Here is a 52,214-nt window from a genome sequence, read left to right as displayed (position 1 = left end):
TGGGGTTGTATGGGCGGGTGTTTGCGGTGGTGCGGGGGTTGGTGTTTTTGGCTGCGGGTGGGACTTTTGAATAAGCCTCTATAGCTGGTTGGGCTTTACCCAAGATAAGCTTAACGATGTTGTTCTTACACCCTCCTATGTGGCAACTCTGCTTGCCAGGCTAGCTCGAGTAAATAAAGATTCCTATGTTTGGGATTTCGCTACTGGCTCAGCAGGTCTGCTTGTTGCGGCTATGAACGAGATGCTGGCTGATGCCCACGATTCTATTTCTTCACCGGATGAACTTCAGCAAAAGATTCTGGCCATCAAAGCTGAACAGCTTTTGGGGTTGGAGATTCTTCAGAACATCTATATGCTGGCTATCCTCAACATGATTATGATGGGTGATGGTAGCTCTCGTATTCTGAATGAAGACTCCCTTCATTTCTCTGGGGAACTAAAAATTGGCGAGCAAAATCAGAAATTCCCTGCTACTGCCTTTATCCTCAACCCTCCCTATTCTGCTGAGGGTAATGGTATGGTCTTTGTTCAGAAGGCTCTGTCTATGATGTCTACTGGTTATGCGGCCATTATTATTCAGAGTTCTGCCGGTTCTGGAAAGGCCTCAGTTTATAACCGACAGATTCTTACCAAGAATACCTTGCTAGCTAGTATTAAGATGCCTATCGACCTTTTCATCGGTAAGTCTAGCGTTCAGACTCATATTTATGTTTTTAAGGTGGGGGAAGCCCACCAGGCAGATGATACGGTCCGCTTTATCGACTTCTCTCATGATGGCTATACCAGAGCAAATCGAAAGAAGTCCAAGAGCAGCGTTAACCTGCGGGATACTGACCATGCTAAGGCCCGCTACCAAGAAGTGGTGGACCTAGTGCGCTACGGTGCACGGAAGCGCAGCTTGATTGCTGAGCAGGACTTCTACGAGGGAACCGTTGACCCTGCTGCTGGAGATGACTGGAACCAAAGTGCCCCGGTTGATATTAAACCCACTTTGGAAGACCTCAAGAAAACTGTGAGTGACTACCTGGCCTGGGAAGTCTCAAATATTTTGCAGGGCCGAAAACTGGAGGATGACCGCCTGGGAAAATAAATGCCTCACTCAGCAAGAAACTGGAAAACGTTGAGTGGGGAGAATTTGCTATTGGTGATTTATTTGATGTCCAAGCGTCAAAGAAGCGTTTTAACGCAAATAAAGTGAAATTGCTTAATAAATCTGGTTATCCATATGTTGTAAGAACTTCACAAAATAATGGGATAAAAGGATTATTGGATGCACCTGTTGAGTTTTTAAATTCTGGCAACACTCTATCTTTCGGTCAGGATACTGCGACAGTTTATTACCAGAAAAACCCATATTTTACTGGTGATAAAATAAAGATTCTTCAGCCCAAAATTGAACTTTTCTCAAAAAAGAATGCCCAATTTTTTGTAGCTGCAATAAATCAGTCGTTTAGCTCTTTTGAGTGGGGGGTTGGTAGTTATAGTATTAAGGTAATAGAATCTCAATCCATCAAATTGCCTGTTTCGGGTAGAGAGATTGACTTTGATTTCATTGAGTCTTTCCTAGCGGAGCTAGAAGCTGCGCATCTAGCGGAGCTAGAAGCTTACTTGGAGGCTTCAGGTCTTGACAACTATATCCTAACTTCTGAAGAGGAGGCTATAGTTTCAAACTTTGACTCGCTCAACTGGAAGGAATTCTCTGTAGAAGATATTTTTGAAAAAATTTCAGTTAAAAAATTTTCGAAGAGTGATGTTCAAAAAAATAGAAGTGAAATATTTGCAACACCTGTTGTTTACTGTAAATATGGTGATAATGGAATAATGTACTGGGCCAAGAACGGTGTTGCTGAGGTCAGGGATAATATTATTTCAGTCGTCTATAACGGGGCTATTGCTGCTGGGAAGGTCTATGCTCAGAAAGAGTCGACGGGAATCCTTGCTGAGAGTTACTTTATTTCGCATAAACAAAATCCAGGAAATCATGAAATTAATTTGTTCTTAAGCGCGGCTCTGGAAAAAGTTCTTTACCCTAAGTATTCGAGAGATTTTCTGGCGACATGGAGTGGGCGCGTCCAGAAAGACATATTGATTCTTCCTAGCGGATTGGATGATGTTATTGACTACGAATCAATACTAATATTGATTTCAGCTATCAAGAAGATCATCATCAAAGACTTGGTTGAATATGCTCAGAGTAAATCAGTAGTTACCCGTCAAGTTATTCAAAATCGGTAACGGATAAATTACTGATAATCTAGAAAATGGCCCCGCCTCTCGAACAGAGGTGGGGTCGATTTTGATATTGGGTGGGGCTGTGTTTGGCTGATGTGTGCGGGGGCGTCAGGGCGTAGACAAATCACCACAAAGGATTCCCCGGCCCACGAGGCACCTGCCCCTGCTGCTGCACATAGACCCTCACCTTCTCCAAAGGAGCCCCGCCCGTTGAAGCTACAAAATACGACGGTGACCAAAAATGTTCACCCCATAAAGCCCGCTGCACTTCCTCAAACCTAGCAGCTCGCACCCGCTTAGCAGTGTTGGTCTTAATAGCCCCAATCAGGGTAGATAGAGAAACCTTGGGTGGGTATGTAATCAGCAGATGGGCGTGGTCTTGATCTGTATAGAACTCATCTACCACAACATCGAAGCGGTGGCAGACTTCCTTGGTGGTCTCTTCAATCAGAGCATGGACACGCTCGGTCATCACTTTTTTGCGGTATTTGGGGGTTAGGACAATATGAGCATGCAAATCATAGACCACATGCCTGCCGCGCCTGTAATCATCTTTATTCACAGTGGTTTTCCTTATTGTAGAGTATATAATTCTAGGTAGTATTTTACGGTAGGTTGGAGGTGAACAATGAGTAAGCGAGGATATAAAACGAGGATTTACCCAACCAGCGGGCAAGAACAAGACTTGGCGCGTGTCTTCGGCTGCGTCCGGTTCATCTTCAACCAGTACACTGCCTACCGAGCCTACGAGTACGAGAACCAGGTGCTGCAGCGTAAGACCCACTCACAATTACGCTCTATCCTGACCGTCAGTAACAAAAAGACAGCTTTCCCCTGGCTTGCACAGGCCCCGGCAGCTGCCTTGCAAGAATCCTGTGCTCAGGCAAAAGATGCCTACGCTGCAATGGTGAAAAAACGTGCCGCAGGCAAGAAAGCAAGAACCCCCAGACGCACTCGTAAAGGGGTGCAGTCGTTTCGCCTACCTGGGGCCAACTCCTTCAAAGTCAAGGTTTATGACGCCAAGCATGGGAAGTTCAAGCTCTATATCCCCAAGGTTGGCTGGGTCAAAGGCAAAGCAGGGCGCAATGTAGAGAACGCCACCAGCCTTACCATCAGCAAAGATAGCACCGGCAAATACTGGGCCTCTTTTATCCTCGAAGCCCAGCACCACACTGCCACCCCCGCCCAGGCTGCCAGTATTGACCTGGGGCTTACCCACCTTGCCACTATCACCACTACTAGCGGGCAGCGATACAAGATTGACACCCCACAGTTTTACCAGAAAAACCAGCGCAAACTTACCCGTGCTCAACGCAAGTTTGCTCGCACCAAGAAAGGCTCAAACAACCGTACAAAAGCTGCCATTGCTATAGCTAAAATCCACCAAAAAATCCGCAACCAGCGCAATGACTACCTGCATCAACTCACCTCTACTATCACCCGTGAAAACCAAACAGTGGCAGTAGAAACACTGAACATTACAGGGCTGTCGCGCACCCGGTTAGGGAAATCAATCAATAACGCTGCCTGGGCAATGCTGGTAAGCATGTTGGAATACAAACTAGCTACCGCCGGTGGAAGGCTTATCAAGATTGATAGGTTCGCCCCTACCACCCAGACCTGCTCTGTTTGCGGGGCCCCAGGTGGGAAGAAAGCCCTGAACATCAGGGTCTGGCAATGTCAGGAATGTGAAACCTGGCTTGACCGTGATTACAATGCGGCGGTTAATATCATGCTCGCGGCAGGGCTTGCCGAGAGCCTAAACGCTTGTGGAGAGGATGTAAGACGTCAGCTTGCTGGCGCTGTCCTTGTGTGAAGCAAGAACCCATCGAGAACTAGCCTGTGGTGGTGATGGCCGGTGATGAACTCGCCTGGTCGGAATCGCGGGTTAGTTGGTAGGAAGCCCCTCCCGTGAGGGAGGGGAGGAAGTCACCCGCCGAAGTTGAACATCCAGGCGATGCCGTACTTGTCGGTGAGGGAGCCGAAGGTGGCGCCCCAGGGGGCAGCGGTGAGGGGCTGGATGTTGGTTGCGCCGTCGGAGAGCTTGTCGAACCAGGGGCGGGCGGTGTCGACGTCCTCGGTGGGACCGATGATGGAGGCTTCCATGTTGGTGGTGGCCTGCGCCGGGGCTTCTGAGAGGGCAGCGCCGTCGGAGACGCGCAGGTTGAAGCCGTGCTCGGTGATGAGTTCGGCGTGCATGACCAGGTTTTCGTGCTCGGGGGCGACGGGGGCCTGGAAGTCCTTGAAAGTTGCAAGCTGGATTTCGCCGCCGAAGACCTCAGCGTAGAATTCGATGGCTTCGCGGGCGTTACCTGCGAAGGTGAAGTAAGGGTTGAACTGGATAGCCATGGGTGGCCTTTCTCTAAAAGTGATTGAGGGGTTTTAGAGTACCACGCACCGGTTAACAGAAAAGACCATCTAAATCAGAAAAACCCACCTGGTTCGTGGGTTTTTCCGAATTAGATGGTACCTAGTGTTAGGCGGCGATACGGTATATTCGGGCCTCGTAGGGGCGCAGGGTCAGCTCAGCCCCAGCAGCCTGCTCGGCGGCGTCCGCGTAGTTGGACAGCACCACCTGAGCATCCGCACCCTCCAGCACCTGGTAGGAGCGGGTCAGGACGCCGTCAGTAAAGTTAGCGACGACCAGTAGCTTCTCGCTGTCCCCGTGTCGCTCGTAGGCGTACACCTCAGAGTCTTCAGGGTCCAGGGGCGCAAAGGAAGCGTAGACCAGCAGGTCTTTGAGCTCACCGCGGCGTAGGGCTACCAGCTGCTGGTAGTAGCGCCACAGCGAATCCTCGCGGTTGACCGCTTCAGCCGCGTTGATCTCGGTGTAGTTCTCGTTGAGCCCGATCCAGGGGGTGCCGGTGGTGAAGCCGGCGCCGGCGTCCGCGCTCCACTGCACCGGGGTGCGGGCGTTATCGCGGCCCTTGGCGTAGATCAGGGCCATAGCCTCATCCGAACTCATGCGGTCGTGCTCGGTGACCATATCGGTGTAGAAGTTAATCGAATCCAGGTCCTTGTAGTCCTCGATCGAGTCGAACTGCACGTTGGTCATGCCGAACTCTTCGCCCTGATAGATGTAGGGGGTGCCCTGCATACCGTGCAGCACGGTGGCCAGCATTTTGCCGGAGAGCTCGCGGTACTCAGCCGAGTCGTTGCCGAAGCGGGAGACCACGCGGGGCTGGTCGTGGTTGTTCCAGTAGAGGGAGCCCCAGGCCTTGCCGTCCAGCTCGGTCTGCCAGGTGTTAAGAATCTGCTTCATCTCGGTCAGCTCAACCGGCTTACGGGACCACTTGCCCATGCCGGCCTCAGGGTCAGAGTCCAGGCCCATGTGCTCAAAGTGGAAGATCATGTGCAGCTCGTCGGTGGTGAAACCGGAGAACTGGACAGCTTCATCGGGGCCGGTGGCGCTCATCTCGCCCACGGTCATGCAGTCGTACTTGTCGAAGGTTTCCATGTTGAGCTCGTGCATCCACTCGTGCACCTTGGTGCCGTTAGCGATTACGAACGGAATAGACGAGGAGTGCTTCTCGGGGTCGACGCTGGGGTCATCGGGCAGGCCCTCGGGCTTGGAGATGATGTTGATGGCGTCCAGACGGAAGCCGTCGACGCCCTTATCGAGCCAGAAGGTGACCAGGTCAAAAATTTCCTGGCGGACCTTGGGGTTCTCCCAGTTGAGGTCGGGCTGCTTGCGGGAGAACATGTGCAGGTACCACTGATCGGTGGTCTTATCGTATTCCCAGGCCGGGCCGCCGAATTCGCTGCCCCAGTTGTTGGGGGGGAGGGGCTTACCGTCCTCATCGACGCCCGAAGAATCCCGCCAGATGTAGTAGTCGCGGTAGTCGTTATCGCGGGAGGCCCGGGACTTTTCGAACCACTCGTGCTCATCGGAGGAGTGGTTGACCACCAGGTCCATCAGAATCTTGATACCGAGGGAGTGGGCGGTTTCGAGCATGGTATCGAAGTCGTCCATGGTGCCGAACTCGGGCATAATAGCCCGGTAGTCGGAGATGTCGTAGCCCATGTCGTCGTTGGGGGAGGCGAAGACGGGGGAAAGCCAGATGACGTTAATTCCCAGGTCTGCCAGGTAGGGCAGGCGGGCGGTGATGCCGGGGATATCGCCGATACCGTCGCCGTTGGAGTCGTTGAAGCTGCGCGGCCAAATCTGGTAGACGACCGCTTCCTTCCACCAGGTCTTTCCTGAATTATTTGCCATGGTCTAGTCCCTTTCGTAGAGGTAAATCTTTGCTTCGTAGGGGCGCAGGGTTGCGCCTGCATCGTCGGTGTAGTTGCTGCTGAGCAGGGTACGCGCACCGCCTGGTTCGGTGAAGGTGCGGGTGAGGACGCCGTCGGTAAAGTTGGCCACGACCAGCAGGGTTTGGTGCTCGGTGGGGCCGGTGCCGTGGCGCAGGTAGGCGTAGACCTGGCCGTCTTCGGTGGCGGGTACTTCTGCTGAATCAATCAGCTCATAGACACCGTTGACCATGATGGGGTGGGCATGACGCAGTTTGATGAGGTCGCGGTAGTGGTAGAAGACCGAGTTCTCATCGGCTAGGGCTGCCTCGGCGTTGATTTCAGTGTAGCGGGGGTTAAGCTTCAGCCAGGGGGTGCCGCTGGTGAAGCCAGCCTGCTCACCGGCCGTCCACTGCATGGGGGTTCGGGCGTTATCGCGGCCGGAGGCTGAGATAAAGCGCAGCATGGTGTCGTGGTCAACCACACCGGAGCCAACCAGCTTGGCGTAGTGGTCGTGGATTTCCAGGTCGTTGTAGTCAGCCAGGTCGGTGAAGAAGACGTTGGTCATGCCCAGCTCTTCGCCCTGGTAGATGTAGGGGGTACCTGCCATGCCGTGCAGCACGGTGGCCAGCATCTTGGCGGAGAGTTCCCGGTACTTGGGTGAATCGTTGCCGAAGCGGGAGACGGCGCGGGGCTGGTCGTGGTTGTTCCAGTAGTTGGCGTTCCAGCCCTTACCAGCTAGGTCGACCTGCCACTTGGTGAGAATCCGCTTGAGGTCGCGCAGGTCGAAACGCTCATCGTTCCACTTGCCCAGGGCCGGGTTGGGGTTGGCGTCCACGCCCATGTGCTCGAACTGGAAGAGGGTCTGGAGCTCGCCTCGATCAAAGCCGGTGTAGAGCAGACCGTCGGCGGTGGTGACGCCGGGAGCCTCGCCCACGGTAATGACGGGGTAGTGGGAGAGGACTTCCCTGTTCATTTCTGCGAGGTATTCGTGCACTCGGGGGCCGTTGGCTGCCATGGTGATGGAGTCGGTGCCGCCACCGGCTGCTACCTGGGGGTCATCGGGGTAGGCCGGGTCCTTGGAGATGAGGTTGATGACGTCCATGCGGAAGCCATCGACGCCCTTATCGAGCCAGAAGCGCATGAGGTCGTAGACTTCGTTGCGGACGACCGGGTTTTCCCAGTTGAGGTCGGGCTGCTTGGTGGAGAAGAGGTGCAGGTAGAACTGTTCGGTGGCCGGTTCCCATTCCCAGACGGAGGGGGAGAAGGCGGCGACCCAGTTGTTGGGCGGGATGGGGGTGCCGTCCTCGGAGTAGCCTGCAGGGTCCTTCCAGATGTAGTAGTCGCGGTAGGGGTTGTCCTTGCTGCTCTTGGCCTGCACAAACCAGTCGTGCTCGTCAGAGGTGTGGTTGACCACCAGATCCATCATGATCTTGATACCGGCACCGTGGGCGGTTTCAAGCAGCTCATCGAAGTCAGCCATGGTACCGAACTCGTCCATGATGTCGCGGTAGTCGCTGATGTCGTAGCCGTTATCGTCGTTGGGGGACTTGTAGATGGGCGAGAGCCAGATGACGTCCACCCCGAGCTTTGCCAGGTAGGGGATTTTCTCGGTGATACCGGGCAAATCTCCGATACCGTCACCGTTGGAGTCGTTAAAAGACCGGGGGTAAATCTGGTAGACAACGGGTTCTTGCCACCACTGGGTTTCGCGTGCCATCATGTGCTCCTTTGCGGCTTGGCTAGATATCGAGGGTTAGTAATAGACCGGAATGATCTGAGATTGCAGTTTCATCGGTGTCGGGGAAGACAACCTCGTGGGTGCGGACGCGCGTGGGCCGGTCGGTGAGTACTAGGTCGATACGCAGGGCCTGGGTCAGGTTATCCCAGCCATGAATAGATTTATGCACCGTAAATTCTCCGGTGACCTGTTCAGCAACCCGGTAGGTATCGATCCAGCCACGCTCTAGCATCAGGTCATAGCCTTCACCCTGCACCTGGGCAGCATTATTAAAGTCTCCTGCCAGGATGATGGGAGCGTCCCCTGCCAGCGTGCGCATCTGGGTCTCTAACTGGGTGAACTCATCCGAGAAGAGGGGTACTCCGGCCAGCTGCCACCAGCTCATATGGGTGCTAGCAACCCAGGCACCCCCGAACTCCTCGCCCAGGTGTACCGCCACGGCAACCCGCCGGGCCACGTCCTGATCTGTATAAGCAGGAGAAAGATCAACCAGCTTGCAGCCTTCAAAAGGTTGCCTGGTCAAAAGGGCTACACCCTCGTCGTAGCGGTCAAAGCCTAAGTGGGAAACTGACCAGGCCCAGTAGTAGGGGGACCCTAGCTGCTCCAAAAACTGGTTGAGCAGCAGAGCATAGTTATCCTGACGGACGGGGCGGTCAGCACCTCCGGCAAAGCCCAGCGGGGCATCTACCATGGGAGACTTCACAAACTGGTTGACCTCCTGCAGAGCAACCACATCAACCTGCTCCCGCACAATAAACTGAGCCAACTCAAAAATCTTGGGAATCTGGTGCACCTCAAGCCAGCTGTGGGTGTTCAGAGTTAATAGTTTCATCGAGGACAAGCGTCACTTTCGCGGGTGAAGAAGGGAAACCTACGGCTACCCATCCTAGGTGCGCCGAGCCTGTCTGCCCCCAACAAACCCGGCTCCCGAGCCCCGGCACTTTTACCCGCTCCCGAAAAACGTGCCAGTTCACGGCATTAATGCCAAAGTACCCCAAATCACTCTCGCGGGCCCCCAAAGAATGGTTAGATAGGCCTAGTAATCACACGGGTGGCGCTCCGCACACACCAACGCAGCAAGCAGACGGCGAGCCCCACCTATACACGAAAGGTTCTTATCCGATGATGGAGAAGATTCAGAGGTTCGGCTCGGCCATGCTGGCCCCCGTCCTCATCTTTGCATTCGCCGGTCTTGCAGTGGGTATCGCCATTATCTGCAAGAACGAGCAGCTTCTGGGCAGCATCGCCGCAGAAGGTACCGGCTGGTACAACTTCTGGTCCGTTTGGGAATCAGGCGCATGGACCGTCTTCAACCAGATGGAACTCCTCTTTGTTCTGGGTCTTCCCATCGCTCTGGCTAAGACCGCCCAGGCCCGTGCCGTGCTCGAAGCAGGCATGATCTACCTGACCTTCAACTACTTCGTTAACTCTATCCTCAGCATCTGGGGCGACAAGTTCGGCGTCGACTTCACTGTCGACCTCTCCGAAGGAGCAGCAGGTACCGGTCTGAAGATGATCGCGGGCATCAAGACCCTCGACACCGGCATCTTCGGCGCCATCATCATCTCCGCTATCGTTGTATGGCTGCACAACCGCTACTTCAACACCAAGCTGCCCGACTTCCTCGGTATCTTCCAGGGCACCCAGTTCGTCTACGGCCTGGGCTTCTTCCTGATGATGCCTATCGCGCTCGCCTTCGTCGCTATCTGGCCCACCATCCAGACCGGCATTGGCTCCCTGCAGGGCTTCTTCATCTCATCCGGCGTCTTCGGCGTATGGCTCTACACCTTCCTTGAGCGCATCCTGATCCCCACCGGCCTACACCACTTCATCTACACCCCCTTCGTCTTCGGCCCCGCCGTTGTTCCGGACGGCATCACCAAGTACTGGGTTGCTAACCTCGAAACCTTCGCAGCATCAACCACCCCCGTCAAGGAACTCTTCCCCGGTGGCGGCTTCGCCCTGCACGGTAACTCCAAGGTCTTCGGCCCCCTCGGTATCGCAGCAGCCTTCTACACCACTGCTCGCCCCGAAAAGCGCAAGGAAACCCTGGCTCTGCTGATCCCCGTCTGCCTCAGCGCAATCCTGATCGGTATCACCGAGCCCCTCGAATTCACTTTCCTCTTCCTGGCACCCCCGCTGTTCGCAGTACACGCAGTCCTGGCCGCAACCATGTCAGCTACCATGTACGCCTTCGGCGTTGTCGGTAACATGGGCGGCGGTCTGATTGACTTCCTCTTCCAGAACTGGATCCCCATGTGGCCCAACCACTCAGGTATGGTTCTCACCCAGATTGGTATCGGTCTGTGCTTCACCCTGATCTACTTCGTCGTCTTCCGCTTCCTGATCCTCAAGTTCGACTTCAATACCCCCGGTCGCGAAGTAGACGGTGGCGAAACCAAGCTCTACACCAAGGCTGACTACAAGGAAGCCAAGAAGAACGGCACCCTGGGCGCAGAAGGTGCAGCAGCAACCGCTGTAGCATCCGACCCCTACACCCAGCGCGCAACCGACTTCCTGGCCCTGCTCGGCGGCCCCGCCAACATCACCGATGTGAATAACTGCGCCACCCGCCTGCGCGTCTCAGTAGATGACCCCTCACTGGTCGCTACCGAAGCTGACTTCAAGTCATCTGGCGCACTCGGCCTGGTCAACAAGGGCAAGGCCCTGCAAGTTATCGTCGGTATGGACGTACCCCAGGTCCGCGACAAGTTCGAAGAAATGGTCAACGCTGGTAAGTAGACACCTACTACCAATGACCTAACACAGGGCTCCTGATGTTTTAGCGCCTATACTGTATAGAATTGCAGTGAACCGCAAAACTTCAGGAGCCCTTTGTGGACTTACAGGAACTCGTCAACGCGCACCAGAACCGCCTCAGCGACACCGAGCGCGAGATACTCGCCTTCATGCTCAACAACGAGCAGTTCGTTGCCGACTCAACCATTAGCGCTCTGGCCCACAAGACCTTTACCTCAACGTCCAGCATTATCCGCCTGACGAAGAAGCTAGGCTTCTCTGGTTTTGCCGAACTGAAGTTTTTCGTGAAAAATTCTCTCTCTGACGCTGCCGCCCCTAACAGGGATTTTCTAGAAAGCGGCCGTTCCGATATTCTCAAAACCTACGAGGGGCTGACGAACGTCGATTTCGAACCGATTCTGAAAAAAATTGAATCGGCTCGTACCATCTACTGCTACGGCACCGGCTTTGCCCAGCGCACCGCGATTCAAGAGTTCTCGAAGTCTATGCTGGCCTGCGGTAAATTCACCCACGTTATCCCGGCCTCCAGCGAATTCCGCGGGAGCATCGGGGTGATGAAGCCCGATGACCTCGTCATTATTGCCTCGCTTTCGGGCGAAACTGAAAGCGCCCTACCCACCGTACGTGCCCTGGCTGCCCGCAAGATTCCCATGATTGCCATTACAGCACTGGGCGTCAACACCATCTCTGCTGCCGCAGATTTTTCGCTGCATTACGAGTCCACCCCCACCGTTACCCTCAGCGCCAAGGAACCCTACCACTCCTTTGTCGCCCTGACCGTCCTGCTGGACTACACGGTGCGCCAATATATCCAGTACATCGATACCCAAGAAAAGAATTCATGAACGCCCTGCTCTACGCCCTGCGCGACACCCAGCGCCTCCGCACCTTCCTCTTCTGGTACTGGTTAATCAGCCCCTTTATTTTCTTTTTCTACCAGTTCGCGGTATCTCGTGGAGAAAACGTCGACTTTCGCGAAATGCTCAACGAACCGGCTATCGCCCTTGCCTTCATCGTAAGCTGTATGTCGCTGATTATGGTGGGCCTACTTCGGGCTGCAGAAACCGAAAACGAAAACACCGAGCGCACCTTTGGCATGTTTGCGGTAGCCCAGCAGCTTCTCACCGGCAATATTCCCGGGTTCCTGCTGAGCTACTTCTACACCCGATCCCTCTGGGATGCTCCTCGTGAGCCCTTCGCTCCCCGTCTGCGCTGGATCATTCTTGCGGGTATGGCTCTGCTCGGTCTGCTATCTCTGCTCACCCTGCTGGCCTACGTCAACCTGGCTACAGGCTAAAGAAACCTCACAGGCCCTGTTCTTAGGAACGGGGCCTTCCTATAGGACCCGCGAACCTGTGCTACGGGCCTGAAACCTCTATGATGGTAGGGAAGTTAACACGTGCAGAAAGCTAGAGTAGATTCAGTGAACGAGCAGGTAGACCCTGAAACCGCTAACGAGCGCACTACCGGCGCCGCCCCCTGGTCCCAGGGCCATGCGCAGACCCCGCAGGAAGCCCCCGACTCTGCTGCTGATGAACAGGTAACAGCTCAGGTGCAGGCTGGCCTTGAGGCCTGGGCCGAGCAGATGGAAACCTACACCGGCCCCGATGCCATGCTGGACTTCAACCAGGTCGACTACGTGCACATCGACCTCACCGACGCCAATTCCTCGGGTGTTGCCCAGATGTTTATGGGCAGAAAGACCCGCCTCTCTACCATCTTGCGCGACAAGGCCAAACTTGAAGCCGGTATGGTGGCTGCCCGTGCCCTGCGCACCAAAATCTTTGAGCTGGCGACCGGGCACGGGCTGGACGCGGGCTACTTCGTAGCGGGTACAGCTTCCTGGCTTTCACGCGATGTGCGCGAGGACGGAATGGTGGGGGAGAAGCGCTTTATCGCCCCTATCCTGATGGCTCCTCTTGCTATCACCCCCCACCCCACCAGCGATGACTTCGAGATTCAGCTGACCGGCCCTGCCCAGCTCAACCCCGCCATGGTGCGGCAGATCAAGAAAGAGTACGGCATCGACCTGGGTACCATGGACGTTGCCCAGCTGGCTAACTCCATGCGCAAGCTAGACCCCGAACCGGTCATTGAGCGCATGCGGGCTACGACCGGAGCCGTCCCCGGCATGACGATTCGCTCTACCTATTTCATCTCGACCTTCGCAGATCTCAAGGAAAGCACCGGGGAGCTACCGGCAACCGCCCACACCCCGCTCGTCCGCGATATTGCCCAGCTCAAGCTCAACCCGCTGGAGCAGCCCTTCGTTGCCCCCATCCACAACACCCGCGAACCCCTTGATAGCCGCGACCCTGACACCGACATGCTGGTGGTGGATGCGGACGCCAGCGGGCAGGATATCGTCGACCTGGCCCACCTGGGGCACTCCCTGGCTGTGACCACCGCTCCCGGTACCGACCAGCTCGGCACCGCAGCCAACATCGCCGCGGCACTGATTCACCAGGGGAAATCTGTGCTTGTGGTAGGGGAGAAGCGTTCCACCCTCAACGATTTCAACCGCCTGCTGGAACGTACCCACCTCACCGACCTCACCTTCGATCTGCTGACCGAACGGGACTCAGAGGCCTACCGGCAGGAGTTCATCTCAGCGATTGTGCGCGATGAGAAGGCTCCCGCCCCCAACGTCACCGATATCCACCGGGAACTGGTAGAAACCCGTTCCAAGCTGCGCGGCCACACCGAATCGCTGCGGTTCACCGAATCCCGCTGGGGCTGCTCTGTCTACGATGCCCTTCAAACCCTGGCAGCGCTTACCGCCCAGGACCCGGCGCCCTCTACCCAGGTACGTCTAGCCCGCACCACCATGGACGAGCTGACCCGCCGCACAGAGACCGTCCACAAGCTCCAGCGCCTAGCTGACCTCGGCGGTTTCCGCCCCTCAACCAGGGCCTCAGCCTGGCACCGGGCTAAGCTCACCAGCCCAGAAGACACTGAAGCCGCCCACGCCCTCGTCAAGAGCCTGCGTACTTCCCTGAAAGAAGTATCAGCGGGTATGGCTCTCATGGCCGACGAAACCGGCTTGAAGCCCGCCACTACCATGGACGACTGGGGAACCCAGCTTGACCTGCTTGAGCGTATCGCTGATACCCTCACCCGCTTCAGCCCCGATATCTTCGACCGACCTGTCACCGACCTGATCGCCGCCACCGCGAGCGGAACCTGGCGACGAGAGCACGGCATCGACATGTCGAGCATCCAGCGCTCCCGCCTGCGCCGGGCCGCCAAAGAATACATCGTGCCCGGCGTCAACATCTCAGACCTGCACGAGAACCTCTTCATCGTTCAGGGCCAGCGCGAAGAATGGATTGGCCTGGCTAAGGACGAACGCGTCCCCACCATTCCTGAGAACCTCGCCGACCTGCGGGCCCGCTACACCGCCCTGCTCGAAGAATTCACGGGGCTAGCTATCGTGCTGGAAGATTCCCCGGCCGGCACCCGCTTCTCAGCCACCCCCCTCAACCAGCTCGAAGAGAGGCTTGCCGCCCTCATCGATGACGAATGGCTCCTACACACCCTGCCTGAGCGCGTCCGCCTCACCCGGGAACTGAGCGACCAGGGCTTGGGCGAACTCCTCGATGACTTTTACGAACGCCAGCTCGAAAGCGGCGCTGTAGCTGCTGAACTAGAACTTGCCTGGTGGCAGACCGCCCTTGAAATGATGCTGGCCTCTCAAGAACTTGAGATTCTGAGTGCAGACACCCTGCGCGACCTCGAAACCCGCTTTCGCCGGGCAGACTACTCGCACCTGGCGTCCGCCCCCTCCCGCCTGCATGCCCGCGTAGCCGATACCTGGCGCGCCCGCATCCACGAGTACGACCACGAAGCGGCTTTCCTGCGCAGCCAGCTCAAGAGCCATGAGTTCAACCTCCAGCAGGTGCTGACCCATGCCCCCACCATGGCCACCACCCTGCTACCCCTGTGGATTACCAGCCCCTTCGCCCTCTCAGGCAAGGTACCCACCGGCATGCGCTTTGACGCAGCAATCCTGCTCGATGCCGAATCCACCCCGCTGGCAGCTAACCTACCTGCCCTCATCCGGGCAGAGCAGGTCATAGCCCTGGGTGACCCCCACAGCGGCTTCCCCTCACCCTTCATGGTCTCTGCGGTAGCCCAGAACGCGCCGGTTATCAAGAACCAAAAACTGGTCAGCACTTTCGAGGCCCTAGCCAAGGTCCTGCCCGCACGTTCCCTCGCAACCGTTAACCGAGCCGTAGACCCCGCCCTCTTTGCCTACCTCAACGAACACTTCTACGGCGGGGCTCTCACCAGCTACCCCTGGGGCGAAGAAATTACCGACGGCACCCCGGCTCTCACCGTGGAATATGTGGACGTCACCGGGCGGGTCTCCGACAACGCCGCCCTCGACTCACCCAGCCTTGAGGTGCAGCGGGTAGCCGAAATGGTCATCAAGCACGCCTACCGCAGCCCCCAGCAGACCCTGGCCGTAGTTACCACCACAGCCCGTCACGCCCAGCGTATCGCCGAGGCCGTCCGCCAGCTACTAGCGCGCTACCCCCAATTCGCCCCCTACTTCGCAGCGGGGGACGAATCCTTCCGCGTCGTTGATGTCTCCCGCGCCGTCGATATGGAACGGGACGTCATTATTTTCGCCCTTGGCGCCGGCAAAACAGCCCAGGGGGCAGCCCACCACTTCGGGCACCTTTCCGAGCGCAGCGGCCGTGAAAGCTTCGTGCTTGCCACCACCCGCGCCCGCCACCTCACCCGCCTGGTCACCTGCGTGACCCCCGAAGACCTGGACCCCCAGCGCCTAGAATACGGGGCCTTCGATATCTACCGCCTGCTACTGGCCTACCGCCGTGAGCAAGAAGCTCGCGCCGCTCAGGAGCTGACCAAGCCCATCACCGACAAGCTACCGGTCAACGAATTCCTCACCAACGACCACCTAGAAGCCATCGACATGGGCGACTGGCTGCTCAACGACCTGGTGCGCCGCCTGGGCCAGCACAAGGTCACCCTGCACGAATCGGACGTTCCCCTAATCTCGTTGATTGCAACGAGTGAGGAAGAATCCCTACTGGCCGGAGCAGTGGCTAGTCCCCGGGCCCGCACCATGGTGCAGGACGTCGACCGTACCACCCCGGTGAGGGTACCCCTGGCTGTTGTTTCCGACGGATCAGACGCCTATGCCGCCATGAGCGTGCGCGAACGCTCCCGCCTGATTCCTGAGCTCCTGGCCCGTACCGGCTGGAACCACATGACCTGCTGGACTATCGAGGTCTTCTCAGACCCCGAAACCCTGGTCGGCCGGATTGGAAGCTACCTGGGGCTGGGGCGCAATGAGTAAGCTATCAGGCGCTGAGCCAGCAGGAACTGAAACCCCTGGCCACCGCTACAGCCCTGTACCCAAAAAACGGCGCGGCCACCGCCGGGCCACCGGCGGCTCAGCCTTCACCGGCACCGAACCCAAACTGGCAGGCCTCACCGAACCAAGTGCGTCCGCCCCGGCTACCGAGGGGGAGGACGCCCGGGCAACCTGGCTCAAAGAACAACGCCCACCCCACTACGGGCAATAAAAGAAGGGGCTGCCTACCACATACCGTGGCAGGCAGCCCCTTGAACGTCTCTAGGCTTATTTGCCCTTATCGTTGGCGTAGAAACCAGAGCCCTTGAAAACCACACCGACCTGGCCGAACTTCTTGCGCAGGGTGTCCTGGCCGCACTCGGGGCAGGTCTTGAGCGCGTCGTCCGAGAACGACTGGCGCTGCTCAAACACGTGGCCGCAGTTCTTGCACTGGTAAACGTAAACAGGCACGGATAACTCCATCAAATAGGCGATAAATCTGGGGGTTATTCTACTCTGTTCTGGCGGCTCGACCTCAATTACCCAGGCGGTGCAGGGTCTTCTCTGTCGCTACAAAGTGCAGCCGGGCGTCCCAGCTATCTGCAGGCAGGCCATCGAGAATTTCCCGCTCAAACACCACCCCCACGGTAGAGGGCTCTTGTGCCAGAGGGTCGAGCTGCTCAAAAAGCCGGTCATAGTAGCCGCCGCCCTGCCCCAGCCGCCGCCCTGCCAGATCGTAGGCAAGGGCAGGTACCAGGCGCAGGTCTGCCTGGATAAAGGCTTCAGCCCCGTGGCGCTCACCTACCGGCTCCACGATACCCAGCGCATTGATAGTGTGTTCTACCTGAGGCTGCCACTCTACCCAGGCCAGCTGACGCCGGGGGCGGACGACCGGCACCAGCACCCGGTATCCCTCAGCTACGGCCCGGGTTAGGGCCGGTAGCAGGGGAGGTTCAGTGGGAAGGGGCAGAAATGCGGCAAGGGTGCTGCCTGCAGGGAGGCCTTGCCAGAGGGGAGCTAGGGTGCGTTCAAAGCCCTGAGCCGTTTCTTGATGCGGTGGGTTGTGGGTTCGGCGTCTGCGCAGGTAGCTGCGGGCAAAGGCCTTAGCCTGGGCGGTGCTTGCTGATCTACTAGAGCTCACGGGTGCCCTCCTGAAGAAGTGTTAGCTGAATCTAGTCACAATTTACCTCTCTTTAGGGCAGCGAATGCAGACAAACTCTAAAATTTGGGTATTCTGAAAGGTATGACTGAAAATAAATCACTCTCCGTGACCAAGGCTGTGATTCCTGCCGCCGGTCTCGGCACTCGCTTCCTTCCCGCCACCAAGGCCACTCCTAAGGAGATGCTGCCCGTGGTGGACCGCCCTGCGATTCAGTACGTTGTCGAAGAAGCCATTCGCGCTGGCTTGAACGACGTTCTGATGATTACCGGCCGCAACAAGCGCGCCCTAGAGGACCACTTTGACCGTGTACCCGGTCTGGAACAGCAGCTCGCTGACCAGGGCAAGGACGCCCTGCTCAAGAGTGTTGAAGACTCCAACGACCTGGGTGAGATCCACTACGTCCGTCAGGGCGACCCCAAGGGTCTGGGCCACGCTGTACTGCGTGGCAAGGTCCACGTTGGCAATGAGCCCTTCGCGGTTTTGCTGGGTGATGACCTGATTGACGAAAAAGAAGACCTGCTCTCTGCCATGGTTGCTGTCCAGCAGAAGACCGGCGGCTCTGTCGTTGCCCTGATGGAGGTCCCCGAAGAGCAGATTTCTGCTTACGGCTGTGCCGCAGTGCAGGCTGTTGAGGGCGAGGACGGCTTCGTTAAGGTCACCGGCCTGGTCGAAAAGCCCGCTGTTGAGGATGCCCCCTCAAACCTGGCCGTCATCGGCCGCTATGTTCTTTCCCCCAAGGTCTTTGAGGTGCTGGAAAATACCGCACCGGGCCGCGGCGATGAAATCCAGCTGACCGATGCCCTGCAGACTCTGGCTCAGGGCACCGGCGAGGGCGAAGGTGTCTACGGCGTGGTCTTTAAGGGCCGCCGTTTCGACACCGGCGACAAGCTCTCCTACCTCAAGGCCAACGTTATTCTCGCTGCTGAGCGCGATGATCTGGGCCCTGAGTTGCGTACCTGGATTAAGGAATTCGCAGCCGAGCTGTAAGCCCTGATGCTACTGCTGGGCGGACGCGGGGCTAAGGGAGGCCTTGAACCGTTCGGTAGTGAGTAGCTTGGAAGCAGAAGAACTGGGTACCTTCTAGAAGGAAGGTACCCAGTTCTTGTCTCATAGCCCTGCTCTGTTTGGGGGAGCTGGGGTAGAATGAACTAGATATTTGTGTCACAGAGATAAAGAACGGGGGCAGCGATGGACTTCCTGAGTGGTTCAGGCCTTATTTTGCTGGTATGCGTGCTGGTTGGCCTTGGGCTCGTTGTGCGCCGCCGTAAGTCATATTCTGTGACCAGCATCGGGGCTGAGAAGTTCGTTGCCGATATTGTTGAGAGCCACGCCAGCGAGGCTGAGACCCGCTGTGCGCCGTCCGCCCCTCCGGCTCAGGCCACGACCGAAACTGCCCCGGCTTTTCGGCTGAAGCCCACCCGTCTGGCTGTGTTTGGGCTAGCTCTAGCCTTTGCGCTGGCCAGCCTGGTTACGGGGGTTCTGTCTCTCACCGGTGGAGCGGCCCCGCTCCTTCCCCTCCTCTTCTTGCTTGCTAGCCTGGCCTGCCTGGCTACCTTGCGGGTTTTGGCCCTGCGTGACCGCGACCGTAGGCGGGCCCGCACCGTACTGGCTGTTGAACAGCGCCAGGCCCAGCGGTGTCCTTCTGCCCCCTCAAGCACCTCTCACGCCCCCAGCCGCCAGCAGGGTCGCCCAGCAGCTACCGTCTCTACTGTCGAGCTGAAGCCTGCCCCCGAGCGTCCTGCCCGTGCCCGCCAGCAGATGCCGGTCAGCCACGCGGCTAAGGCTCTCCGCCGGGCAAAAACCCAGCATCACCCGGTGGTAGCTGCACCTGCCCCCGTTGCTGACGGCGAGGCCGCTACCCAGCAAAAGCCCGCCCGCCTACGCATGGACGAGGCCCTGCCCGACACCCGCTGGCAGGTCACCGAGGTGCCCCTGCCTACCTACCTTGAAGCAGAGACCGTGCGCAGGGAAGCTCCTGCTCCGCTTGAGACTGAAGCAGCTCCGAAGGCCCAGACCCAGACCCTGGCCGAGGCAGCAAGCCTCAACCTTGATGATGTGCTGAAGCGCCGCCGCGCCTAGGCGAAGATGAAGTTTTTTCAAAGAATAGATACCCAGCCGTAGTCTCACCCTGAGAGGCCGCGAAGCTGGGTATTCTGTTTGAGGGGCAGGACCACACCGCCCCACGATATTCTGAGGAAGGCTAACCGTATGGCTACACACCACCTGGAAATTGAGCAGAAATTTGAGCTTGCCGATGTGAACAGTGAGGTTCCCTCGGTGGAGTGGAGCTTTAAGCGGTGGAGTGTCAGTGAACCTGTGACCGAGCAGCTTGATGCCACCTACTACGACACCCCCTCGGGCAACCTGGGGCGGCATAAGGTAGCCCTGCGCCGTCGATTGGGTGGCTACGACCAGGGTTGGCACATCAAGTTCGACGCTGCGGGCCAGCGCCATGAGGTGACCTTTGACCTGCTATCTAACCGGTCCGCTATGCCCGCTGCGGTGAGGAAATTTGTGCAGGTGCCAGCCCTCGGAGAGGAGCTAGAGCCTCGGGTTTCTCTGAAAACCCAGCGGATCCGTACCGTGATCCTTGATAAAACCGGGGAACAGCTAGCTGAGATTTGCGATGACCGGGTCCAGGCCCTTGACTACGCCACCGGCCAAGAACGGGCCTGGCACGAGTGGGAGATAGAGCTGCTGGGGCAGACCGCCCAAGATCGTAAGCTCACGGAGGCGCTCTTTGCGGACGTTGCCCGTCAGCTGCAGGCTGTCGGGGCTGTGCCCTCGCAGTCGCCGGCTAAGATTGCCCGGGCCCTGGGCCAGGACGCCGAGTTTGAGGCCCGGCGAATGGGCGGCAAAGCTAAGGGGCAGGGTAAGAAAGCAGCGAAAAAGAAAAAGAAGGCTCTGGCAGTTGAATTTCCCCCGGTGCCGAGCTCTGCTGAGCTACTGACCCGGGTACTTGCCTCTCATACCCAACGGCTTGCCCAGGCTGATCTGTTAGTGGCAGCGGGAGCACCCGATGCCACCCACCAGGGGCGCATTGTTGCCCGTCAGCTGCGGAGCGTGCTGAAGTACATGGCCCTGCCCTATGCGCGCAGCGGTTTTGCTCCAGCTCTGGAAGATATGATGCAGGGGTTGAAAACCTATGCCCGCCAGCTAGAAATGCACCGTAACGGTGAGCTTGTACACCCTATGGCCCAGCAGGTCTTGCAGGCCCACCCGGTGCTGGGAGAGAGCGCAGGCGCTGCCTTCGATGCGGTCATGGAACACCAGCAGGCGGACGCAGCTGCCCAGGCCCGCCGCTACCTGGCCTCTGCTGGGAGGCTGGAACTTCAGCTGGCTCTCGAATCCTTACTGGCCGATGTGACCCTGGCTGTGGAGCTCCCCCTCAATAGTGAGAACTACGTGAATAAGGTAGCTAAGCGTTTGCGGAAGAGCCTGGTCAAGCAGGGGGATCGGGCCGTGGCTACCTGGCCAGAGCAGGCGGCTGACTTCTCCGCGGGCGCTGCTTTTGATGAGGGCCTTCATGATGTGCGTAAGGCAGCTAAGGCGGTGCGCTACTGCCTCTTTGCTGCTGCCGATGCTGGGCTTCCCCTGACCGAGCCCCAGGCTGAGCTGGTGGCGCGGGCTAAGGCTGTTCAGGCAGAGCTGGGTGAGCTGACCGATGAGCTGACGATGGGGGACTGGCTTCTGGGCCTGCGTGCGCAGGCCAACGAGCTGGGGCTTGATCCCTTCGCGGTCGGCTACCTGCTGGGCCGCTCGGAGCTGCTGGCTATGGGGCTTCGCATGACTGCCTTTGACGCCCTGCCCCGGGCCCTCAAGAAAGTAAAAGCTATCAAGCTTACCTAAATCTGCCCGTGAGCCCTACGGCTTCGTAGCTGACCTTCTTTAAAAAGCTAGAGGCACCTCAGTCGGGTGCCTCTAGCTGCATCACACACAGGAAGAAAAGTCTTCTTTGTACCGCCTAGCCAGCCCTCCCACAGGGCCTTGCGGCTATTTGGTAATAAAAATATAACCTAATTAAGCCCCCTGTGGCTAGTCTTTGGCGAAAATTTTTTTGGTTAACCTATTTTGTGGGATAGGTGAACCTAAAAAATGGCTTGTTGTGCCTTGCCACTGGGGGGAACGGGCGATTTTCAGGTGGAAGAGGGGCGGACGCCGCCGTGCCAGACTCTGAGAACAGGCTAGACTGGTGGGGTGAGGGAATGGCTTGAAAGTTTGCACTGGGTTGCCGCCATCGGCTTTATGTGGGTGGTGGGTATTGTGCGTACCTCCCTCGTCTTTTCTCTGGGCTGGTTAGCCCAGGCTGGGGGTTCCCGCTTTGAGAAGATACAGCACCTGATGGGCCACCCCCTCTACCGCCGGGCCCAGTATTTTGTGAATCGCTGGGGTGTGCTGGCTGTTCCCGCCTGTTTCTTGACGGTGGGCTTTCAAACTGCGGTTATTTTGACTACCGGCTTTACCCGTATGCCCCTGTCCCGCTGGATTCCAGCTATGCTGGTGGGCACTTTCATGTGGGGTACCATCTACGCAACGGTTGGCATGTCGGTTGTCTGGCTTTGGCTTGAGAACCCACGGGTGGCCGCCCTGGTGCTGGCCCTGCTGGCGGCCGTCATTATCACCGCAAAAATCTGGGACAGAAAACGTTCCATGCCGCGACTACCGAAAGACACTAAGCTATGACCCTGAGCGAGCTGATTCTTGCCCACCCCGACCTGCTGGTTGACGATCAGACCGCCCGCTATGAGCAGGTGGGGCAGGTGCCCGGTCTCTGCGTGGGGTTTGTTCCCGGGGTTATGCCCGGTAAGTGGTTTACCCGGTGGCGGGAGCGCTATTCGGCGCTGGCTCCTCTGACCGACGTAGCCCTAGCTGAGGGGCAGGGCCTTGCTTCGCTCGATGCTTTTGCGGATATGGCGCTGGTGCGCGCTGAGGACGAGCCCGAAGCCCGCGATAAGAAGCGCTACCACGCGATTGAACTCTACCGGGAAACCCCGGTGGTGGTACTCCCTAAGGATCACCTGCTGACGGTGCTCGAGACCGTTCCGGTTGCTGAGCTAGCCGAAGAATTTTTACTCCAGAGCCCCGATGAGGTGCCCGAATGGCGCGATCTTTCCGCCGACTACCGGGCCGAGAACCCGCGTCCGCTACCTCAAATGAGGCACCGGGCCGACGCGATTGAGCTGGTGGCTGCCGGGCTGGGCCTGTTGGTGGTGCCGATGTCTGTAGCCCGTTTTTACCACCGCAAAGACCTGACCTACCGCCCGGTTGAGGGACTGGGTGAGTACCCGGTTCTGCTGGTGTGGAAGCGGGAGGTGCGTGAGGACGCCCGCGAGCAGGTAATCCAGGACTTTGTGGGTATTACCCGCGGCCGCACCGCTGCCTCTCATCGCGGTAGTGATAGCCGCGAGGTAGCCCTTGAGAAGCAGCGGCGCGAGAAGGAAGAGGCTAAGCGGAAGCGGGCGGCTGCTAATAAGCGCCGTGAGGCGGAAGACCGTAAGAAGCGGAACGCCCAGAAGAACGGTAACCTGCGTCAGTACCAGGCCCAGAAGGGTGGCAAGGGGAGCGCCAAGGGCTCGGGCCGAGGCTCCCGGGGCAAAAAGCGCTAAATAACAAGTTGCGCTGAGGGGCTAACCGAGAGCTAGCTCTTTTGGTCGGTCTTTTCTTCTGCTTTCTGGGCAGAAGATGAAACCACGGCGCGTTCCTCGTGTATCTCGCTGTGAATCACCGACTGTTTAGCCAGCGGAATACGAATGCCCCGCTGATCCATAGCCTTCTTGAGCTCTTCCCGGAGCTTACGCCCCACCGCGAACTGCTCGGAGGGAGCGGTCTTGACTGTCAGGCGCAGTACCACCGACTCGCCGGTTACAGACTGCACACCCAGGTACTGGGGCTTACCCGAGATGTTCTCTTTGATACCGGGTAGCTTGATGGCTTTTTGAATTGAGGTCATGAGGAAGCTCGCCATCTCGTCGATATCGGCATCGTAGGGAATGGGCAGGTCGATGATGGTGCGGGCCCAGCCCTGGGAAGAGTTGCCCACGCGCAGAATCTCGCCGTTGCGCACGTGCCAGAGGGTTCCTGCCGTATCCCGCACCTGGGTGGTGCGCAGACCCACTGCCTCCACCTCGCCCTCGGCCTCACCTAAGTTGACCCAGTCACCGATGCCCAGCTGGTCTTCGGCCACGATGAAGATACCCGAGAGGAAGTCTTTAACGAGAGACTGGGCACCGAACGAAAGCGCCACACCCACTACACCGGCTGAGGCAATGACGGGGGCAATATTGAAGCCCAGCTCGGCGATAATCATGACGATCATGACCGTCCAAATCACAATCGATGAGACCGACCGGAGCACCGAGCCAACGGTCTGCGCTCGCTGGGACTGGCGGGTGCTCGCCAGAGACGTATCGGTCTTCCACCGGCTAGTTTTGCCGCCCTTTTTCTCTTCTGCTGCAACCACCCGGTTGCGGGTGCCGCGGGCGATAGAGTCGGTGACCTGGCGAATGATCACACGCACCAGGCCGTGCAAGACGAACCCGAGGATGATAATAATGAGTATGCGCAGAGGCGCTCCCAGCCAAAAATCTAGGCTGGCCAGCCTGGCCATTACGGTTCCGGCGGCCTCGGCGCTTTCTTCAAGGGGTGTTGTTTCTGCTGCTAAAATCCCGGTCGCTGTCATACCTACGAGCCTATCGTCTTTGGCTGAAGAAAACCGGAATGCCAGCTGCCCGCGAACGCTAGGGCGGCGCACCTGAGCCAAGGGTGCAATAGACTGGTTTTTCAGAGACGAACAAAGGAAGAAGAGATGCCCCTGGTGATGGATACCCGCCCGGCCGCTTACGCCGTGGTGATTGAGGACGGCAAGATTCTGCTCTCCCGCTGGGTACCGCATATTCCCGGTTACCGCCCCGGCTGGACCCTACCCGGTGGCGGCATGGACCCCGGCGAACAACCCCATGAGACTGCCGTGCGCGAAGTCTTTGAAGAAACCGGTTACCGGGTGGAACTTGACCGCCTGCTGGGGGTGCACGCGGCCTACTTTGAGCCCGAAGCCGGGGCAACCCGTCCTTTCTGCGCCCTGCGTACCATCTACACTGCCCATATCACCGGCGGAGAACTTACTGCCGAGATTGGCGGATCGACCGACCTGGCAGAGTGGGTTCCGCTGGCTGAGCTCGACCAGCATTTCTACTACTCCCTGGTGGATGAGGCCGCACGTCTCTTAGGGTACGCGGACGCTCGTGAGCTGGCAGCCAGTTACCGGGAGGGTTCGCATGACTAGGGAAGCGACTAAGGAACAAGGACGCCCACGCGCACAGGGCTACCGCGCCCAGCTGGTTGCTCTCGCTGCGGCCACTGGCCTTCTACTGAGCGGCTGTGGCAGCTCAACGACCGGCAGCAACACAACTGTCTCGACCAGCCCCGCCACGACCGCTACCCTGCGTATCGGTACCGGGCTGACGGCTGAGACCCGACACGCAGCCTATATCTACCAGGCTGCCCTGCAAGAAGCGGGCTACACCGTTGAAGTGGTTGAGACCGACGGTAGCCGACCCGCCTACTTTGCCAGTATGGGGATAGACACCGCCGCCACCGCTACAGCCAGCCCTACTGCGACCGAGCCGGTAGAGGGGCTTGTGCATATCACCCCTGATTTATCTGGTGACCTGCTGCTCTACCTCACCGATAACGGAGCGGTTAGCCCCACCATTATCGAAGAAGAGCGGGCTAGCGCCGCGGCAGAAACCAGCCCCGCGCCAGACCCGACTGCGAGCGCAGAAGCTAGTGCGGGCGCGTCCGCTGATACCAGCCCTACCGCTACACCAAGTCTTAGCGCTACGCCCAGCCCCAGCGCTACCTCGCTGAACGTGCGCGGGCTCAGTAGCAACGACATCGTCAGCTACGTTGACCGTGCCCTGCCCGATACCGCTGAGGTGCTCTCGCCCTCGAACGCTACTAACCGGTATGGCTACGTGGTCACCCGGGCTACTGCCCAGCGCTATGGTCTGGAGACCATGAGCGACCTGGGGCAGGCCTGCTCTGAGCTCAGCCTGGTTGCCCCCGAAAACTACGCCACAAACCCTAGTGGTGCTACCTCGCTGAGCACCCACTACAGCTGCACCCCGGAAACCAGCAAGACCGCTGACAGCCGGTCAGAGCAGGCCCAGGAGCTCATCACCGGCGCAAGCAGCATGAGCTACATGTACTCAGCCAGCGCAGAGATCCCGGCCAATAACCTCGTGCTGCTTGAGGACCCCGAGCGCACCCAGCTCGCGCAAAACATCGTTCCCGTCACCCGCGCCGGGGAGCTGCCCCAGCAGGTCAAGGACATCATCAACGATGTCTCCGCTCACCTCGACACCGATTCCCTGGTGCGCCTCAATACGCTCACGAGCGGCGATAACCCCGTCTCAGAAACCGACGCCGCCCATTTCTGGTTGACCCGCATGAAAGGGTAATCTAAATCTCATGGCATTCAAGCAATCAAAAAAACTTCAAAACGTTCTCTACGATATTCGCGGGCCCATTCTGGAAGAAGCCCAGCGTATGGAAGCGCGTGGTCACCGTATTCTCAAGCTCAATATCGGTAACCCGGCGCCCTTCGGTTTTGAAGCGCCTGAAACCATCATGATGGATATCATCGAGCATCTGCCCTATACCCAGGGCTACTCTGATTCCCGCGGCCTTTACTCTGCCCGTACCGCCATTGTGCAGTACTACCAGAACGAGGGCATCATGAACATCACCACCGACGACGTTTATCTGGGTAATGGTGTTTCAGAGTTGATTCCCATGACCCTGCAAGCCCTGCTCGATAACGGCGACGAAATTCTAGTACCCAGCCCCGACTACCCCCTGTGGACGGCTGCCACCCAGCTTGCAGGCGGCAAGCCCGTACATTACCTCTGTAATGAAGAGGACGGCTGGCTACCCGATATTGAAGATATCAAGGCTAAAATTACCCCCAATACCCGCGGCATCGTGGTGATTAATCCCAATAACCCCACCGGTGCTGTCTACACTCCGCAGGTGCTCCAGCAGATTGTCGATCTGGCCCGGGAACACGAACTGGTGATTTTTGCCGATGAGATCTACGAGAAGATTCTCTACGACGGCGCTCAGATGACCCACGTGGCAGCTTTTGCAGGCGACGACGTGCTCACCCTAACCTTCTCGGGTCTTTCCAAGGCCTACCGGGTCTGCGGCTACCGTGCTGGTTGGGTGGCTATTTCGGGACCCAAGCTTGCGGCTGCCCCCTTCATCGAGGGTATTAACCTGCTGGCTAATATGCGCCTGTGCGCAAACGTGCCCGCCCAGCACGCCGTACAGACCGCCCTGGGCGGCTACCAGTCCATCAACGACCTGATTCTGCCCGGCGGACGCCTGAAAGAGCAGCGGGACCTGTCCTACAAGATGCTCAGCGAAATGGACGGCGTGACCGTGCAGCAGGCTGAGGGCGCCCTCTATCTCTTCCCCAAGCTCGATATCGATAAGTTCAATATCACCAGTGACGAGCAGTTCATGCTCGATCTGCTACGGGAACAGAAGATTCTGCTGAGCCACGGCACAGCTTTCAACTGGTCAGAGCCCGACCACTTCCGTCTGGTCTTCCTGCCAGATACCCGCACCCTGGCCGATGCCCTGGAGCGTCTGGGCAACTTCCTGGCTGACTACAAGCAGAACTAGGACGTCTGGTTCTGGCGGGCGGCGTCCAGGGTTGCCTGGGCGCCGTCGAGCCAGGCTTCGCAGCGCTGGGCAAGGGCCTCGCCCCGCTCCCACAGGGCAATAGACTCTTCAAGTGTGCTCGCACCGGACTCCATGCGGGCTACAACCTGCAGGAGCTCTTCGCGGGCCTGCTCGTAGGTCAGTTGCTCTACCGGAGTCGCATTCAACTCGGTCTTAAATTCGATGGTGTTGCTCATAGGTTTCCTTTCCTCGACCTGGCATCTGACCAGGTTCTAGTGGTTTTTCTCGTGCACGGCGGTAACGGTTGCCTCCACAGCGCCGGCTGCCGCGCGCACACTAATGTTTTGCCCCTCGTGCAGGGTGCGGGCATCGCGTACCAGCTGGCCGGAGGCGTCCTGCATCACCGCATAGCCGCGCTCCAGGGTCTGCTGGGGTGACAGGGCCGTAACCCGCGCCCGTAGCTGGCTAATAAGATCACGGTCCCTGGCAAGACGGTGGACGGCCGCGTTCGAAGCCCTCGCCCGCAGCCGCTCAATATCCTCGGACCTAGCCAGCAGGGCTGAGCCCGGGTTGGCAAGAACCGGACGGGACCTCACCTGGGCTAGACCGTAACGCTCAGCAGACACCAGCTGCTCTACAGCCCGCACCAGCTGGTAGCGAGCCGAGGCGAAGAGCTCACGCTCCTCACGGACGTCCGGAACAATACGCTTACCGGCATCGGTAGGGGTCGAGGCTCGCAGATCTGCTGCGTGGTCCATCAGAGGGGAATCAGCCTCGTGCCCAATAGCCGATACGACCGGGGTATGTGCCGCTGCAACGGCCCGAACCATTGCCTCCTCAGAGAAAGGCAGCAGGTCTTCAAAGGAGCCGCCACCGCGGGCAATCACAATCACGTCGATGTCATCCCGGCTATCAAGCTCAGCCAGCGCAGACGTCACCTGGGCAACCGCGTTCACGCCCTGCACCGCAACCTCCCGTACCTCAAAATCAACGGCAGGCCAGCGCAGAGAAGCGTTACGAATGACGTCCTTCATAGCATCCGAATCACGGCCGGTAATTAAACCCACCCGGCGGGGGAGCAAGGGCAGGGGCTTCTTACGCTCGGGACTAAAAAGACCCTCAGCCTGTAGCTTGGCACGTAACTGCTCAATGAGCTCCAGCATAGAACCCACACCCACCGGCTTGATGTTAGAGCCCTGCATCGATAGGCGGCCGGTCTTCACCCAGAAATCAGGCTTGAGCTGCAAAACCACCCGAGAGCCCCGCTCCAACTGGCCCTGCACCTTAGCCATCTCTGAGCCCCAGACCGTAACCGATACCGAGACTTCCTGCTCAATATCGCGCAGCGTCACGTAAGAAACCCTGCCGCGGTGGTTGAGCTCAATAATCTGCCCCTCCACCCAGGTCGGTACGCAACGGGCAATATACTCGTGCATCTTATTCGACAGCACATGCAGGGGCCAGGGGTTATCGACGCTGGTCTGGCCAGCACGTTCCGCTAGCTGCCGGGGTGTGCCCTGGGCCTGCTGTTCTTGCTGGGCCTGTAGCTGCGCCAGCGTCAGATGGCCGGGTGCAGAATCACCAAAACTGTTCATACACCTACTTCTACCACCGCTGGCTGACACTTTAAGCATTGAGCCGAGAAAAACTGTCTTCTTTCTGCTATGGGGTTTTTGAAAGGTTACGCAGGCTCACGCTCGCTGCCGACCCTCTCACCCGGTTCGCTAGCGCTCACAAGGTGATTCACGCCAGCCCCGAGCCAGCAGCTTCGCTGTGAGCCTGCTCCACCTATAAGAACTGCTCAAGCAAATACTCAGTAAGACCGGCTACCATGCAAGCATGACGGGTACCCGCAAGAGCACAGAAGACTACGGCGACGGCAACTGGACAAACCCCTATGTTCAGGCCGAAAATCAGCGCGCCCAAGAAGCAGCCCAGGCAGCCTACGCCCAGCAGCCCCAGGGCTACACCCACCCCTATGCAGAGCCGGCCTCGGCTCACTATGCCCAGGGGGCCTACCCTCCTGAAGCGCAGGCGCAGGGGGTAGCGTCCGCCCCGGTGGCGTCCTACGCGCCCCCACGGACGCCTCGACGTCAGCGCCGCCGTCCGGCCTTTAGCCTGGCCAGGCGCTTTCTCTGCGTCCTATTGGCCCTCCTTACGCTGGCTACCGGGCTAACCGCAGCTACAGCCTACTGGGCGCAAACTACCCTGGTAGATACCGAAAACTTTGCGGCGATGACCGAGTCCATCGCCTACGATCAGGACTTCCAGACCAGTCTGGCAAGCGCCGTTACCGACGACATCATGGCCTCACCCGCTATTGAAACCTACCTGGGCGACGGGAACTCCACCGCCTGGTACGGGGGAGTGCAGAACTGGCTCTATGATCAGACCTATACCCTGGTTGACGGGGCTACCAACTCGCTGGTGACCTCCGATGCCTACCCCCAGCTGTGGGCCCAGGTGATTTCAGATACCCACGCCTATAACTTCTCGGGTGAAAGTCGCCCGGCGGTGCTTGACCTTTCTGCCCTCTACGACCAGGCCGGGGCGTCTGTGCAGTCGGCGACCGGCTTTGGTATTGATACCTCAAGCCTGCCCGGCCGTACCATCATCCTGGATACGGGGCAGAGCATCTGGCCTATCAATTCCACTGTCAATACCCTGATATGGCTGGCTTCCTTCTGGCAGCCCCTGCTGGTGGTTAGTGGCGTATCCGCCCTGCTCGGGTTCCTGCTCTGGCCCCGCAACCGCTTTGCCTACCTAGCCTTCATCGCCTTCAGCGCAGCAGCCCTACTCTGGATCGCTGGCCTCCTGGGTGGTGGTGCCTCGCTCACCGCCGGGATACAGCTACCGGCTAGCAACGCGGCCGTCCTTTTCCTGCAAAAACTGTCTGAAACCATCACCGCATCTTTCGCCAGCTACCACAACGGCCTAGCCCTCAATCTGCTCATTGCGGGGGCGGTACTGACACTTCTTGCTCTTCTTTCAGCGATCATGGGCCTGACTGCGAGAGAAGCCACTGCACGCACCCGCTAGAACCACGTAGGATAGAGACTATGTCTACCCAAGAGAAGACCATTGAACTGGGTCTGCCCACCGTACCCCGCGTGCGCAGGACCCGCGAAGAAGTTGAGGCAGCCGCCCCCACTGGCGACAAGAAGGTGCTCCTAGCAGCCCCCCGCGGCTACTGCGCCGGTGTTGACCGCGCCGTCATCGCCGTTGAAAAGGCCCTAGACCACTACGGGGCGCCCGTTTACGTGCGCAAGCAGATTGTTCACAACCGCCACGTGGTTGAAACTCTCGAAGCTCAGGGTGCAATTTTTGTGGACGAGGTGGAGGAAGTCCCCGAGGGCGCCGTCACCGTCTTCTCCGCCCACGGCGTGTCACCGGCTGTTGTGGCCTCAGCGGAAGAGCGTCAGCTCAACACTATCGACGCTACCTGCCCCCTGGTGTCCAAGGTGCACCGCGAAGCTGTGCGTTTTGCCAAGCAGGACTACGACATCCTGCTCATTGGCCACACCGGCCACGAAGAGGTTGAGGGTACCGCTGGCGAAGCCCCCGACCATATTCAGATTGTGAACTCACCTGATGAGGTGGATCAGGTGACCGTGCGCGACCCCGAGAAGGTCGTATGGATTTCGCAGACCACCCTGTCTGTGGACGAAACCCTTGAAACCGTTGCCCGCCTGCGCGAACGTTTCCCCACCTTGCAGGACCCGCCCTCCGACGACATTTGCTATGCGACGTCTAACCGTCAGGGCGCTATCAAGGAGATCGCTCCGCAGGCTGATCTGGTGATTGTGGTGGGTTCGACCAACTCGTCGAACTCTGTGCGCCTGAAGGAAGTCGCCCTGGAATACGGCGCTAAGCAGGCCTACCTGGTGGACTACGCCAATGAGGTTGATGAGGCCTGGTTCGAGGGTGTGACCACCGTGGGTCTGACTTCTGGCGCTTCTGTGCCCGAGGTACTGGTGCAGGATGTGCTGCGTCTGCTGGCAGACTACGGTTACGTTGACGTTGAGAAGTTTGAGACCGCTAAGGAAGATATTCTCTTCTCGCTGCCCAAGGAGCTCCGCGCGGCCCTGAAGAATGATTCGGGTGAGCCCGCGATGCGACTGGGAGGACGAGGAGCGAAGCCGACACGATGAGCGAGCGGTTCACCGCGTGCGGTGAAGTAAGAGCGAGCGAATGGGAAGCTGTGAGCGAAGCGAACGCCATTTACCTTGCGCGAAGAGTTTCCCTATAAGAAAAGGCCCCCGCACGGGGGCCTTTTCTTTTGGTCTGGTTAGCTGGGAATCAGGCCGTAGACGACGGCGGAGAAGGCGGCGATACCTGAAATCACCACGAAGATGTTGGAGAGCTTGCCGCGGTAGGGGGCCAGGGTCGGTACCTTGTGGATGGCCCACATGGGCACGATGAAGAGCACCAGGGCCATGACGGGGCCTACCAGCGATTCGATGAGGGACAGGACGCTGGGGTTTAGCACGGCTGCAATCCAGACGGTAACCACGATAAAGACGTTGATAGCCATGTTGAGGGCCTTATCGCTGATGCGCTTTTTCTCGGGGTCAAAGTTCTTTCGGATGATGCCGGCTGCTCCTTCGTGCCCGCCGAGCCAATGGCCGAAGTAGGAGGAAACGATGGCAGCAATAGCTACGATGGGGCCGAGCCAGTTGATGAAGGGGGCATCAAATTCGTTGGCCAGGTAGGAGAGGACGGGCAGGTTTGAGGCGCGGGCTTCAGCCAGGCCGTCCGGACCGATTGCCAGCACACAGGACCAGACAAAGCCCATGGTGAAGACGGTCAGAATGATTGAGGTAACGCGTAGCACGCGGGAGGCCTTGACTGAAGCGAAGCCGTGGTACTGCTTGCGCATGGCGACCGAGAACTGGGAGATGGCTGCTGCGTGGTAGAAGGAGAAGACGAGGACGGGCAGCATGAGCCAGAGGGTCATGGAGAAGTTGCCCGGGGCAGGTACCTGGCTAAAGCCGTCCAGCGACCAGTGGGGAATCAGGTAGAGGGTGAGCGCGGCGAGCACCAGAATGAGGGGGTAGACCAGGAACTGGGTGACCGTGAGCATGAGTTTCTGGCCGATAATCATGACGGCGCTCATGGCACCGACCAGCAGAGCGGCGAGGAGCCAACGGGGTAGGGGGTCTAGCCCAAACTGGTTAGTGAGAAAGGAATCAACCGTATTGGTAATGCTGACACCGTAAATCAGCAGAATGGGGTAGATGGAGAGGAAATAGAGCAGGGTAAAGATTTTGCCGAAGCCTCGGCCAAAGAATTCTTCGGCAACCTCGGTGATGTCAGCGGTTTGTTTGGAACTGGCAGAAACCATGCGGGAGAGCCCGCGGTGAGCCAGGAAGGTCATGGGCCAGATGAGAATTGTGGCGGCTAGTAGCGGCCAGACGCCACCGGCACCCGCGTTGATGGGGAGGAAGAGAATGCCCGCGCCGACGGCTGTGCCAAAGAGACTAATAGTCCAGGCCGTGTCAGTGCGGTTCCACTTTGGGGCCCGGGTTGCAGCGTCGCCCATTTCGATGGCTGCGGTAGAGACATCGGTGTATTCGTTGCTGCCCTTGTGAGACATACAAAAACTCCTAGATTCACATCGTTGTGAGATACGTGTACTTATTATTCTAGCCTTTTTTGTATGGGGCATGCAGAATGGGCCTATGCCCTACCTCTTTCTCGCACTCGCCATCGGTTCTGAGCTCATCGCCACCACCTTGCTGAAATACACCGAGGGGTTCACCAAACTGTGGTTTACCCTAGGCTGTCTGGTGGGCTATGGTTTTGCTTTTTTCATGCTGTCACTGGCGGTGAGGGACATCCCGGTGGGGGTGGCCTATGCCCTCTGGTCGGGGCTGGGCACCGCTGCCATCGTCGCTATCGGTGCGGTCTTCCTGGGGGAGCCCATCACCCTGGTCAAGGTGGTGGGTATTTCCCTGATTGTTGCCGGGGTGCTGGTGCTCAACCTGGGCGGGGCTAGCCACTAGTTCTGGTAGCAGATTTCTTCCCAGACGGGCCGGTAGCCCAGCTCCTCATTAACCTTGATCATGGCCGGGTTGACGGCCGAGTTCATGGTAATAATTTGCTGAATGTGGGGCGCGGACGCCGGTAGGCGGGTGTGGCTCAGAACCTTGAGAGCGCGGGAGAGGCCAAGGCCGCGGTGCTCTGGCATGACCACGGTGGATTCCTGCCAGGCTGAGGCATTGCGTGTATCGGTGGGATAGGTCAAGGCCGTTAGCGCTGCAATCTTTCCTTGGTGTAGGGCTGCCGCATACATCAGTTCTTCTCCTGATGCATGGGTTTTCTGCTCTCTCTCGCGCAGACGCTCAGGGGTGAAGATTGAAGCCTCCCGACGGACTTCTCCAGTGGGCTCATCTACCTCTAGCTGGTGGTAAGCAGCTGCGGCTGACTCTAGGTGTTGTTCGGGAATTTTATGTTCCCACACCTCGAAGGTGTAGGCGGGATCGGTTATTGTCTTGCGCTCAGCCTCCTGCACAAGGTCTGCGGGAAGCGGTAGTGGAGCGATTCTCGTGATAGCAGAATTCTTAGGGTCCAAGCCCAGAAAGGCCGCAACCCTGTTGATGGGCAGGGCGGGGTCGTCCTTGTTATCATCCTGCATGAGGTAGCCGTAGTAGGTGATGTGGGTGCGTCCGCTGGGCCTGATAGCCTCTGCCAGAGCATGGTGGGTAAGTTCCTCTTCCAGGCCCCGCCCTTCGGCCTCGGGGTGGACGGCGAGATGGAAGTTCAGGCCATTCAGGTTCTCTTTGAGGGGGAGTGATACCAGCACAATACCGAGAATCTGCCCCTGAACCTCTGCCACCCAACGGTGGTTTTCATAGTAACTGGAGGGGGCAAGAATAGCTCGCCGCTCTTCAATGGTTGTGGTGTAGGGGAAGCCGTAGAGCTTTTCATCGCAGGCAGATTCTAGGGCATTGAGCTGCTCCATATCGGCATCGGAGTCAAGGTTGATAGAGCGAATGATGATGTCCCGAGGTGAAAACTGCGCTACTGTCATGCTGACCAGCTTACACGACTGTGGTGTAGTTAACTAAAGAAGTTCGGGGTGGGGATGGAAAGGCGGGGTTTCTCCTGCCTATGACCGTTTACAGCCAGCCGTTTTCATCGGCCCGGTGCGCTGCATCGAAGCGGTTCTCAGCGTTCATCTTGGCAATCGAACTGGAAAGATGGTTGCGTACTGTGCCTTGGGAAAGATGCAGTTGCGAAGCCAGGGTCACGATCGACGCGCCGTCCTTAGCCGCCTGTAGAACCTGCTTCTCGCGGTCGGTGAGAGGACTGGGACCAAGCGCAAAGCTCTCGGCTGCCAGCTGAGGGTCAACCACCCGCAGCCCAGCATGAATCTTGCGGATGGTTTCTGCCAGCTGGCTCGCCGGGGTATCTTTAACCACGAAACCGCTAGCACCTGCTTCAAGTGCCCTTGCCATGTAGCCCGGTCTACCAAAGGTAGTAACAATGAGGCTACGGCAAGGTAGATGATGCTCCCTCAGCTGCTGAGCTACACTGATACCGTCCATCCCTGGCATATCAATATCGAGTAGGACGACGTCAGGCTGGGCTTGGCGGGCCAGGTCTAGTACTTGGTCCCCGCGTCCGCAGGAGCCTGCAACCTCAATATCTGCCTGCAGGGACAGCAGAGCACCCAGAGCGTCCCGGACCAGTTGCTGATCATCGGCTATCAGAATCTTGATGGTGCTCACGCGTTAGGCTCCTAGAGGGGAAGTATCTCCGTTCATCGTAACAAGAAGGCGGGTGCAACCCCCGGTTTCAAGTAGCAAGTTACCGCCAGAAGCCTTGACCCTTTGTGCTAGGCCAGTTAAGCCGTTACCCCTGACCAGCTCATAATCCGGGGGCATAACACCGTCATCTAGGATTTCTAACCGGTCAGCTTCAACCTTGACCCAGCAGTTTTCTGCCCCTGAGTGGCGAATGACGTTGGTAATCCCCTCACGCAGAGCCCAGCTAAACAGCACCGAGTTGGTGCCGGTCACCTGGGCCTCTTGCCCGCTGGGTAGATGAGCCTTAATTCCGGCCGTTTCAAGGGCCCGCGCTGATGCGAGAATCTCACCGGCGAAGGTGGGCATTTTTAGGCGGGTGACGGTTGCTCGAACCTCGGCTAGGGCGGTGCGGGACAGCTCTGAGATTTCCTGCATTTCTCGCTGTGCTCTGGCTGGGTCAGCCTCTACCAAAGCTGTTGCTAACTCTGCCTTGAGGTTAATGACGGTTAAGGACCGGCCCAAGACGTCGTGCACATCGCTGGCGATACGCTCTGCCTGCTCGGTACGCTGCTGCTGCTCACGGCGTAGGTCGCGGGCGTCCCCGCCGGCTGAGAGCGCAGCCATGATGAGTACGAAGAAAGCGCCGGTAATAAACCCGTACCCGCCCTGCTGAAAGATGTGTGGGTAGTAAACCACCATGACAAAAGTGGATAAGACGGTAATGAGGCTACCGACTGTCAGCCCAATACGCGGCGGGGTTTGAAAGGCCCATATGGTAACAAAGTAGGTGAAGAAATAGAGCCACCAGAGCCCCAGCGTGTAGGCGAGCGCCGCAGTGGGGATGAGCAGGATCAAGCTCCATAGCAATGTCCGATGCCAGGTACTTGTGCCCGGTAAAACCCAGGGGGCGCCGTAGGAAGCCAGGTAAACCAGGGCAAAAACAAGCACAGCAACTAGCCCTAGCCCTTTTTCTATATTGCTCAGTTGGGTGTTAGCCAATATCTGTGTGAGCGGAAAGAGCAGAAATACTAGCCAGATTCCGGCGAACCCGGCTGCCAGCCAGTCAAACTGCCGCCGTGTGGTTGATTGGGTGCTCATGGTATCTACTTCCTGCTTGCTGTCGCGAGCCTCAAACTTGCTGGACTAGCGGGCAAGTGACCGCTTGCGCAGCAAGATGCTAGCTCCGATAAAGATTATGCCCCAGGCTGCCACATTGATCAGTGCATAGTGCAGTGGTTCGGTCACCAGCCACTGAACTGTGTCGGTGGTGATGGTGCCCCCTGCGGTAAAGGGGTAGCGGGCTAGCTGGGTGACGCCGTACATGGGGGTGAAGCGGGCGTAGTCCATCAGCGATAGCGGCAGGGGGCTAAAAGTGGTGCCAAAGAAGGCGAAGAATACGACCAAGCCACTGGCCACTGATACAGCACGGGCTGACTTCACTAGGCGTGCCACCGCTATACCGTAGAAGACAAAGATAGAGGAAGCCGCAACGGCCATGAGGGCGCTCAGTAGCTGCTGAGCGGGCGGAATTTCTGCGGTGGTAAACAGCGCGATGATATTGACGACGATAACCGGCAGGGCAGTGGTGATAAGAGCGTCGAGCACCTTGCTAGCCAGCAGAGCCCTGCGGCTCATGGGGGTTAGCGCCAGCTGGCGGCCCCAACCGGACTCTATTTCGATCACCGCCGTGCCTGATGATGACACCGCACCGGTGACGGCCCCGTAGACTGCCATGCCGATCATGACGTAGGCGCTAGCGTTGCCATCGCGGAAGGGGGCTGAACCGTAGTCCTGCATCACCCCAAAGAGCAGGTAGAAACCGGCAGGCATGATGATGAGGTAGAAGAGGGTGGAGATATTAAAGAGGGAGTGCTTGAGGTCGTAGAAGAGAAAACTGAGAGTCTGCATGGTTAGATCTTTTCTCCGGTGGTGCGGGTGGTGAGCTGTGTGAAGGCTTCAGCAAGACTGGGTGTAACGATTTCCAGGTCGGTGATGCGGTGATTCTGCAACAGATGCAAGGCGAAAGCCTCAGCCTTGTGGCAGTGCAGGGAGTGCGTCGTTTGGTTGACCGTGTAGTTGCTGACCCCCCAGTCATGGGTCTGTTCCTGGGTAAGATGCAGGGCTGGAGCATCCAGGGTGAAACTGATAGCGCGGGTGTCAGCATGATTCCGAATGGTCCGCTGGGTGCCGTCCATAATGAGCTGTCCGCCTGCCAGCACCACGATGCGCTGGGCGAACTCTTGGGCTTCTTCAAGGTAGTGGGTAGCAAAGAGAATGGTTTTGCCAGCCGCAGCCTGAGCCCGCATGGACTCCCAGAATTGTTCGCGGGCGTTAACATCCATGCCGGCTGTTGGCTCGTCGAGGAAGAGCAGGTCCGGGTCACCCAGCAGAGCGATGGCGAACTTGACCTTCTGCTGCTGGCCGCCGGAGCACTTGCTGATTTTTCTGCGAGCAATGTGGCTGATACCAGCTGCTTCGAGCGCGGCATCTACATCGGGACGGCCGGGGTAGGTGGCTGCCAGCATGGCAACCTGGTCATGGACTGAGAGGTCGGTGAGCAGGCCACCTGTTTGCAGGACGGCGCTCACCCGGCCCTCTGCAACAGCCTGGCTAGGGGACGAGCCCCACAACTTGACAGTGCCGCTGGTAGGCTCGGTCAGCCCCAACAACATGTCGATGAGAGTACTCTTGCCCGCACCGTTCTCGCCCAGCAGGGCAACAATCTCACCGGTTTGTACCGAGAAGCTGACATCTTTTACGGCCTCCACCGTGGCGGTGCGGGTGCGAAAGGTCTTGTTCACACTGATGATTTCAATCGCTGTGGTCATATCTCAAGTTTCCCGCCAGCTAAGGGCCTTGACTCAGGCTAAATGTCACCACCTACCCCTGATATTTGTCACGGCATCCGCACCGCTTACAGTGCTTACCTAAGGCTCCGACGCTCGCTTGACTCGCCCCTGTAAACTAGAAACCGTGGCTTTAACTATTGGAATTGTGGGTCTGCCCAACGTCGGCAAGTCGACCCTCTTTAACGCACTGACCAAAAACAACATCCTGGCAGCGAACTACCCCTTCGCAACCATCGAACCCAACGTGGGCGTCGTCAACCTGCCCGATGAGCGCCTGGCTCGCCTGGCCGAAATCTACGGTTCCGAGCGCATTCTGCCTGCAACCGTCTCCTTCGTCGATATCGCCGGTATCGTTCGAGGCGCCTCCGAAGGTGAAGGTCTGGGTAACCAGTTCCTCGCGAACATCCGCGAGGCACACGCCATCGCCCAGGTCGTCCGCGCTTTCGATGACCCCGACGTCATCCACGTCGACGGTAAGGTAGACCCCGCCAGTGACATGGAAACCATTAACACCGAACTGGTGCTGGCTGACCTGCAGACCCTGGAAAACGCTATTCCCCGCCTGGAAAAGGCCGTCAAAATCAAGAAGGGCGACCCTGCCCAGCTTGAGGAATACAAGAAGGCCCAGGCCGTACTGGAACAGGGCGACACCCTGATTTCTAAGTATGAAGAAGCCAAGATCGATATGGCCTTGCTCAAGGAGCTGAACCTGCTCACCTCCAAGCCCTTCATCTACGTCTTTAACTCGGACGAGGGCGTCCTCGCCTCTGAGGAAAAGCAGGCTGAACTGCGCGCCATGGTAGCCCCCGCTGAGGCCGTCTTCCTGGATGCCAAGCTTGAGGCCGACATGGTTGAGCTCTCTGAAGAAGAGGCCCGCGAAATGCTAGAGATGAGCGGTCAGGACGAGTCCGGCCTCGACAAGCTGGCCCGCGTCGGCTTCTCCACCCTGGGCCTGCAGACCTACCTGACCGCTGGCCCCAAGGAAACCCGCGCCTGGACCATCACCAAGGGCGACACCGCCCCCCAGGCTGCCGGCGTCATCCACACCGACTTTGAGCGCGGCTTCATCAAGGCCGAAGTTGTTTCCTTCTCTGACCTGGACGATGCCGGCTCCATGGCCGAGGCTAAGGCCCGCGGCAAGGTCCGCATGGAAGGCAAGGACTACATCATGCAGGACGGCGACGTGGTGGAGTTTAGATTTAACGTCTAGCATGTAGCCTTTAATGATTGAGTGGTCGGTAGCTCCATGGAGGGAGCTACCGGCCGCTTTTATAGAAAAGAAAAGCCCTATCTTTTCTCAGAAGCGGATAGGTAAACTGTGGGTATGAGCACTAGAAGTCTAAGCAGAGAAAGCCTAGAGCGCAGGTCTTTACTGCAAACCCACTGGCAGTCATTCACGGAGCTGCTGGAACGATACGGTGCCTATAATCCGCAGCTTTTCGGGTCGGTCGCCCGGGGCACTGCTGGCCCAGAGAGTGACTTAGATATTCTGGTAGAGATGGATCCCGCTGATGGTAACGTCTTGATGCGGGCAGCTGGTCTTATGGAGGAAACCCGTAACCTTTTGGGTACTCAGCGGGTCGATATATTTCCTCTTCAGCTCCTTAAAGATCAGGTTTCGCAGCAGGCCCTGACTGAGGCAGTACCTCTATGGCAAGACTAGTGAGCCAGCGCATCGAAGATATCTTGTGCGCTATCAGCAACTGTGAAGACTATGTTCAGCTCATCTCTTCAGACCCTCGTCTAACGAGGATGGGTGAGGACGCAATCGAACGGAATTTACAGATTATTGGTGATGCCGTAAAAACGCTCCCGGAGACCCTAATCGAAGCTTTTCCAGAGATTCCATGGCCACAGATTCGTGGCCTGCGAAACATACTGGTTCATGAGTATTTTGGAGTGGACATTGAGCTGGTTTTTGAAGTAGTTAGGATTTATCTCCCACCGCTAAAACACTGCCTAGAAAGCCTAGAGGTTCTTGAGCAGGACGGCGACGTGGTGGAGTTCCGCTTCAACGTCTAGCCTCCAAACCGGATCTTCCCTCGGAAAAGTGCAAGTGCCCCGCGTTAAGTGCGGGGCACTTGCACTTTTTCGATGGCGTCTTAGGTGCGTGTGCGGTGTGTCGTCTACCGCTCATAAGTATGCTTTTGGCACAATAGTGGGTACCAAGCTACCTGATGAAAGAAGGTTTATCATGAAAGCACGTCTAGCGTTCATCGCCGGTGTAGGTATCGGTTACGTGCTGGGTGCTCGCGCAGGCCGCGGCCAGTACGAAAAGATCAAGACCCAGGCTGCCAACGTCTGGAACGACCCCAAGGTGCAGAACGGCATCAAGACCGCCGAAGAAACCATCAAGGAACAGGCACCCGTCGTCGCCGAAAAGGCCAAGGAAGCAGCTGCGGCAGGTGCCGAAAAGGCTAAAGAAGCTGCCGCCGCAGGCACCGAGAAAGCCAAGGAAAAGGCTGAAGAGGTCAAGGACGCCCGCGCTGAAGCTAAGGCCGAAAAGGAAGCCGAGAAGGCCGATAAGAAGGCCCAGAAGCTGGCCGACGAGGCCCCTGCCGATGTTGTCTCAGACCCCGCTACCGACATGAACGACGAAGGTCCGGCAACTACCAAGTAAAGCCCCATTCTTTTAAGACTAAAACCTTCCGCTCTTCGACGCCCCGAAGAGCGGGAGGTTTTGTGCTTCTATCTGGGATAATGGGGAGCGACCTAGACACCACCTAACTTTTGGAGACCCCAATGTCTGATGCCCCCGCACCCGCCTGCCCCGCCTGCGCTGAAGAGTACTCCTACCAGCAGGGGGACCTCTGGGTCTGCCCCATGTGCGGCCACGAATGGGCTGAAACCGATGCCGCTGAGGCAGAAGAGACCGGCTCCAAGGTACTCGATGCAGTCGGCAACGAGCTGGTAGACGGCGATTCCGTCACCATCACTAAGGGCCTCAAGGTCAAGGGCGGTGCCGATATCAAGGCTGGCACCAAGGTGCGCGGTATCCGCCTGCTCGAAAGCCCCGTCAACGGCCACGATATTGAAGCTAAGGTTCCCGGCGCAGGCCAGATGTACCTCAAGTCCTCCGTCGTCAAGAAGAGCAACTAACCCCCTGAAAGCAGTGGCCCACTTATGAAATGGCTAGTGTGGGCGGTGGCTATCGCCGCCTACGTCTTCTCAATTATCAACCGCAGCTCCTTCTCGGCGCTGGGGGCCACTGCCCAAACCCACTTTGGGGTAGAGGCTACAGCTATTTCCCTCTTCATTATGCTGCAGCTGGTGGTCTATGCTAGCTGGCAGGTACCGGTGGGTGCCCTGCTTGACCGTAAGGGGGCGCCGGTGCTGATTGCCGGTGGCCTGACCCTCATGACGGCTGGCCAGTTTCTCCTGGCCCAGAGCGAGACCGTTCCCCTAGCCCTGCTGGCGCGTGTGCTGGTGGGTAGCGGAGACGCCTGTATCTTCGTCAGCTTGATTCGTCTGATTTCAGACTGGTTTACCCCTAAACAGATTCCGGTGGTCAACCAAATTAGCGCCAATATGGGTCAGATGGGTCAGCTGGTTGCCGTCACGCCCTTGGTCACCCTGGTGGGTGCCCTGGGCTGGCAGGGCGGCTTTACTGTTCTCGCCGCTATCGGTTCCTGCCTTCTGATCCTGGCCATATTTACGCTCAGGCCGGCTCCCGGTAGGGCTACCGTTGCCCAGGGGCTGGGCCGCCGGGCCCGGCGCGGACGGGGGAGCGCGTCCGCCCGGCGTCCGCTCCCTGACCAGGAAGAAGCCAACTGGGCCCGCACCGACCACCCCTACCCCGTCACAGACTCTCTACCTGTGCTACCCCCAGCAGGAAACCCAGGCTTTGTGGCATCAATCAGGCAGGTGCTGGCCTACCCCGGTGTGCGTCTGGCCTTTTGGGTGCACTATGTGACGGCCTCCATGATTTTCTCCATCATGCTACTGTGGGGCATGCCCTTCCTGACAGGGGGCCTGGGCTATAGCCTGGCCCTGGCCTCGGGCATCGTCAGCACAGTGGTAGCCTCCATCGTCATTGCCGGGTTCTTCACCGGCTCGATTCTCTCCCGCTTTTCTCCCTACCGGGTGCACATCGCGGTGGGCAGCAGCCTGCTCAACCTCAGCCTGTGGTCCCTCATCTTCTTCTGGCCCGGAATCGCCCCCACTGCCCTGGTATACGCTGCGGCTGTCACCCTGGGTATCAACGGCCCGGTGTCCATGGCGGCCTTTGAGGTAGTGCGTTCGCACGTGCACCAGCACCAGCGGGGCCTAGCCACGGGCATAGCCAATATGGGAGGCTTTGTAGGTGCCCTCACCATCGTGTTCCTCATAGGCCTGATTCTTGATAGCCTCGGTGCCGGCACCCCCGAAACCTACACCCTTGAGGCCTTCCGCTGGGCTATGGCCAGCCATATCCCGGTGATTCTGCTGGGCGTTCTTATGATTGCCCTGCTCTACCCCAAGGCCAAGCGGGCGCTGGCAGGCCGGGCGCAGGCGTCCTAGTTTCTCAGGGGCGGACGCCCGCCGCCCCTCCCAGCCGACAGGCAACAAACGCACGGGGAGGGGCACGGTATCTTGCCCACATTTTCCGGTTTTCACTGGGCAGGTGCTACTGCGGTCTTTAGAATTAAAAGCCGCACACCACGCCTTAACCTGTGAAGGAAACATGACCAGAAAATCAGTCGTCCTGTTCACTAGCCTTGCCCTGCTGGCCCTCACCGCCTGCCAGCAGGAAGAAGTGATTACCCGCGTTGACCCGCAGACCGCTTCGGCAAGCGCAAGTTCAGCATCGCCCAGCCCTACCCCCTCCGTTGAGGCGACCACCGCAACGCCCACTCCGGAGCCGACTCCCGAACCCACCACCGCAGAGCCGACCCCTGAGCCCACTCCCGAAGACCCCTTCCCGGGCACCGTTTTTGCCGAGAACGGCGTGACCTTCTTCGTCCCCCAGGACTACGTGCAGGACGCCACTCCCTCCCAGGCAGAAATCTTCACCTACCAGTTCACCCACTACCGTAGCGCCGAGGACGCCGCGGGCCGCTTTATGGTGGGCACCCCCTATAACGATGAGCAGGGGCGCAGCGCTGAGGAGATGGAGAAAGAAACCGTCGCCCGCCTTACCCCGGCCTGGTCTATCAACGAGACCGTTGAGACCATTAACTACACCCGCGAAGACGGTGTGCGTGTGATTCGCTCCGAGGTACGTTTTGCTTCGAGTAACGCCCCCGGCTACATCTTCACCCTGGATAACGGGCACGAGCTGATGCACGCCGCTATCTTGGTGGACGAGGCCAACCCTGACTTCGTAAAGAAGATTGAGGATTCTATCGGCTTCGCCTGGTAGCAGGTACCTTAGCCAGAAGCCTATACACACAGCGGGCGGAACCGGCACCGGTTCCGCCCGCTGTGGCGTTTAAAGAGTTTCGCTATAGGTTTGCCCCGCTTTTAGTTTTCTTCTGCGGTCTTTTCGGGGGTGTGCAACTCGCCCACACCCTCAGACAGGGCAATGAATTCGTCGATGTCTTCCTGGGTTGCATAGGGTACGGGGTGCACGAGCAGCTCGTTGATACTGGAGCGGAAGATGTAGCTGAGGTTGACCGGGTCTGAACCCTTGCCGCCGATAATGGCCTTGGTTGTTAGGCCATAGCTGAGCATGGTCAGCTGATTAGCCTGCACCTTGAGATCGGTTCCAGCCTTAATCTGCCCTGCTTGATCGAGCTGCACCAGCATGTCGTAAAAGAGGGTGCGGATGCGTTCGAGGCTGGTTACCGAAATCGATTTGATTTCGGGGGTAGAGCGTAGCTCGGCAACCATACCCAGTGTAATGCGGGAGACCGCACGGGAGCGGGGAGTGAGCGGAATGAAGTGCTCAAGTATCTTCACAGAATTGAGCACGTCCTGACCCTGCACCGACACAGCTCGCATACTGGCCTCGGTTTCCAGACCGATAAGTTCCAGGGCGTAGGTCACTAGCTCAACGCGGCTATCAAAGGAATGCCGCAGCGAACCGGTGGAAATACCAGCCTCAGCAGCCACATTGCGAATAGTGATGGCACTGACGCCGCGTTCATTCAGGAGCTTCCAAACAGCCTGCGAAATAACTTTCTTACGTTCAGCGTGGTCAATGAGCTTAGGCACTGAAGAACTCCTGACTGAAGTAGTCGAGATCCTGCTCTTCGGGGTAGGTGAAGATTTCCAGCAGGGTCTCAAAATGGGTGAGCATGGGGGCCATGAGCTCCTCGTCGCTGGCTTCCCCATCGGTCAGCAGGTAGAGACAGCTGATACCCCACAGCAGGGCTACCAACTTCTCAACCTCAAGGTCGATGTCGATATCGTCTCGCACAAAGCCCTGGGCCCGTAGCTGGCTGAGCAAGAAGCCATAGGCGTAGAGGAAGTCCTTTTCATGGGACTGCAGAATCTTGGCGATACCGGGAATCGTTGAGGCATCGGACAGCATGCCCGCAACCACGGTGATAAAGAGCTTGCCGTCTTCAGAGACGGGGGAGAGCTCGGTGAAGATTTCTTCGAGGCTGTAAATCAGCTCGTAGTTGAAGGCGCGGCTGGTGAGGGACCTAATGAAGCGCTTGCCTACATAGTCGAGAGAGAACTGCATCATCTCTTCGTGGGAGGGGAAGACATGGCGCAGGGAGCCTGTAGAGATGCCGGCTTCGGCGGCTACGGTTCGCACAGATACGCCGCGGACGCCTTCACGGGCGAGCACCGCCCAGACCGCCTGGGCGATTTCTTGTTTTCGTTCTTCGTGGTTGATGAGTTTTGGCACAGTTTTACTTTAGATGATGGTGTGGTTACAGGCGTCGCACCCTGTCTTTTTCGTGGGAGAACGCCTTTATGACGTGGTGCGGCGGGGTTTTATGACGCTAGGTAGGACGCCAGGTGCTCGCCGGTGAGGGTACCGGCGGCGGCGAGGGCAGTGGGGGTGCCCTCAAACACGATTGTACCGCCACCGTGGCCGGCCTCTGGGCCAACGTCAATAATATGGTCAGAATGGGCGATGACTGCCTGGTGGTGTTCGATGCAGAGCACGGTGGTTCCGGCATCGACCAGCTGGTCGAGCAGGGTGAGGAATTGCTGAATATCGGCCAGGTGTAGGCCGGTGGTGGGTTCGTCGAAGATGTAGATTCCGCCGGGTTCTGCCATGTGGGTGGCGAGTTTGATGCGCTGACGCTCGCCGCCGGAGAGGGTGGAGAGGGGCTGACCGAGGGTGATGTAGCCCAGGCCCACATCAACCAGGCGCTGCAGGATTTTGGTGGCGGCGGCCAGCTTGGTGTCTTTGGCGCTGAAGAAGGTGAGGGCATCGGCAGCAGAGAGGGCCAGAACGTCGCTGATGTTCTTGTCGCCCAGGCGGTATTCGAGTACGCCGGGGGAGAAGCGTTTTCCCTCGCAGGCCTCGCAGACGGCGGTGGATTTTTCCATGAAGCCCAGCTGGGTTTCAATTACGCCGGTGCCCTTACATTCGGGGCAGGCGCCCTCAGAGTTGGCTGAGAAGAGGGCGGGCTTGACCCCGTTAGCCTTGGCGAAGGCCTTGCGGATAGGTTCGAGTAAGCCTGTATAAGTAGCCGGGTTGGAACGGCGCGAGCCCTTGATAGGGGCCTGGTCGATGTAGATGATGCGCTCTTCGCTATCTGCCTGCTGTTCCAGGAGCTCGGTAATCAGGGAGGACTTGCCAGACCCGGCAACGCCGGTGAAGGTGGTCAGGACGCCGGTGGGCACGGCTACAGAAATATTTTTGAGGTTGTTGCGGGTTGCGTGAGCAACCTGCAGGGCCCCGGTAGCCGGGCGGACGGCGTTCTTAAGCCCCTGCCGGTCGTAGAAATGGCGGGAGGTGACGGTATCTGCCTGCTTGAGCCCCTCGAAGGCCCCAGCGTAGACCACGGTGCCGCCGGCGGAACCGGCGGCCGGGCCCATGTCGATAATGTGGTCGGCAATGGCGATGGTCTCGGGCTTATGCTCTACCACCAGCACGGTGTTGCCACGGTCGCGCAGGCGCAGCAGAAGCTCGTTCATTTTGGTGACGTCGTGGGGGTGCAGGCCCGCGGTGGGCTCGTCAAAGACATAGGTGACGTCGGGTGAGCGGGGAACCCAGGTGGCGTACCATCTTGGCGCGCTGGGCCTCACCGCCTGAGAGCGAGGAGGCAGAGCGGGAGAGGGCAATGTAGCCCAGGCCGATGGTGACCATAGAGTCGAGCAGGTGCTCCAGCGCAGCGAGTAGGGGAGCGACCTCGGGGATGTCCTGCTCACGCACCCAGGCGAGCAGGTCGGTAACCTGCATGTCGCAGAGCTCAGCAATGTTCACCCCGTTGACCTTTGACGCCAGAGCAGCTTGAGAAAGCCGGGTGCCACCGCAGTCGGGGCAGGGCACAAAAGTGACCGCCCGGTCAACAAAGGCACGGATATGGGGTTGCATGCCCTCCTTATCCTTGGAGAGCATAGACTTCTCAATGCGGGGTAGCAGACCCTCATAGGTCATATTGATGCCCGCAATTTTCATCTTGGTGGGCTCTTTATACAGGAAATCGGCACGCTGCTGCTCGGTGAAATCCTTGATCGGAATATCGGTGGGGTAGAGACCCGACTCCTTGTAGAGGCGGGCGGACCAGCCGCTGGTAGAGAAACCGGGGACCTTGAAGAAGCCCTCGTCCTCCATGGTGAGGTTCTCATCAAAGAGCTCGTTGAGGTCGATTTGGCTGGTGCGGCCTAGACCTTCACAGCGGTTACACATACCGCCGGTGCGGGAGAACGTGACGTGCTCGGCCTTGCCGTCGCCGACCTTGCGGGCACCGGTGCCCTGAACGGTTGCCTGGTTAAAAGAAAAAGCTGTAGGGGAGCCCAGATTGGGGGTACCCACGCGGGCAAAGAGCATACGGAGCATGGGTAGAGCATCGGTTGCGGTACCCACCGTCGAGCGCGGGTTAGCCCCCAGGCGCTCCTGATCGACGATAATCGCGCTGGTCAGACCCTCAATTGCATCGACATCGGGCCGATCCTGATGCGGCATAAAGCCCTGCACAAAAGCCGAATAGGTTTCGTTAATAAGACGCTGGGACTCAGCAGCCACCACACCAAAGGCCAAGGACGACTTACCCGACCCCGAAACACCGGTAAAGACCGTCAGACGGCGCTTAGGAATCTCAACCGAAACATTCTTGAGATTATTATTGCGGGCACCCGTAATACGAATCGTCTGATGGGAATCAGCGGCGTGAGCAGTAGACACGAAATCTCCCTAAAATGCGAAAGTTAGCTGCACACCAGTCTATCGAACCCCTCACCCCCGCTAAGACCCACGGTTCCCCGCACAGCGCAACACCTTGCACCACCCCGGTTGCCTACGCCACAATACAACTATGGCTACTACACATCTTGAAGGCAATGACGTACAAACCGTAGGCGACCTGCCCGCCGTAGGTTCCACAGCACCCGCATTCACCCTGGTGGGCACCGACCTCGACGCAGTCACCTCAGACTCATTCGAGGGTAAGAACCTGGTCCTCAACATCTTCCCCTCCATCGACACCGGCGTCTGCGCCACCTCCGTCCGCAAATTCAACGAAGAAGCATCCAAACTAGAGAACACCACCGTCGTGTGCATCTCCAAGGACCTCCCCTTCGCCCTGAGCCGCTTCTGCGGTGCCGAAGGCATTGAGAACGTTGTATCAGCGTCCGCCTTCCGCGACTCCTTCGGCGAAGACTACGGCATCACCATGGCAGACGGCCCCCTGGCCGGCCTGCTGGCCCGCTCCGTTGTGGTCATCAACGCCGCCGGTGAGGTCATCTACACCCAGCTGGTCGACGAAATCACCACCGAACCCGACTACGACGCAGCGCTCGCAGCACTCTAAAACCAACATCACTTACGCGGTGGGTATATCCCTTCCGCCTGCTGACCCTCTCCCAGCTCGCGCTGGGGCGCTCGTCGCCCTCTAAAACAGAGACACCGCGCAATAAATTAGCGCAGCAAACATACTCTCGCCGACTGACCCTCTCGCTCCTCGCCTAGAGGCTCGTCGCGATTCACGCCAGACCCAGCCAGTCGGCTCCGAGTATGTTTGCTGCGCTTTTTGGTAGGTACCTCTTGGCGGTATGTCCTTAGAAGACCCAGTTAGCGAGCACGACGCAGGTTGCCGTGCCCGCAATCAAAGAAAGGGCTAGGTTTCGGCGCCAAAGATGCAGGACTACGGTGACCACAATACCCGCGAGGTAGGGCAGGGCCGTCTCGCGGGAAGAGTAGTCGATTTCTGCCAGCACGTAGAAGCCCAGGCAGATAATGGCTCCTATGGGCAGCCAGGCGGCAAGGTTGGCCACCAAGGCTGAACCCTTGAGCACGGACTTCACCCCAAAGGGCATCAGCCGCAGGGCAAAGGTGATGCCGGCTGCCAGGAAGATAGCTGAGAGAATGTAGCCGGTGCTAGGCATGCGGGGCCTCCTGGGGCGAAACACCCTGACGCTGGGTGGTCAGGTGACGGATGACGAGTAGGGCTACCAGGGTCAGCAGTGAAACCAGCAGCATAGAATGCGGGGCAAGGACGATGGCCGTCAGCGAGGCAGCTACCGCAAGGGACGCTGTGATTCGGTCCTTGACCGCCCGGTAGGCGTCGATAGAGAGCACCAGGAACATACCGGTCATCACGAAGTCAACGCCCTCTAAATGGGAGAGAAAAGTGGCTCCTAGAATCACGCCCAGGGTGGAGCCGCCCCACCAGGAGAGCCAGAGCACCACAGAAACCGTCATGATGCGGGAGCTACGAAAATTCTGCGACCCCGGGGCGGTATTCAGGGCGTAGGCTTCGTCGCAGAGCATATACACAGCCAGGGCCTTAGCTAGGTTCCCCTTGACGTTCTGCAGGGGATAGGAGATTCCGTAAACCAGGTGCCGGGCGTTCATCAGCAGTGTCGTAGAAGCAACCAGGCTCAGCGGCGCAGCGGCGGCAATCATGCCCACCAGCAGGAACTCCACCGACCCGGCAAAGACAATAGCTGAGAGAGCCGGGGCAACCCACCAGGGTAGGCCCACCGAAGCGACCAGCACGCCCAAGCCCATGCCCATGACCACAAAGCCGATGCAGAGAACACCGGCTACGCGTAGGCCTTCCTTGAAACCGCTCTCGCCGGGGAGCTGGCTGATGTGTTCCCCTGTAATGGGAGCGGACGCCGTCGCCCCGCTGGCGGGGCCCGGCAGGTTGGCGGGGGTAGAAGGCGCTGAGAGCTGACCTGTATCTGGGCTGGTGTGGTGCATAGCCATAAGTTTAGATAAAACTAGAGGAACTCCAATTTTCTGATCAGCATGTAACTGCTTGCCTCCTCAGAAATAAAACCCGTGCTGGCGCCGTTACCCGGGTACCGGCGTCCGCGCCTCACCCCGAGAGAAAGAAGCACCATGACCAACACCACCCGCACCGAAGACCCCAACTACCGCGCCGTCACCGTTGAGCGCGTCGCCTCCCGCCACTACCGCGCCACCAACGCCAAGGGCGACACCCTCGACTTCGGCCAGGGCGAAGGCCTGCTCACCCCGGTTGAACTGCTCCTAGCCGCAATTGCAGGCTGCTCCGCCATCGACGTCGATGTGGTCACCGGCCGCAAATCAGAACCCGAAACCTTCACTGTGCACTCCTCCGGCCTGCGCAAGGTTGACGAGAACAAGGCCGTTAGCCTCGATGACATCGAAGTCAGCTTCAACGTGCGCTTCCCCGCCACCGACGAGGGCGAAAAAGCCCGTTCCATGGTCGATCGCCTAATCAAACTCTCCGCCGAAAAAGACTGCACCGTCTCCCGCACCGTCGAACACGGCGCGTCCGTCACCTTCATCAACGAAGATAAGCAGAGCTAAATCACGCTACCCGCCCGGGGGTGCAGGGCGCTCGCGGTGGTAATCTAAAGTTTGTCTTATGCCCCCTAAGCAAAACTGTTGGGGGCTCATTACCACCGAAAGTAGCAGCACACTATGTCTACTGAAGCGCAGTCTGCACCCACCGGGCAGACCAAAGAAGAGCTCAAGCGCGGCCTCGCCAGCCGCCACCTCTCCATGATCGCCATCGGCGGCGCCATTGGCACCGGCCTCTTTGTTGCCTCCGGCTCCACCATCGCTGAAGCCGGCCCCGGCGGCGCCCTGCTGGCCTACGCCCTGATCGGCATCATGGTGCTGCTCCTCATGCAGTCCCTGGGCGAAATGGCAGCAAACCTGCCCGTTGCAGGCTCCTTCCAGACCTTCGCCTCCCGCTACGTCTCAGACTCCTTCGGCTTCGCCATGGGCTGGAACTACTGGTTCAACTGGGCCATTACCGTAGCTGCTGAGCTGGTGGCTGCCGGCGTCATCATGTCCTACTGGCTGCCGGACGTCCCCGGCTGGATCTGGGCTGGTGTCTTCCTGGCCATTATCCTGGGCATCAATGTGCTTTCGGCCCGCTCCTACGGCGAGTCCGAGTTCTGGCTGGCTACCATCAAGGTGGTCACCGTGATCGTCTTCCTGATCGCTGGCGTCGCCATGATTTTCGGTATTCTGGGCAACCACGACAACGGTTTTTCCAACTGGACCGACGGTGAAGCACCCTTCAAGGGCGGCTTCCTCTCTATCCTGGCTATCTTCATGGTCGCCGGTTTCTCCTTCCAGGGCACCGAAATGATCGGTGTGGCCGCCGGTGAATCCGAGAACCCCCGCCGCGATGTGCCCCGAGCCCTCAAGAGCGTTTTCTGGCGCATCATGCTCTTCTACATCGGTGCTATCGCTATTATCGGTACCCTGATTCCCTACACCAGCCCCAACCTGCTGCGTGCGGACGCCACCGATATCGCCTACTCACCCTTCACCATGGTTTTTGAGAACCTGGGTATTGCATTTGCCGCTTCGGTGATGAACGCCGTCATTCTGACCGCGATTCTCTCTGCCGGTAACTCGGGCCTCTATGTCTCATCCCGTATGCTCTACGCTCTGGCTCTTGAGGGGCGCGCTCCTAAGATTTTTGCCCGCGTGAACTCCCGCGGTATCCCCATGCCCGCTCTGCTGATGACCGCCGCTATCGGCCTCTTCGGTTTCGTCTCAGCTATCGTGGGCGAGGGCTCGGCCTACACCTGGCTGATCAATATCTCCGGTCTGTCGGGCTTCATCACATGGGTGGGCGTGGCTATCTGCCACTACCGCTTCCGCCGCGCGTACGTTGCCCAGGGCAACGATGTTAATGATTTGCCCTACAAGGCCCCTCTCTTCCCGATTGGCCCCATCGTTGCGCTGCTGATGTGCCTGCTGGTGATTGCCGGCCAGAACTACAACGCTATCTTCGCTGGTCACTGGTTCGAGGTTGTCTCGGCCTATATCGGTCTGCCCATCATTATTGGTGTGTGGCTGGTGCACAAGCTGGTGACCGGTTCAAAGACTATCCCGCTCAAGGACGTGGATGTCTCTGGCCTCGAGGTCTCAGGCAAGTAAGTTACTTGTGAGGAACAGGGAGGGCACCGGGGTTTCCGGGGCCCTCCCCTTTTGTATACCTAGGTGCATTGACTCCGGTTTGTACCAGCCCCTGCCCACTTTGAGACTGATTTCTGAACACTGCGTGGTACAAAGTCGTCTGGTCAGGATGCGGACGCCTGTGAGCGGGGGAGTGCGCCGGGCTAGAATGGTGTGGTTTGGTTTTGTTCTCTTGTACGTGTTCTGGGTTGAAAGGTGTGGCCGCGTGGCTAAGCTCTATTTCCGTTTTGGTGCCATGAATTCGGGTAAGTCGACTGCGCTGCTGCAGGCTGCCCATAACTATGAGGAGCGGGGCCAGCGCGTGCTGTTGGCTAAGCCGCAGGTTGATACCAAGGGTGATACCGAGATTGTGTCTCGTCTGGGCGTGACTCGCCAGGCTGATTTTTTGGTGGGGGCGGACGACTCGGTGCGCGAGCTCTTCCACGCTGCTGCTGAGCCTAATGCCGATGACGACCGCATGCACTGGCATCTGCCCGTCTCCTGCCTGCTGGTGGATGAGGCCCAGTTTCTGACCGCTGAGCAGGTGGATGACCTGATGCGGATTGCGGTGGTAGAGAACGTGCCGGTGATGTGTTACGGCATTCGTACGGACTTTAGGACGCGGGCCTTCCCAGGCTCTGCCCGCCTGCTGGAGATTGCCCATACGCTGGAAGAGCTCAAGACTATTTGCCGGTGCGGACGGAAGGCGCTCTTTAACGGCCGTACTGTTGATGGAAAGTTTGTTTTTGCCGGTGACCAGGTGGCCATTGACGGTGTGCATGTGGGCTACGAGTCGCTCTGCCCCACCTGCTACCTGGAGGAATCGGGCGGCAAGCTCTACCAGTAGCAGATGATGCATCTGTGCTGAGGGAGCTATTCTACCTGCAAATATTACCTAGCTTTAGCAAATACCTTAAATTCTGAAAATATTTCAAAGAGGCTTATTCAAAAGTAGACACGCACCCCACCCCCACCAACTAGACAACGGCCCCACCCGCGGCAAAAATATGAGCGTTA

At 58.4% G+C, this 52,214-nt stretch carries 50 protein-coding genes and 1 pseudogene; 30 read left to right on the top strand and 21 right to left on the bottom strand.

What is annotated here, in order from left to right; genetic code table 11:
* The first annotated feature begins 88 nt into the window (after nucleotides 1–88).
* Entirely contained in the window at nucleotides 89–1,090 is a 1,002-nt protein-coding gene (locus ACFP6B_RS10835) for an HsdM family class I SAM-dependent methyltransferase (RefSeq protein ID WP_377129899.1), read from the top strand.
* On the top strand, nucleotides 1,087–2,235 hold the full coding sequence (locus ACFP6B_RS10830; RefSeq protein WP_377129903.1) for a restriction endonuclease subunit S: 1,149 nt from the start codon (nucleotides 1,087–1,089) through the stop codon (nucleotides 2,233–2,235). The genes ACFP6B_RS10835 and ACFP6B_RS10830 overlap by 4 nt, the downstream gene beginning before the upstream one ends.
* A 121-nt stretch (nucleotides 2,236–2,356) precedes the next feature.
* On the opposite strand, the gene tnpA is transcribed toward ACFP6B_RS10830, so the two are convergent.
* Nucleotides 2,357–2,794 (bottom strand): IS200/IS605 family transposase, encoded by a 438-nt coding sequence (gene tnpA / locus ACFP6B_RS10825; RefSeq protein ID WP_377129897.1) that lies wholly within the window; start codon nucleotides 2,792–2,794, stop codon nucleotides 2,357–2,359.
* A 66-nt stretch (nucleotides 2,795–2,860) separates the two neighbouring features.
* Between tnpA and ACFP6B_RS10820 the strand changes: the two genes are divergently transcribed.
* A complete protein-coding gene (locus ACFP6B_RS10820; RefSeq protein ID WP_377129895.1) occupies nucleotides 2,861–4,048 on the top strand; it encodes an RNA-guided endonuclease InsQ/TnpB family protein in 1,188 nt (395 codons plus the stop codon).
* Nucleotides 4,049–4,161: 113 nt separating this feature from the next.
* On the opposite strand, the gene ACFP6B_RS10815 is transcribed toward ACFP6B_RS10820, so the two are convergent.
* The 4 genes from ACFP6B_RS10815 to ACFP6B_RS10800 form a co-directional block, all read right to left on the bottom strand.
* Nucleotides 4,162–4,581: a VOC family protein gene (locus tag ACFP6B_RS10815; protein ID WP_377129893.1), complete on the bottom strand. Its 420-nt coding sequence runs from the start codon at nucleotides 4,579–4,581 to the stop codon at nucleotides 4,162–4,164.
* Between the two features lie 127 nt (nucleotides 4,582–4,708).
* On the bottom strand, nucleotides 4,709–6,448 hold the full coding sequence (locus tag ACFP6B_RS10810; RefSeq protein WP_377129891.1) for a glycoside hydrolase family 13 protein: 1,740 nt from the start codon (nucleotides 6,446–6,448) through the stop codon (nucleotides 4,709–4,711).
* Nucleotides 6,449–6,451: 3 nt separating this feature from the next.
* Nucleotides 6,452–8,185 (bottom strand): alpha-glucosidase, encoded by a 1,734-nt coding sequence (locus ACFP6B_RS10805; RefSeq protein WP_377129901.1) that lies wholly within the window; start codon nucleotides 8,183–8,185, stop codon nucleotides 6,452–6,454.
* A gap of 22 nt (nucleotides 8,186–8,207) precedes the next feature.
* Nucleotides 8,208–9,038: an endonuclease/exonuclease/phosphatase family protein gene (locus ACFP6B_RS10800; protein WP_377129890.1), complete on the bottom strand. Its 831-nt coding sequence runs from the start codon at nucleotides 9,036–9,038 to the stop codon at nucleotides 8,208–8,210.
* Between the two features lie 290 nt (nucleotides 9,039–9,328).
* Here ACFP6B_RS10800 and ACFP6B_RS10795 point away from each other — a divergent pair, with 290 nt between their 5' ends.
* The 5 genes from ACFP6B_RS10795 (at nucleotide 9,329) to ACFP6B_RS10775 (ending at nucleotide 16,524) form a co-directional block, all read left to right on the top strand.
* Nucleotides 9,329–10,948 (top strand): alpha-glucoside-specific PTS transporter subunit IIBC, encoded by a 1,620-nt coding sequence (locus ACFP6B_RS10795; protein ID WP_377129888.1) that lies wholly within the window; start codon nucleotides 9,329–9,331, stop codon nucleotides 10,946–10,948.
* Nucleotides 10,949–11,043: 95 nt separating this feature from the next.
* The gene (locus ACFP6B_RS10790) at nucleotides 11,044–11,811 is read left to right on the top strand and encodes a MurR/RpiR family transcriptional regulator (RefSeq protein ID WP_237194640.1); all 768 of its coding nucleotides are present in this window, start codon (nucleotides 11,044–11,046) and stop codon (nucleotides 11,809–11,811) included.
* The gene (locus ACFP6B_RS10785; protein ID WP_377129886.1) at nucleotides 11,808–12,263 is read left to right on the top strand and encodes a cell shape determination protein CcmA; all 456 of its coding nucleotides are present in this window, start codon (nucleotides 11,808–11,810) and stop codon (nucleotides 12,261–12,263) included. Before ACFP6B_RS10790 ends, ACFP6B_RS10785 begins: the two co-directional genes overlap by 4 nt.
* Nucleotides 12,264–12,389: 126 nt before the next feature.
* The gene (locus ACFP6B_RS10780; RefSeq protein ID WP_377129884.1) at nucleotides 12,390–16,295 is read left to right on the top strand and encodes a DEAD/DEAH box helicase; all 3,906 of its coding nucleotides are present in this window, start codon (nucleotides 12,390–12,392) and stop codon (nucleotides 16,293–16,295) included.
* Nucleotides 16,288–16,524 carry a hypothetical protein gene (locus tag ACFP6B_RS10775; RefSeq protein WP_377129882.1) on the top strand — a complete coding sequence of 79 codons (237 nt, stop codon included), beginning with the start codon at nucleotides 16,288–16,290 and terminating at the stop codon, nucleotides 16,522–16,524. The genes ACFP6B_RS10780 and ACFP6B_RS10775 overlap by 8 nt, the downstream gene beginning before the upstream one ends.
* Before the next feature lie 56 nt (nucleotides 16,525–16,580).
* Here the strand turns inward: ACFP6B_RS10775 and ACFP6B_RS10770 are convergent, their stop codons facing one another.
* The gene (locus tag ACFP6B_RS10770) at nucleotides 16,581–16,763 is read right to left on the bottom strand and encodes an FmdB family zinc ribbon protein (protein ID WP_377129880.1); all 183 of its coding nucleotides are present in this window, start codon (nucleotides 16,761–16,763) and stop codon (nucleotides 16,581–16,583) included.
* A 64-nt stretch (nucleotides 16,764–16,827) separates the two neighbouring features.
* On the bottom strand, nucleotides 16,828–17,433 hold the full coding sequence (locus ACFP6B_RS10765; RefSeq protein ID WP_377129878.1) for a 5-formyltetrahydrofolate cyclo-ligase: 606 nt from the start codon (nucleotides 17,431–17,433) through the stop codon (nucleotides 16,828–16,830).
* Between the two features lie 102 nt (nucleotides 17,434–17,535).
* Between ACFP6B_RS10765 and galU the strand changes: the two genes are divergently transcribed.
* From galU to ACFP6B_RS10740, 5 genes are all read left to right on the top strand, one after another.
* Complete coding sequence (gene galU, locus ACFP6B_RS10760) at nucleotides 17,536–18,441, top strand: UTP--glucose-1-phosphate uridylyltransferase GalU (protein WP_237194634.1); 906 nt, start codon at nucleotides 17,536–17,538, stop codon at nucleotides 18,439–18,441.
* Nucleotides 18,442–18,642: 201 nt separating this feature from the next.
* Entirely contained in the window at nucleotides 18,643–19,533 is an 891-nt protein-coding gene (locus ACFP6B_RS10755) for a hypothetical protein (RefSeq protein ID WP_377129876.1), read from the top strand.
* Between the two features lie 129 nt (nucleotides 19,534–19,662).
* Nucleotides 19,663–21,303, top strand: a complete 1,641-nt coding sequence (locus ACFP6B_RS10750) for a CYTH and CHAD domain-containing protein (protein ID WP_377129874.1) — start codon at nucleotides 19,663–19,665, stop codon at nucleotides 21,301–21,303.
* Between the two features lie 369 nt (nucleotides 21,304–21,672).
* Nucleotides 21,673–22,137 carry an SNARE-associated domain-containing protein gene (locus ACFP6B_RS10745; protein WP_237186038.1) on the top strand — a complete coding sequence of 155 codons (465 nt, stop codon included), beginning with the start codon at nucleotides 21,673–21,675 and terminating at the stop codon, nucleotides 22,135–22,137.
* Complete coding sequence (locus ACFP6B_RS10740; protein ID WP_237206245.1) at nucleotides 22,134–23,060, top strand: LysR substrate-binding domain-containing protein; 927 nt, start codon at nucleotides 22,134–22,136, stop codon at nucleotides 23,058–23,060. The genes ACFP6B_RS10745 and ACFP6B_RS10740 overlap by 4 nt, the downstream gene beginning before the upstream one ends.
* Before the next feature lie 32 nt (nucleotides 23,061–23,092).
* Here ACFP6B_RS10740 and ACFP6B_RS10735 read toward each other — a convergent pair whose 3' ends face one another.
* Nucleotides 23,093–24,133 carry a mechanosensitive ion channel family protein gene (locus ACFP6B_RS10735; protein ID WP_377129871.1) on the bottom strand — a complete coding sequence of 347 codons (1,041 nt, stop codon included), beginning with the start codon at nucleotides 24,131–24,133 and terminating at the stop codon, nucleotides 23,093–23,095.
* A gap of 126 nt (nucleotides 24,134–24,259) precedes the next feature.
* Between ACFP6B_RS10735 and ACFP6B_RS10730 the strand changes: the two genes are divergently transcribed.
* From ACFP6B_RS10730 to ACFP6B_RS10720, 3 genes are read left to right on the top strand one after another with little or no spacing between them, the layout of a single operon-like run.
* Nucleotides 24,260–24,736, top strand: a complete 477-nt coding sequence (locus ACFP6B_RS10730) for an NUDIX domain-containing protein (protein ID WP_237186041.1) — start codon at nucleotides 24,260–24,262, stop codon at nucleotides 24,734–24,736.
* Entirely contained in the window at nucleotides 24,729–25,913 is a 1,185-nt protein-coding gene (locus ACFP6B_RS10725) for a glycine betaine ABC transporter substrate-binding protein (protein WP_377129869.1), read from the top strand. Before ACFP6B_RS10730 ends, ACFP6B_RS10725 begins: the two co-directional genes overlap by 8 nt.
* Before the next feature lie 10 nt (nucleotides 25,914–25,923).
* Nucleotides 25,924–27,141 carry a pyridoxal phosphate-dependent aminotransferase gene (locus ACFP6B_RS10720; RefSeq protein ID WP_377129867.1) on the top strand — a complete coding sequence of 406 codons (1,218 nt, stop codon included), beginning with the start codon at nucleotides 25,924–25,926 and terminating at the stop codon, nucleotides 27,139–27,141.
* Here ACFP6B_RS10720 and ACFP6B_RS10715 read toward each other — a convergent pair.
* Complete coding sequence (locus tag ACFP6B_RS10715; protein WP_135013197.1) at nucleotides 27,138–27,377, bottom strand: exodeoxyribonuclease VII small subunit; 240 nt, start codon at nucleotides 27,375–27,377, stop codon at nucleotides 27,138–27,140. The two genes, ACFP6B_RS10720 and ACFP6B_RS10715, sit on opposite strands and share 4 nt — an antisense overlap.
* A gap of 36 nt (nucleotides 27,378–27,413) precedes the next feature.
* The gene (xseA, locus tag ACFP6B_RS10710; protein ID WP_377129864.1) at nucleotides 27,414–28,736 is read right to left on the bottom strand and encodes an exodeoxyribonuclease VII large subunit; all 1,323 of its coding nucleotides are present in this window, start codon (nucleotides 28,734–28,736) and stop codon (nucleotides 27,414–27,416) included.
* 244 nt (nucleotides 28,737–28,980) lie between these two features.
* Between xseA and ACFP6B_RS10705 the strand changes: the two genes are divergently transcribed.
* Nucleotides 28,981–30,180, top strand: a complete 1,200-nt coding sequence (locus ACFP6B_RS10705; protein WP_377129862.1) for a hypothetical protein — start codon at nucleotides 28,981–28,983, stop codon at nucleotides 30,178–30,180.
* A 20-nt stretch (nucleotides 30,181–30,200) separates the two neighbouring features.
* Entirely contained in the window at nucleotides 30,201–31,292 is a 1,092-nt protein-coding gene (locus ACFP6B_RS10700) for a 4-hydroxy-3-methylbut-2-enyl diphosphate reductase (protein ID WP_237199202.1), read from the top strand.
* Nucleotides 31,293–31,429: 137 nt separating this feature from the next.
* Here ACFP6B_RS10700 and ACFP6B_RS10695 read toward each other — a convergent pair whose 3' ends face one another.
* On the bottom strand, nucleotides 31,430–32,737 hold the full coding sequence (locus tag ACFP6B_RS10695) for an amino acid permease (RefSeq protein ID WP_377129860.1): 1,308 nt from the start codon (nucleotides 32,735–32,737) through the stop codon (nucleotides 31,430–31,432).
* Nucleotides 32,738–32,822: 85 nt separating this feature from the next.
* Between ACFP6B_RS10695 and ACFP6B_RS10690 the strand changes: the two genes are divergently transcribed.
* Complete coding sequence (locus ACFP6B_RS10690) at nucleotides 32,823–33,146, top strand: DMT family transporter (protein WP_135013866.1); 324 nt, start codon at nucleotides 32,823–32,825, stop codon at nucleotides 33,144–33,146.
* Here ACFP6B_RS10690 and ACFP6B_RS10685 read toward each other — a convergent pair.
* The 5 genes from ACFP6B_RS10685 to ACFP6B_RS10665 all read right to left on the bottom strand — a co-directional run bounded on the left by ACFP6B_RS10685 (nucleotide 33,143) and on the right by ACFP6B_RS10665 (nucleotide 37,720).
* Nucleotides 33,143–34,174 (bottom strand): GNAT family N-acetyltransferase, encoded by a 1,032-nt coding sequence (locus ACFP6B_RS10685; protein ID WP_377129858.1) that lies wholly within the window; start codon nucleotides 34,172–34,174, stop codon nucleotides 33,143–33,145. The genes ACFP6B_RS10690 and ACFP6B_RS10685 overlap by 4 nt on opposite strands.
* A gap of 88 nt (nucleotides 34,175–34,262) precedes the next feature.
* Nucleotides 34,263–34,874 (bottom strand): response regulator transcription factor, encoded by a 612-nt coding sequence (locus ACFP6B_RS10680; protein WP_377129856.1) that lies wholly within the window; start codon nucleotides 34,872–34,874, stop codon nucleotides 34,263–34,265.
* A gap of 3 nt (nucleotides 34,875–34,877) precedes the next feature.
* Nucleotides 34,878–35,990, bottom strand: coding sequence for a sensor histidine kinase (locus tag ACFP6B_RS10675; RefSeq protein ID WP_377129854.1), 1,113 nt, complete (start codon nucleotides 35,988–35,990; stop codon nucleotides 34,878–34,880).
* 45 nt (nucleotides 35,991–36,035) lie between these two features.
* Nucleotides 36,036–36,800 (bottom strand): ABC transporter permease, encoded by a 765-nt coding sequence (locus tag ACFP6B_RS10670; RefSeq protein ID WP_377129852.1) that lies wholly within the window; start codon nucleotides 36,798–36,800, stop codon nucleotides 36,036–36,038.
* A 2-nt stretch (nucleotides 36,801–36,802) separates the two neighbouring features.
* Complete coding sequence (locus ACFP6B_RS10665; protein WP_377129850.1) at nucleotides 36,803–37,720, bottom strand: ABC transporter ATP-binding protein; 918 nt, start codon at nucleotides 37,718–37,720, stop codon at nucleotides 36,803–36,805.
* 145 nt (nucleotides 37,721–37,865) lie between these two features.
* Here ACFP6B_RS10665 and ychF point away from each other — a divergent pair, with 145 nt between their 5' ends.
* From ychF to ACFP6B_RS10630, 7 genes are all read left to right on the top strand, one after another.
* Nucleotides 37,866–38,951, top strand: coding sequence for a redox-regulated ATPase YchF (ychF, locus tag ACFP6B_RS10660; RefSeq protein WP_237188077.1), 1,086 nt, complete (start codon nucleotides 37,866–37,868; stop codon nucleotides 38,949–38,951).
* A gap of 114 nt (nucleotides 38,952–39,065) precedes the next feature.
* Entirely contained in the window at nucleotides 39,066–39,404 is a 339-nt protein-coding gene (locus tag ACFP6B_RS10655; protein ID WP_377129848.1) for a nucleotidyltransferase family protein, read from the top strand.
* Complete coding sequence (locus ACFP6B_RS10650; protein WP_377129846.1) at nucleotides 39,404–39,763, top strand: HepT-like ribonuclease domain-containing protein; 360 nt, start codon at nucleotides 39,404–39,406, stop codon at nucleotides 39,761–39,763. Before ACFP6B_RS10655 ends, ACFP6B_RS10650 begins: the two co-directional genes overlap by 1 nt.
* Nucleotides 39,764–39,935: 172 nt before the next feature.
* The gene (locus ACFP6B_RS10645) at nucleotides 39,936–40,361 is read left to right on the top strand and encodes a hypothetical protein (RefSeq protein ID WP_377129844.1); all 426 of its coding nucleotides are present in this window, start codon (nucleotides 39,936–39,938) and stop codon (nucleotides 40,359–40,361) included.
* Between the two features lie 122 nt (nucleotides 40,362–40,483).
* A complete protein-coding gene (locus tag ACFP6B_RS10640) occupies nucleotides 40,484–40,840 on the top strand; it encodes a zinc ribbon domain-containing protein YjdM (protein WP_377129842.1) in 357 nt (118 codons plus the stop codon).
* Between the two features lie 24 nt (nucleotides 40,841–40,864).
* Nucleotides 40,865–42,241: an MFS transporter gene (locus ACFP6B_RS10635; protein WP_377129840.1), complete on the top strand. Its 1,377-nt coding sequence runs from the start codon at nucleotides 40,865–40,867 to the stop codon at nucleotides 42,239–42,241.
* 163 nt (nucleotides 42,242–42,404) lie between these two features.
* Nucleotides 42,405–43,082 carry a hypothetical protein gene (locus ACFP6B_RS10630; RefSeq protein ID WP_377129838.1) on the top strand — a complete coding sequence of 226 codons (678 nt, stop codon included), beginning with the start codon at nucleotides 42,405–42,407 and terminating at the stop codon, nucleotides 43,080–43,082.
* Between the two features lie 101 nt (nucleotides 43,083–43,183).
* Here the strand turns inward: ACFP6B_RS10630 and ACFP6B_RS10625 are convergent, their stop codons facing one another.
* From ACFP6B_RS10625 to ACFP6B_RS10615, 3 genes and pseudogenes are all read right to left on the bottom strand, one after another.
* Nucleotides 43,184–43,876, bottom strand: coding sequence for a TetR/AcrR family transcriptional regulator (locus ACFP6B_RS10625; protein ID WP_377129836.1), 693 nt, complete (start codon nucleotides 43,874–43,876; stop codon nucleotides 43,184–43,186).
* Nucleotides 43,869–44,519 (bottom strand): TetR/AcrR family transcriptional regulator, encoded by a 651-nt coding sequence (locus ACFP6B_RS10620; protein ID WP_377129834.1) that lies wholly within the window; start codon nucleotides 44,517–44,519, stop codon nucleotides 43,869–43,871. The genes ACFP6B_RS10625 and ACFP6B_RS10620 overlap by 8 nt, the downstream gene beginning before the upstream one ends.
* Before the next feature lie 89 nt (nucleotides 44,520–44,608).
* Nucleotides 44,609–46,973 (bottom strand): annotated as a pseudogene (locus ACFP6B_RS10615) (ATP-binding cassette domain-containing protein).
* A 130-nt stretch (nucleotides 46,974–47,103) separates the two neighbouring features.
* Here ACFP6B_RS10615 and tpx point away from each other — a divergent pair.
* Nucleotides 47,104–47,598, top strand: coding sequence for a thiol peroxidase (gene tpx, locus ACFP6B_RS10610; RefSeq protein ID WP_377129832.1), 495 nt, complete (start codon nucleotides 47,104–47,106; stop codon nucleotides 47,596–47,598).
* A 247-nt stretch (nucleotides 47,599–47,845) separates the two neighbouring features.
* On the opposite strand, the gene ACFP6B_RS10605 is transcribed toward tpx, so the two are convergent.
* Complete coding sequence (locus ACFP6B_RS10605) at nucleotides 47,846–48,172, bottom strand: branched-chain amino acid transporter permease (RefSeq protein WP_377129830.1); 327 nt, start codon at nucleotides 48,170–48,172, stop codon at nucleotides 47,846–47,848.
* Nucleotides 48,165–48,998 carry an AzlC family ABC transporter permease gene (locus tag ACFP6B_RS10600; protein WP_377129828.1) on the bottom strand — a complete coding sequence of 278 codons (834 nt, stop codon included), beginning with the start codon at nucleotides 48,996–48,998 and terminating at the stop codon, nucleotides 48,165–48,167. Before ACFP6B_RS10600 ends, ACFP6B_RS10605 begins: the two co-directional genes overlap by 8 nt.
* Nucleotides 48,999–49,133: 135 nt before the next feature.
* Here ACFP6B_RS10600 and ACFP6B_RS10595 point away from each other — a divergent pair, with 135 nt between their 5' ends.
* The 3 genes from ACFP6B_RS10595 (at nucleotide 49,134) to ACFP6B_RS10585 (ending at nucleotide 52,044) form a co-directional block, all read left to right on the top strand.
* Nucleotides 49,134–49,586: an OsmC family protein gene (locus ACFP6B_RS10595; RefSeq protein WP_377129826.1), complete on the top strand. Its 453-nt coding sequence runs from the start codon at nucleotides 49,134–49,136 to the stop codon at nucleotides 49,584–49,586.
* Nucleotides 49,587–49,700: 114 nt separating this feature from the next.
* Nucleotides 49,701–51,179 (top strand): amino acid permease, encoded by a 1,479-nt coding sequence (locus ACFP6B_RS10590; protein ID WP_377129824.1) that lies wholly within the window; start codon nucleotides 49,701–49,703, stop codon nucleotides 51,177–51,179.
* A gap of 244 nt (nucleotides 51,180–51,423) precedes the next feature.
* A complete protein-coding gene (locus ACFP6B_RS10585; protein ID WP_237186064.1) occupies nucleotides 51,424–52,044 on the top strand; it encodes a thymidine kinase in 621 nt (206 codons plus the stop codon).
* Nucleotides 52,045–52,214: the final 170 nt, after the last annotated feature.

This window comes from Rothia nasimurium, from assembly GCF_042660305.1.
GTDB classification, from domain to species: domain Bacteria; phylum Actinomycetota; class Actinomycetes; order Actinomycetales; family Micrococcaceae; genus Rothia; species Rothia nasimurium.
The sequence above is the reverse complement of the archived record's forward strand: the minus strand, read 5'-3'. Positions and strand labels throughout refer to the sequence as shown.

Bases quoted from the DNA above. Each gene is read 5' to 3' on its own strand.
- ACFP6B_RS10820 (WP_377129895.1), top strand. From the start codon at position 2,861: ATGAGTAAGCGAGGATATAAAACGAGGATTTACCCAACCAGCGGGCAA.
- ACFP6B_RS10815 (WP_377129893.1), bottom strand. From the start codon at position 4,581: ATGGCTATCCAGTTCAACCCTTACTTCACCTTCGCAGGTAACGCCCGC.
- ACFP6B_RS10810 (WP_377129891.1), bottom strand. From the start codon at position 6,448: ATGGCAAATAATTCAGGAAAGACCTGGTGGAAGGAAGCGGTCGTCTAC.
- ACFP6B_RS10805 (WP_377129901.1), bottom strand. From the start codon at position 8,185: ATGGCACGCGAAACCCAGTGGTGGCAAGAACCCGTTGTCTACCAGATT.
- ACFP6B_RS10800 (WP_377129890.1), bottom strand. From the start codon at position 9,038: ATGAAACTATTAACTCTGAACACCCACAGCTGGCTTGAGGTGCACCAG.
- ACFP6B_RS10795 (WP_377129888.1), top strand. From the start codon at position 9,329: ATGATGGAGAAGATTCAGAGGTTCGGCTCGGCCATGCTGGCCCCCGTC.
- ACFP6B_RS10785 (WP_377129886.1), top strand. From the start codon at position 11,808: ATGAACGCCCTGCTCTACGCCCTGCGCGACACCCAGCGCCTCCGCACC.
- ACFP6B_RS10775 (WP_377129882.1), top strand. From the start codon at position 16,288: ATGAGTAAGCTATCAGGCGCTGAGCCAGCAGGAACTGAAACCCCTGGC.
- galU (WP_237194634.1), top strand. From the start codon at position 17,536: ATGACTGAAAATAAATCACTCTCCGTGACCAAGGCTGTGATTCCTGCC.
- ACFP6B_RS10755 (WP_377129876.1), top strand. From the start codon at position 18,643: ATGGACTTCCTGAGTGGTTCAGGCCTTATTTTGCTGGTATGCGTGCTG.
- ACFP6B_RS10750 (WP_377129874.1), top strand. From the start codon at position 19,663: ATGGCTACACACCACCTGGAAATTGAGCAGAAATTTGAGCTTGCCGAT.
- ACFP6B_RS10740 (WP_237206245.1), top strand. From the start codon at position 22,134: ATGACCCTGAGCGAGCTGATTCTTGCCCACCCCGACCTGCTGGTTGAC.
- ACFP6B_RS10735 (WP_377129871.1), bottom strand. From the start codon at position 24,133: ATGACAGCGACCGGGATTTTAGCAGCAGAAACAACACCCCTTGAAGAA.
- ACFP6B_RS10730 (WP_237186041.1), top strand. From the start codon at position 24,260: ATGCCCCTGGTGATGGATACCCGCCCGGCCGCTTACGCCGTGGTGATT.
- ACFP6B_RS10725 (WP_377129869.1), top strand. From the start codon at position 24,729: ATGACTAGGGAAGCGACTAAGGAACAAGGACGCCCACGCGCACAGGGC.
- ACFP6B_RS10720 (WP_377129867.1), top strand. From the start codon at position 25,924: ATGGCATTCAAGCAATCAAAAAAACTTCAAAACGTTCTCTACGATATT.
- ACFP6B_RS10715 (WP_135013197.1), bottom strand. From the start codon at position 27,377: ATGAGCAACACCATCGAATTTAAGACCGAGTTGAATGCGACTCCGGTA.
- xseA (WP_377129864.1), bottom strand. From the start codon at position 28,736: ATGAACAGTTTTGGTGATTCTGCACCCGGCCATCTGACGCTGGCGCAG.
- ACFP6B_RS10705 (WP_377129862.1), top strand. From the start codon at position 28,981: ATGACGGGTACCCGCAAGAGCACAGAAGACTACGGCGACGGCAACTGG.
- ACFP6B_RS10700 (WP_237199202.1), top strand. From the start codon at position 30,201: ATGTCTACCCAAGAGAAGACCATTGAACTGGGTCTGCCCACCGTACCC.
- ACFP6B_RS10695 (WP_377129860.1), bottom strand. From the start codon at position 32,737: ATGTCTCACAAGGGCAGCAACGAATACACCGATGTCTCTACCGCAGCC.
- ACFP6B_RS10690 (WP_135013866.1), top strand. From the start codon at position 32,823: ATGCCCTACCTCTTTCTCGCACTCGCCATCGGTTCTGAGCTCATCGCC.
- ACFP6B_RS10685 (WP_377129858.1), bottom strand. From the start codon at position 34,174: ATGACAGTAGCGCAGTTTTCACCTCGGGACATCATCATTCGCTCTATC.
- ACFP6B_RS10675 (WP_377129854.1), bottom strand. From the start codon at position 35,990: ATGAGCACCCAATCAACCACACGGCGGCAGTTTGACTGGCTGGCAGCC.
- ACFP6B_RS10670 (WP_377129852.1), bottom strand. From the start codon at position 36,800: ATGCAGACTCTCAGTTTTCTCTTCTACGACCTCAAGCACTCCCTCTTT.
- ACFP6B_RS10665 (WP_377129850.1), bottom strand. From the start codon at position 37,720: ATGACCACAGCGATTGAAATCATCAGTGTGAACAAGACCTTTCGCACC.
- ACFP6B_RS10655 (WP_377129848.1), top strand. From the start codon at position 39,066: ATGAGCACTAGAAGTCTAAGCAGAGAAAGCCTAGAGCGCAGGTCTTTA.
- ACFP6B_RS10645 (WP_377129844.1), top strand. From the start codon at position 39,936: ATGAAAGCACGTCTAGCGTTCATCGCCGGTGTAGGTATCGGTTACGTG.
- ACFP6B_RS10640 (WP_377129842.1), top strand. From the start codon at position 40,484: ATGTCTGATGCCCCCGCACCCGCCTGCCCCGCCTGCGCTGAAGAGTAC.
- ACFP6B_RS10635 (WP_377129840.1), top strand. From the start codon at position 40,865: ATGAAATGGCTAGTGTGGGCGGTGGCTATCGCCGCCTACGTCTTCTCA.
- ACFP6B_RS10630 (WP_377129838.1), top strand. From the start codon at position 42,405: ATGACCAGAAAATCAGTCGTCCTGTTCACTAGCCTTGCCCTGCTGGCC.
- tpx (WP_377129832.1), top strand. From the start codon at position 47,104: ATGGCTACTACACATCTTGAAGGCAATGACGTACAAACCGTAGGCGAC.
- ACFP6B_RS10605 (WP_377129830.1), bottom strand. From the start codon at position 48,172: ATGCCTAGCACCGGCTACATTCTCTCAGCTATCTTCCTGGCAGCCGGC.
- ACFP6B_RS10600 (WP_377129828.1), bottom strand. From the start codon at position 48,998: ATGGCTATGCACCACACCAGCCCAGATACAGGTCAGCTCTCAGCGCCT.
- ACFP6B_RS10595 (WP_377129826.1), top strand. From the start codon at position 49,134: ATGACCAACACCACCCGCACCGAAGACCCCAACTACCGCGCCGTCACC.
- ACFP6B_RS10590 (WP_377129824.1), top strand. From the start codon at position 49,701: ATGTCTACTGAAGCGCAGTCTGCACCCACCGGGCAGACCAAAGAAGAG.